This is a genomic window from Streptomyces sp. NBC_00045 (assembly GCF_045041095.1).
Lineage (GTDB): Bacteria > Actinomycetota > Actinomycetes > Streptomycetales > Streptomycetaceae > Streptomyces.
Window position 1 is genome coordinate 1615001 of record NZ_CP108271.1, and the last position, 55139, is coordinate 1670139.

The following is a 55139-nucleotide window of genomic DNA, read 5'->3' on the forward strand; positions in this document are numbered from 1 at the left end:
GTCGTTACAGGACAGGTTGTGACGGCGACACGAAGAAGCCCCACCCCTGGGAGGCCCCCCATGACCAGCGTGACGTCCCCACTTGCCGGGCGCGCCATCGGACTCGCGGCAGTGCCCGATCCGGTGTTCTCCGGCGCAATGGTGGGTCCGGGCACCGCTATTGATCCCGTGCGTGAGCCCTCGGAGGCGGTGTCCCCCGTCGACGGTGTGGTCGTCTCCCTGCACCCGCACGCGTACGTCGTCGTCGACAGCGAAGGACACGGCGTACTCACCCACCTCGGGATCGACACCGTTCAGCTCAACGGCGAGGGCTTCGAGCTGCTCGTCAACAAGGGCGACACCGTGACCCGTGGTCAGGCCGTGATCCGCTGGAACCCGCAGGCCGTCGAAGAAGCCGGCAAGTCTCCGATCTGCCCCGTCGTGGCGCTGGAGGCCACCGCGGAGGCCCTCTCCAACGTCGTCGAGTCCGGCGACGTGAAGGCCGACGACGCACTTTTCAGCTGGCAGTGACGTGTCCGCCCGCAAGGGCGGGTCTGACATCCACCGCGGCGGCCGGGTCCGCCGCTCAATCGGAGACGGGTGAAATGGAGACAACGCTGCGAGGCGTCGGCGTGAGCCACGGTGTGGCGATCGGCGAGGTGCGGCACATGGGCACGGCGGTTCTGGAGCCGCCGGCCAAGCAGATCACCGCGGACGAGGCGGAGCGCGAACAGGGGCGCGCCCGCAAGGCCGTGGAGGCTGTGTCCGCCGACCTGATCGCGCGCGGCCAGCTGGCAGGCGGCGAGGCCCAGCACGTGCTGGAGGCCCAGGCGATGATCGCCACGGACCCCGAGCTGATGGCGGACGTCGACCGGCGCATCGCCGTCGGCAGCACGGCCGAGCGCGGTGTGTACGACGCGTTCGCCTCGTACCGCGACCTGCTCGCGGGGGCCGGGGAGTACATGGCCGGCCGGGTGGCCGACCTGGACGACGTACGGAACCGGATCGTGGCGCGGCTGCTGGGCGTGCCGATGCCGGGTGTGCCGGACAGTGACGAGCCGTACGTGCTCATCGCGCGTGACCTGGCCCCCGCGGACACCGCGCTGCTCGACCCGGCGCTGGTCCTCGGTTTCGTCACCGAGGAGGGCGGGCCGACCAGTCACAGCGCGATCCTCGCGCGGGCGCTGGGTGTGCCGGCGATCGTGGCGCTCCCGGGTGCCGGTGAGATCGCCGAGGGGACGGTCATCGCCGTCGACGGCAGCACCGGTGACCTGTTCGTCGAGCCCACCGCCGAGAAGCGGGCCGAGCTGGAGGCGTCTGCCGCCGAGCGCAAGGCCGCTCTCGCGGCCTCGTCCGGTCCGGGTGCGACGTCCGACGGCCACAAGGTGCCGCTGCTGGCGAACGTGGGCGGTCCGGCGGACGTGCCGGCGGCCGTGGAGGCCGGGGCCGAGGGCGTGGGCCTGTTCCGCACCGAGTTCCTGTTCCTGGACGACAGCAAGAAGGCGCCGTCCGAGGAGAAGCAGATCGAGTCGTACCGCAAGGTACTGGAGGCGTTCCCGGAGGGCCGGGTCGTCGTACGCGTCCTGGACGCCGGCGCCGACAAGCCGCTGGACTTCCTGACACCGGCCGACGAGCCGAATCCGGCGCTGGGCGTTCGCGGTCTGCGGTCGCTGCTGGACCACCCGGACGTGCTGCGCACGCAGCTGACCGCGCTGGCCAAGGCGGCGGAAGGCCTACCCGTCTACCTTGAGGTCATGGCCCCGATGGTGGCCGACCGGATCGACGCCCGGGCGTTCGCGGACGCGTGCCGCGCGGCCGGGCTGAAGGCGAAGTTCGGCGCGATGGTGGAGATCCCCTCCGCCGCGCTCCGGGCGCGCTCGATCCTCCAGGAGGTCGAGTTCCTGTCGCTGGGCACCAATGACCTGGCCCAGTACGCCTTCGCCGCGGACCGTCAGGTCGGTGCGGTGTCGCGGCTGCAGGACCCGTGGCAGCCGGCGCTGCTCGACCTGATCGCGATGTCGGCCGAGGCCGCCAGGGTGGAGGGCAAGAGCTGCGGCGTCTGTGGTGAGGCCGCTTCCGACCCGCTCCTGGCCTGCGTGCTGACGGGTCTGGGTGTCACCTCTCTCTCGATGGGTGCCGCTTCGATCCCGTACGTGCGGGCGACGCTCGCCAAGTACACGCTGGCCCAGTGCGAGCGTGCCGCGGCCGCGGCGCGTGCGGCGGACAGCGCCGAGGAGGCCCGCGTGGCCGCGCAGGCGGTGCTGTCCGGCGAGTAGCCGGGCAGGGGCAGGACGTGTCGATCGAGGGGCCTTCGCCGGTGGCGGGGGCCCCTCGGTCGTTTCTCCGGGCGTTCCGGGTTAGTGGTGCGGGGTGGGGTCGTCCACCTCGTATCCGGGGCAGTATTCGACGCCGGGTTCGGGGGCCACGGGGTCCCCGGTGTCGACGTCCGTGCAGTAGGCGTTGAACACGGCTGCCGCGGAGAGCGGGACCAGGCGGCCGCGGTCCAGGCGCCAGCCGTGGACCCGGTCGGGCAGGCCCTCGGTGGTGCTGCGCAGCACCAGTCCTCCGGGGCCGCCGAGGGCGAGTCCGGCGGCGAGGACGCTCACGAAGTCGAGGCTTTCGCGGCCCTCGATGCGGGCCGGTCGGTCCCGGTCCGTGGTGACCTCGGCGTGCAGGACGGCGACGAGCTGTTCGTCCTGGGTGGGGACGCTGCAGACGAGGTGGTGGTGGCCGGGGCCGGCGCCGTCGACGAGGCGGCTGAGCGTGCCGGTGGCCCGTGCGAAGGAGGCGTGGCCGATGTCCTCGCCGCAGTCGGCGCAGCTGCCGACGCCGGCGAGGAGCGTGGTCGCGTACTCCCAGGTGGCCTGGCGGACGGCCTCGTCGACGAGGAGCGGGACGAGTTCGTCGATGGGCTGGCCGGTGTAGGGCAGTACGGTGCCGGCGCCGGCCAGTTCGGCGGTGAAGCGGCTGCGGCCCTCGGAGGTGTCCGCGTCGATGCCGTGTTCCGTGCAGAACCCGGCGTACTCCTCGGGGTCGAAGAGGGCGACGCTGGTGTGGATGCCCTGGGCCGCGAGGGATCGGAGCAGGCCGTCCACGTGGCGGAGGTAGTCGGTGTAGTCGTCGTGGCGGTCGAAGGTGAAGCTGCGGTAGCCGCGCATGGCCGCGAAGTCCCCGGCGTCGGCCAGGAGGCCTACGGTGCTGGGGACTTCGCGGCGCAGCATGCGGCGCCGGGTGGTGTGACCGGCGGTGCGGCCGGTGGTGCGGCCGGTGGTGCGGCCTGCGGTCCGGCCGGGCCGGCCGGTGTGGTGGCGTGTTCGTGGCATGGCTCCCCCTGAGTGGCGCATTCGATTGCTCACTCACGGTAACCGCGACCACTGACAGTGACCTCAGTCGCGGGTGCGGGTGCGGGCCAGCTCCTCGTAGAAGTGCAGGAGGTCGATGTTGTCGACCGAGCCGGGGTTGACCGCCTTCGCCATGGGCGTGCCCTGGAGGAGGCGCTTGACCGGGACCTCGATGCGCTTGCCCGTCAGGGTGTGCGGGATCGCCGGGACCTCGATGACCTCGTCGGGGACGTGCCGCGGGGAGAGCTCCTCCCGGATCGTCGTCTTGATGCGTCCGCGCAGGTCGTCGTCGAGGGTCGCACCGGGGGCGAGGTGGACGAACAGCGGCATCCAGTAGCCCCCGTTCGGCTCCTCCAGGCCGATGACCAGGGACTCCTTGATCTCGGGGAGGCGTTCGACGGCCTCGTAGATGTCGGCGGAGCCCATCCGGACGCCCTGTCGGTTCAGGGTGGAGTCGGAGCGCCCGTGGATGACGACGGAGCCGTGGTCGGTGATCGTGATCCAGTCCCCGTGGCGCCAGATGCCGGGGAACATCTCGAAGTAGCTGTCGCGGTAGCGGCTGCCGTCCTCGTCGTTCCAGAACCGGATCGGCATGGACGGCATCGGGTTGGTGACGACCAGCTCGCCGACTTCCCCGGTCAGCGGCTTGCCGGACGGGTCCCAGGACTGGAGGTCGGTGCCGAGGCAGGCGGCCTGGAGCTCGCCGATGTGGACGGGGAGGGTGGGGACGGCGCCGGCGAAGCAGCTGCAGACGTCGGTGCCGCCGCTGACGGAGGCGATCCACAGGTCCTCGGCCACCTCGTCGTGGAGCCAGCGGAAGCCGTCGGGCGGCAGCGGCGAGCCCGTGGTGGCCACGCACTTCAGGGCGGACAGGTCGAAGTCGCGCGCGGGGTGGACGTCGGCCTTGCCGCAGGCCATGACGTACGCGGCGGAGGTCCCGTACAGGGTGGCCCCGGTCCGCTCGGCGATCCGCCACTGGGCCCCGGTGTCGGGGTAGCCCGGGCTGCCGTCGTACAGGACGACCGTCGTACCGGTGAGCAGGCCGGAGACGAGGAAGTTCCACATCATCCAGCCGGTCGAGGTGTACCAGAAGAACCGGTCCTCGGGGCCGAGGTCGCAGTGCAGGCCGAGCTGCTTGAGGTGCTCCAGCAGGATGCCGCCCTGGGACTGCACGATCGCCTTGGGCAGGCCCGTCGTACCGGAGGAGTAGAGCACCCAGAGCGGGTGGTCGAACGGGACCGGCTCGAAGACCGGCTCGACGTCGCCGGAGGTCAGGTCCGACCAGGCGAGGGCGCCTTCGGGGGCCGGCGTACCGAGCAGCGGGATGTGGACGACGGCGCGCAGCGAGGGGAGTTCGGCGCGCAGTTCGGCGACGGTGTCGCGGCGGTCGTGCTCCTTGCCGCCGTAGCGGTAGCCGTCGACGGTGAACAGGACCACCGGCTCGACCTGCTGGAAGCGGTCGAGGACGCTGCGGGCGCCGAAATCGGGGGCGCAGGAGGTCCACACCGCGCCGACGGCGGCGGTGGCGAGGAGCGCGGTGACGGCCTCGGGGATGTTGGGGAGGTAGCCGCTCACCCGGTCGCCGGGGCGTACGCCGAGGGCGCGCAGCTCGGCGGCGAGTGCGCCGACCTGGCGGCGGAGGGCGGCCCAGGTGACGGGGGTGGCCTCGTGGGTCTCGTCCACGTAGAGCAGGGCGGCGTCATCGGCGCGCGCCGGGTCCTCGCCGGCCCGCAGGGCGTGCTCGGCGTAGTTGAGGGTGGCGCCGGTGAACCAGTGCGCGCCCGGCATGGTGCGCTCCGTGAGGACGGACTGGTACGGGGTGGTGAACCGGACGTCGAACCATTCGGCGACGGCCTGCCAGAACGTGTCGAGCTCGTCGACGGACCACTGGTGCAGGGCGGGGTAGCCACCGTCCGCCGGGGCTCCGAACCGCTCCGCGGCCCAGGCCTGGAAGGCGGTGATGCGGGCCGCGGCGATCCGCTCGGGGCTCGGGGACCAGAGGGGTTCCGGCTGGGTGGCTGAGGTCATGGGTCGGCTCCCGGTCAAGTCTGCGGCGCGCGCGTGGTGTGCGTGGGTGTGTGCGGTGCCGTTCGCGCGATGGGTGTGCGCGGCGGCTCACAGGGACCATGCCATGTGATCTACCTCTGCACCAGGGGCCTCATGGACGAGTGAACGGAAGTTGAACGCCGCCCGCTCCCCGGGCGGCCGGTGGCAGGGTGAACAGCATGAACGGTCGTGATCTGGTGCGTGCGGTGAAAGAGATCGGTACGGAGCGCGGGCGGCGCGCGTGGCGCACGGCCTTGCGCAACCGGCGCGCGGACGCGGTGGGGCTCCCGCGCCGGGGCGCGGAACGGGCCCGCGTGCCGGGCCTGCTGACCGGTACGGAACCGCGGCCGGGCGGCGGGGTGCTGCGGTTCACCCGCTCGGAGCTGCTCGTACGGGTCACGGCGGGCGGCGCGGTGTTCTGGGGCTGGGACGGGGCCGGACCCACGCCCTCGTACGCGCTGGTCGGCAGCGGGCCGGAGCCCGACCCGCGGGCCGTGCTGGAACCGGACACCGGCGGCGGCTGGCGGGTGGTGTCGGAGCGGGTGACGGTGGCGGTGTCCCGGCACGGGGCGGTCGAGGTGCGCACCCCGGGCGGGACGGTGCTGCGCCGGGAGTTACCTCCGCGCTGGTGGGAACCGGCGGAGCCGCCCGCGGGGGAGCCGGTCGAGCCGCGGTGGCTCCAGCGTGCCGAGGTGCCGGCGGACGCCAGGTTCTTCGGGCTGGGCGGTCGGGCCGCCGGGCCGCGGCTGCGGGACGGGGTGTACCGGCTGTGGAACACGGATCCCAAGGGCGGCTTCGGACCAGGTGACGACCCGCTGTACATCACGATGCCCGTGCAGATGGTGGTCGCGGACGCGGGGACGCACCTGGTGTTCCACGACAACTCCTGGGACGGCCGGGTGGCGCTGCGCGAGGGCGAGGAGGGCGCCGGGTCGGGCGCGGACCGGCCGGGGACGAGCGAGCTGCGCATGGAGGGCGGGCCGCTGCGCTGCTGGGTACTGGTGGGGACGCCGGCCCGGGTGCTGCAGGGCTGGTCGGGTCTGACCGGCGGGGCCGCCGTACCGCCCGAATGGGCGCTCGGGTACCAGCACGCGCGGTGGGGGTTCGGGAGCGCGCAGGAGGTGCGGCGGGTGGTGGCGGGCTATGCCGCGCGCGGGCTCCCGCTGTCGGCCGTGCACCTGGACATCGACCACTACGACGAGCACCGTGTGTTCACGGTGGACGAGGAGCGGTTCCCGGATCTGCCGGGGCTGGCGCGGGAGCTGGCGGAGCAGGGCGTGCGGCTCGTCTCGATCGTCGACCCGGCGGTGAAGACGGGCGACGCCGTCCACGCTTCGGGCCTGGCGGTGGGGGCGGGCGGGGCCTTCGTGCGGGACGGCCGGGGGCAGGAGGTGCGGGGCGAGGTCTGGCCCGGCGAGTGCGCGTACCCGGACTTCACGGATCCGGCGGTGCGCACCTGGTGGGGCGGGCTGTACGCGGAACGGCTGGAGCAGGGCTTCGCCGGGGTGTGGCACGACATGAACGAGCCGGTGTCCTTCGCCCCGTTCGGGGAGATGACACTGCCCCGTTCCGCGCGGCACGCGATGGACGGGGCCGGCGGGGACCACCGGGCCGCCCACAACGTGTACGCGCTCGGGATGGCGCGGGCGGGCTGGGAGGGGCTGGTCCGGCTGCGGCCGGCGGAGCGGCCGTTCCTGTTCTCCCGGTCGGGGTGGGCGGGGATGCAGAGGTACGGGGGAACCTGGTCCGGGGACGTGGAGACCGGCTGGGAGGGACTGCGGGCCTCGCTGTCGCTGGTGCTGGGGCTCGGCCTGTGCGGGGTGCCGTACTCGGGCCCCGACGTCGGCGGTTTCGGGGGCTCCCCCTCGCCGGAGCTGTATCTACGGTGGCTCCAGCTGGGGTCGTACCTGCCGCTGTTCCGGACCCACTCGGCGATCTGGGCGGGGCGGCGGGAGCCGTGGGAGTTCGGGCCGGAGGCGGAGGAGGCGGCGCGGGCCGTGCTGGCGGAGCGGGAGCGGCTGCGGCCGTACTTCCTGACGCTGGCCCAGCTGGCGCGGCGGACGGGAGCCCCGTACGTGCGGCCGCTGTGGTGGGGGGCGCCGGAAGACCGGGCGCTGCGGGACTGCGAGGACGCGTTCCTGCTCGGCGACGCGCTGCTGGTGGCGCCGGTGCTGGAGTGCGGGGCGGACCGGCGGGCGGTCCGGCTGCCCCGGGGCCGGTGGTACGACACCGCGACCGGGACGGCGTACGAGGGCCCCGGGCAGATCCTGCTGGACGCCCCGCCGGGGCGGATCCCGGTACTGGCCCGGGCGGGGGCGGTGCTGCCGGTGCGTCGGCCGGGTGAGGAGGGGATGGCCCTGGAGGCGTGGGCTCCGGCGCGCGGGCGCACGGGCGGCGGGGTGGTGATCCGGGATCCGGGGCCGGGGTTCGAAGCGGGCGAGGTCGAGCGGTACACGGTGCGGTGGGTGGAGGACGCGGTGGTGGTGGAGGACGAGGCGGGCGGGCCGGTGCAGGGGGTGGAGGTACGGGGACTCGGGCCCCTGCACGGGCACGGCCTGCGGGAACGCGCGCCGGGGCGGCTTCCGGGACGGATCTAGCTCCGGGCTCCGGGCTCCGGCCGACGGCGCGGGCGGTGGTGGCTGCCGTGGCGGCGGTGGCCGCCGTCGCGGCGGTGTGCCGTCGCGGCGGTGGCGTTCGTCATGGCTCCGGGAGTGCGAGCGGCAGGCCGTCAGGCTCCGTAGCGGCCCGCGAACCACGTGGCCGCGGCCCGGGTGTGGAGCGGGAACGCCAGTTCCGTCGGGGTGCGCAGCACGTGCCAGCCCGTGGTCTCGTCCGTGGGGGTCGACGGCGGGAGGGATGCCGCCGGGCGGATCGGCAGGAGGCCGAAGAGCAACAGGTGGCCCGCCGGGGAGCTCATGGCGTCCGCCAGGACGACCTCCGTTGCCGGGGCGTGGATGCCGGTCTCCTCGCGCAGCTCGCGGACGACCGCGTCGCGCCAGTCCTCATCGAAGTCCATGAAGCCGCCGGGCAGGGCGATGCCCCCGAGGGCCGGCTCGATGGTGCGGGTGATGACCACCAGCCCGGTGCCCGCCTCGTCCTCGACCGGGAGCAGTGCGACGCCCACCGGGAGCGGGTTGCGGTAGGTGACGGCGCCGCACGAGGCGCACGTACGGGGCCAAGCGGTCGTGTCGAACAGTGATCCACACGTGGAGCAGTGCGAGTCCCTCGGCTGTGCCTGCATGCCGCGATGGTATGCCAAGGGGTATGAGGGTGCTTGGAGTTGCGGGAGTTGCCTGGGTGGTGGGCTGTGCGGCGCTGCTCGGCGGCGGTGCGGGTCCGGATGCGGGTGCCCGTTCGGCGCCGCGCGCGTTCGTGGCGCTGACCGAGGTCGATCCCACCGTCGGGCAGGACATCAGGTACGCCACCGCCCACAATTTCACCGGTGCGGTCGTGGACGGGTACGAGGAGCCCGTCTGCCTGCTCGCCCGCCCGGCGGCCGAGGCGTTGCGCGCCGCCCAGCGGGAGCTGTTGCCGCGCGGGTACTCGCTGACGGTGTACGACTGTTACCGGCCGCAGCGCGCGGTGGACCGCTTCGTACGGTGGGCGGCGGACGGGCAGGACCAGGCCACGAAGGCGGAGTTCTACCCGGACGTCGACAAGGCGCGGCTGATTCCCGACGGGTACATCGCCGAGAAGTCCGGGCACAGCCGCGGGAGCACCGTCGACGTGACCCTGGTGCGGCTGCCGCTGCGCCGGCCCGTCGACATGGGGACCGCGTTCGACCGCTTCGATCCGCTCTCGCACACCGACGCCCCTGGAATCGCGGAGGCCGCCCGGGCCAACCGGGACCTGCTCCGGGGGGCGCTCTCCGCGCAGGGGTTCGTGAACCTGCCCGAGGAGTGGTGGCACTTCACGTTCGAACCCGAGGCATTTGCGGATTCCTCCTTCGACTTCCCGGTCGCTGTCGCCTCGGTACGGCCGTGAGTACCGTGCCCGCATGACATTCAGTTCGTACGAAGAATTCTGGCCGTACTACGTCGCCATGCACTCCCGCGCCGCCACCCGCTGGGTCCACCTCACCGGCACCTTGACCGGGCTCGCCCTCACCGCGTACGGCCTGGCGCGCGGCCGCCGGCGCTACCTCGCCGCGCTCCCCCTCATCGGGTACGGGACGGCCTGGCCCGCGCACTTCCTGATCGAGAAGAACAACCCGGCGACGTTCGGGCACCCCGGCTGGTCACTGCGCGGGGACGCACAGATGATCCGGATGATGCTGGCCGGGCGCGACGCGGAGCTGGCCGGGATCGCGCAGAAGTGGCTCGCCGAGAACCGGTGACCCGTACCGCCCTCCCGTGGCAGACTCCTGACGACTCGTCAGATAGTCAGTCACATGCCAGTGCTCGGGAGGGGTCTTGGAACGCACACGTACACCCGTCGTGAACGGGTGGTTCACCGACGCGGGCGCGGAGGGCGGATTCCGCCTGCTCGGCACCCGCTGCTCCGCCTGCACCGCGGTGTTCTTCCCCCGCGAGGACGCCCACTGCCGCAACCCGCACTGCCCCGGCGACGGCCTGCTCGCCGAGGTACCGCTGTCCCCGCGGGGCCGGGTGTGGTCCTACACCGACGGGCGGTACCGGCCGCCCGCGCCGTACGTGTCCGACCCGGACGCGCCCTGGGAGCCGTACACCCTGGTCGCGGTGGAGCTGGAGGCCGAGGGGATGGTCGTGCTCGGGCAGGCCGCCGACGGGGTCAGCGTCGCCGACCTGGCGGTCGGGATGGAGGTCGAGGTGGTCGGCGGTGTGCTGAACGAGGACGCCGGGACCGTCTGGACCACCTGGCGGTTCCGGCCCGTGGGGGTGGACGAGTGAGCGCCGCCGTCGCCGACATCGCCGTCCTCGGGGCCGGGATGCACCCCTGGGGCAAATGGGGCCGCAGCTTCGTCGAGTACGGGCGGGCCGCGGCGCGGACCGCCCTCGCCGACGCCGGCCTGGAATGGACCGACGTCCAGTCGATCGTCGGCGCCGACACCGTGCGCGCCGGATACCCCGGCTATGTGGCCGGAGCGACCTTCGCCCAGGCCCTCGGCTGGCAGGGCGCCCGCGTGACCAGCGTGTACGCGGCCTGCGCCTCCGGGGCCCAGGCCATCGGTGCTGCGCGGGCGCAGATCCTGGCCGGGCTGGCCGACGTCGTCCTGGTGGTCGGCGCGGACGCGGCGCCCAAGGGGTTCTTCGCGCCGGCGGGCGGGAACCGGCCGGACGATCCGGACTGGCTGCGGTTCCGCGTGCTGGGCGCTACGAACCCCGCGTACTTCGCCCTCTACGCCCGCCGCCGGATGGCCGTGTACGGGGACACCCCGGAGGACTTCGCCCTGGTGAAGGTCAAGAACGCCGCGGCCGGCGCCCTCAACCCGCACGCCCGCTACCGCAAGGCGGTCACGGCCGAGGAGGTCGCCCGCTCGGCGGTCGTCGCCGATCCCCTGCGGTTGCTCGACATCTGCGCCACCTCGGACGGGGGCGCCGCCCTGGTACTGACCAGCATGGACTTCGCGCGCTCGCGCGGGGTCACCGATCCGGTGCGGATCCGGGCCGTGTCGACGGTGACCCCGACGTACCCCCGTTCCGTCCTCGACCTCCCGGACATCGCCACCGACTCGCTGACCGCCGTGGGGCCGGCGGCGGGCTCGTTCCGGGCTTCGATCGCCCGGGCCGCGTACGAGGAGGCCGGAGTCGGACCCGGGGACCTCTCGCTCGCCGAGGTGTACGACCTCTCCACCGCCCTGGAGCTGGAGTGGTACGAGGACATCGGCCTGTGCGCCGGGGGCGAGGGGGCCAAGCTCGTGCGGGAGGGCGCGACGGCGCTCGGCGGGCGCGTACCGGTGAACGCCAGCGGTGGCCTCGCCTCCTTCGGGGAGGCGGTCCCGGCGCAGGCCATCGCCCAGGTGTGCGAGCTGACCTGGCAGTTGCGCGGTACGGCCGGGGACCGGCAGGTGCCGGGGGCCCGCGCCGGGATCACTGCGAACCAGGGGCTGTTCGGGCACGGATCGGCCGTCGTCGCGGTGCGCTGACGACGGCCGGGCGGTGCTGGCGGCGGCTGCGCCGGGGGGACCCGGCCAGCGGCGCCGGGGTGACGACGGCGGCCGGGCACGGATCCTGAACAGGTGCTGCTGTCCGAACGCTTGACGGCCCCCGGCGGCAGGTTCACACTCGCTCCACAGCCTCCCGCCGCGTACGACGCCGCGACCGGGGCCCACCGTCCCCCCATGAGAGCTGCGGCCCGTACCCCAGTCGGCGGGGGTACGGGCCGCCTCCTGTTGCGAGGGTGCCGGGGCCGGGGTCCCGCAGCGGTCAGGTCCCGGTGGTCAGGCTGCGGCGCCGCGCCCGGGCCAGCGACATCGCGTGCTCCACGACCCCGACGAGCACGTCCTTCACGGACTCCCGGTCCCGGGCGTCGCACAGCAGCACCGGTACCCCGGGATCGAGGTCCAGCGCCTCCCGCACGGTCACCACCGGATGGCGTTCCGCCCCGTCGAAGCAGTTGACGGCGACCACGAACGGGATCCCCCGCCGCTCGAAGTAGTCGACGGCGGCGAAGCAGTCGGCGAGGCGGCGGGTGTCGGCGAGGACCACCGCTCCGAGCGAGCCCTGGGCCAGCTCGTCCCACAGGAACCAGAAACGGTCCTGTCCGGGGGTGCCGAAGAGGTACAGCACCAGGTCCTCGCGCAGCGTGATGCGACCGAAGTCCATCGCCACGGTGGTGGTGCTCTTGCCCTCCACTCCCCCGGTGTCGTCGATGCCGACGCCCGGTTCGGACAGGAGTTCCTCGGTCCGCAGCGGTCTGATCTCGCTCACCGCACTGACCAGGGTGGTCTTGCCCACCCCGAAGCCGCCCGCGACCAAGATCTTTAGGGTCAGCGGCTCGACCGGTGACACGGCGTGCATGGCACCGGTACGGCTAGAGCGCCCGAAGGCCATCGATCACCTCACGCAGAATGGATTCATCGGGCAGTTCGGCCGGCGGTACCGGCCGGGTCACATGGACCAGTTCCTCTTCGGCCAGGTCGCCGATGAGGACGCGTACGACCCCGACCGCGAGGTCGAGTTCGGCGGCGAGCTCGGCGACCGACTGCGGCCGCTCCCGGCACAGCCCGAGGATGTGGGAGTGCTCCGGGGACAGCGTCATGTCCCAGACCGGATCGTCGGCCGCCGGTTCGGCGACGACGAGCGCGATCAGGTCGAGCCTGTGCTGGCCGGCGTGGCTGGTCCGGCCGCGGGTCATGGCGTACGGGCGTACGACGGGACCCGCGTCGTCGTCGAACCAGTGCGGGTGGACGCCCGCCGGGGGCACCCCCGGGGCACCCGCGGGATGGTCCTGGCGGTTCTGGCCTGGTTCGCTCATCCCGTCCGCCTCACCCTCCGGCTGGCTGCCCGGAGCGGGGAGCGGTCGCCAGGTGGTCACCGACCCGCTTGACCATCAGGGTCATCTCGTACGCGACCTGCCCGACGTCGGAGTCGGCGTCGGACAGCACGGCCAGGCAGCTGCCGTCGCCTGCGGCCATGACGAAGAGGAAGGCCTCGTCCAGCTCGACCACGGTCTGGCGGACGCTGCCCGACTCGAAGTGCCGGCCGACGCCCTTGGCCAGGCTGTGGAAGCCGGAGGCCACGGCAGCCAGGTGCTCGCTGTCCTCGCGGGTCAGGTCCTTCGAGCTGCCGGTGGGCAGACCGTCGCCGGAGAGGACCACCGCCTTGCGGATGCTGGCGACCCGGTCGACGAGCTCGTCGAGGAGCCAGTTGAGCGGACCGGAGCCGCGGCCCCGGGTGTCGTTGCCGGTCTGCGGTGCGGTCATCGACCGTCCCCCTCGTTCTCGTATCCGGAACCCGTGGTGGCGGAAGTGCCTGCCCCGGAACCGGACTGCTGCTGTACCTGCTGTGCCTGCTGTGCCTGCTGTTCGCGGCCCGCCGTCCAGCCGCGCTGGAGTGCGGACATGCGCGTACGTACCTCTTCCGCGTCGCGGTGGGCCACCGGGTCTGCGGCGGCTTCGGCGGGCGCGGGAGCCGGGGTCTGCTTCAACTGGGGCGCCAGGCTGGCCTGGCGGACGCGCTTGGGCAGCCCGCCGGTGCCATGGACGGCAACGGCCCCGCCGGACCCGGCGGGCGCTGCGGCGCCGCGCGCAGTGCCCGGCTCCGGCGCCGGAGCGGGCTTCGGGACCGCGGACACCGGGCGGGGCTCCACGCGGCGGCCGTGTTCGGCGACCAGCGTCGGGGTGGGCCTGCGGCGCGGCAGCGGCACGGCACCCGGGGACCGGGACCCGTCCGGGCGGGCACTGCGGACCGCGTCGGGCCGGTGGCTGTCCAGCCGCACCGGGCCGGTGGGGGCGGGCGGCTCCCGGTCCGGCCCGCCCTTGCGGTCGGTGTGGGGCCGGTCCGCGGGGCGGAGCCCCAGCAGGGCGCTGCGCGAGGTGCCGTTGGGCGGGGTCTCGTCGTCGAGGGTGGCCATGGCCGGGCGGCCGCCCACGCCGGTGAGTCCGGAGATCCCGGCGGTGACCTCGTCCAGGGCGGCCGGGTCGTCGAGGCCGAGCACGCCGAGCGGGGCCTCCAGTTCGACCGGGCCGCGCAGTTCGGGGGCGGCCAGCGGACGGGCGGCCGGTGCGCGCTCCACTGCGGCCGGGGCGTGCCTGGCGGGGCCCTGGCCGTTCCTGGCGCCCTGGCCGGCCCGGACCGCCTTGCCGTCGCCGAGGCGCAGGCCGGTGCCGCTGGTCTCGGGGGCCTCGGTGAGCAGGGCCGCCGGGAGGAACACGACGGCGGTGGTGCCGCCGTACGGGCTGGGCTGGAGGACGACCTTGACGGCGTGGCGCTGCGCGAGGCGGCTGACGACGAACAGGCCGAGTCGGTCGGTGTCGGAGAGCTCGAACTCGGGGGTCTCGGCGAGCCGGAGGTTCGCGTCGAGCAGTGCCTCCGGGTTCATGCCGAGGCCGCGGTCGTGGATTTCGAGGGTGAAGCCGTTGGCCACGCGTTCGCCGTGCACCTGGACGCCGGTGTGCGGCGGGGAGAACACGGTGGCGTTCTCCAGGAGTTCGGCGACGAGATGGGTGACGTCGGCGACGGCGGGGCCGGCTATGCCCAGGCGCGGCAGGCGGCGTACCTCGATGCGCTCGTAGTCCTCGACCTCGGCGACGGCGGCCCGCACGACGTCCATGAGCTGGACGGGCTTGCGCCACTGCCGGGAGGGGGCCGCGCCGGAGAGGATCACGAGGCCCTCCGCGTGGCGGCGCATGCGGGTGGTCATGTGGTCGAGGCGGAAGAGGTCGGCGAGCTCCTCGGCGTCCTCGGTGCGCCGCTCCATGGTGTCGAGCAGGGTCAGCTGGCGGTGCAGCAGGACCTGGTTGCGGCGGGCCAGGTTGACGAAGACCTCGGAGACGCCGCGGCGGAGCTCGGCCTGCTTGACGGCGGCTTCGACGGCGGCGCGCTGGAGGGTGTTGAGGGCCTGGCCGACCTGGCCGACCTCGTCCTTCTCGTACTCCAGGCGCGGGGCCTCGGTTTCGACGTCCACGTGTTCGCCGGCGGCGAGGCGGCGCATCACGGCGGGCAGCCGGACGCCGGACACCTCGTGGGCCTCCTTGCGGAGCCGGGACAGGTCGCGGATCAGCTCGCGGCCGATGCGCACGGACAGGACGAGGGAGACGACGAGGGCGATGAAGCCGAGGACTCCGGCGATGGCCGCCTGGACGAGGACGTCCATGGCGACGGGCTCGACGCGCTTTTGGTAGCGGTCGCCGGCGGCGGTGCCCATCGTGGCGAGGTCGTCGAGGACCTTGTTCGCGGCCTCGTCCCACTGGGCGGCGGCGATGCGCGGGTTCTTGCCGGGGCCGCCGCTGACGAACCGTTCCTCCGCGTCGCGCAGCGGCTTGGTCTCCGGGCTGCTCCAGTACTGCTCGAAGAGCTCCCGGTCGTCGGCCGGAAGGATCGCGAGGTTGAACTCGTAGAGCAGGGTGCGGTTGGCGGCGAGGTCGGAGACGCGCCGGACGTCCGCGGCGCTGACGTTGCGGGCGGCGAGGGCCGCGGCGATGACGGCGTCCTCGCGGGAGAGGGTCTCGCGGGCACGGGTGATCCCGACGAGGGCGCGGCCCTGCTTGTCCATCTCCACGTTCTCCAGCGCGTGGAGGTTCATGAGGAAGTCGTAGCAGGGGTCGACGAGCCGGCTGTAGAGCTCCAGCGCCTGGCTCGGGTCGAGGGTGTTCTGGTCGACGGAGCGGCGCAGCGCGCCGATGCCGCGGAAGGCGTCGAGGATGGAGTCGAGGCGCTGGGCGGCGGCGGAGGTGAGCTCTTCGGCGACCTCGGGGTCCTTGGCGTTCTTGCTGATCCGGTCGACGATCTCGTCGGTGGCGGCGCGGCGCTTGGCGAGTTCGGCGGTGGCGGTGGAGGCGCGGGGGTCGCCGAGGACGACGAGGGTCTGGCGGCGTTCCTTCTGGATGACGCGGACGACGTCCTCGACGGGGTAGCCGACCTTGTTGATGACGTAGGCGACGTCGAGGAGTTGGACCGCCTCGCGGCCGGTGAGCACGGTCGCGAAGCCCCAGAGGGCGGTGAGGGAGACGAGCGGCACAAGGAGCAACGCCACGATCTTCCGGCGGATGGACTTCCCGCGAAAGCGCATGGCCTCCCCAGCCTCCCCCAGCTCAACCCCGCTGTCGGGGGTCGGTGTTCCGTCATTTAAACGGCGTGAGCCTACTACTGCCCGCGCGCGGCTTCGAAGGCGTGTCCGGACGTTTTCGGCCGGGCCGCTCGGCGTAGATCATGAGTTGTCCGACACATCCGGTCAAGAGCAGCCCGTTATGTGGCAGATGACACTTGGTGGGGCGTCAGTTCCCGCAACCGGATGGATGGCTGGAATTCTTCGTTCCGGGATGGGCAGGTGCTGGGGAGGAGTCGGGGATACGGGAATCTCTCGGCGGTGTCGAACGTCTATCCGTTCAAGGGGATCGGTCGGGGCGGGAGCGTGTGATGGGGATCTACGAGGACACCGGCGCGGTGGGCGCGCCGGGGCGGTCGCTGTGGGAGGAAGAGCCGGCCAGGCGGCGCAGGATGCCTGACCCGGTGCGGGACTCGGCGGTGCGGGCGGTGCTGATCGTGGCCGTCACGCTGACCGGGGCGACGGTCGCCTTCTTCCTGATGCTCACCGGTTCCTGGCTGGCCCTGCCGATGGGGCTCAGCGCGATAGCCGGGACCGTCGTGGCCACCTGGGGCGTACTGGACGTGCTGATCACCCGACAGATGTGGAACCAGCGGAACGGGGTGGTGTCGGAGCCGAGCAGCACGGCCCGGGACTTGCGGCGCGAGCGGCGCCGGGCCCGCCGGGAGGCCCGCTCCGAGCCGGGCGGCGGGACGGCCCGGATACCCCGCGGCGGCGCGGCGGCGGGCGCCCGCCCGGCCGCATGGCCGCCACCGGGAGCGGACCGCCGCTACCGGGCGAGCTCGGGCCGGAGCTAGAGCGGGCCGGCGGGTCGGGGCGTGTGCGGCCGGCCCGCCGGGGTGCTTCGGGGTCGCGGTCAGGAAGCGACGGTGGAGCGGCGGAACATGCGGGTCGCCGTGATCTCGCCGTGGATCGTCTCCCCTTCCGGGGACTGCTGGGGCAGGCCCGGGCGCAGGTGCTCCTCGACGCTGATGTACTTCAGCCCCGCGCGCAGGTCCGCGTCGTTGCGCAGCCGGATGACGAGCGGGAACTCGGCGAGGGCCGTCGTGTCGAACAGGCCGGTCGTGTAGAGCAGCTGGACACCGAGCGCGTCGGACACGGCCCGCTGGAGTTCCAGCAGGTACGTGGCGTTCGCGCGGCCGATCGGGTTGTCGAGGAACAGCGTGCCCGCGTGCCGGTGCTTGTCGCGGCCGCGGTCGTTGCTGCGCAGCGCGGCCATCGTGCAGTACAGCGCGATCGCGGCGGTCAGCAGCTGGCCGCCGGAGAAGACGTCGCCCATCTGGCCCACCGGCACGCGTTCGGCGCGCAGCACCGCATCGGGCTTGAGGATCTCGACCGCGATGCCCTTGGGCTCCAGGGCCGCCTGGACTCCGCGGAGCAGCAGGGACATGCCGTCGCGGCGGCCTTCGCCGAAGGAGGCGCTGCTGTTCTTCTTCACCGCGGCGTGGGTCGCCTCGTCGATGACCTCCCCGAGGCGCTCCGTGAGGGTGGCCTGGTCCGGCTCCTCGAAACGGATGCGCAGGAATTCCTGGCCCGACCACTCCCCCAGTCCCTCGGGGAGCTGGGAGAGCCGCTGGGCGGAGCGCAGGGTGGCCAGCGCGGACTCCACCAGTCCGCGCAGCCGGTCGACGATGCTGTCGCGGTTGCGTTCCAGCTGGGCCAGCTCGTCGGTGAGGACGCGCAGGCGGGGCGCGAAGGCCGCGGCCCAGGCCGCGGCGTGCTCGGGCAGGGCGGAGGCGGGCAGTTCGCGGATCTGCTGGCGTGCGGGGGTGCGTACCTGCTCGTACCGGTTGGCGTTCGCGTGGCGGACCAGGATGTCGCTCGCCTCGCGGACGGCCGACTCGGCGGCCGAGAGGTCGGCCGCGCAGCCGCGCAGGGAGCGGCGGGCCTCGGCGGCGGACTGCCGGGCCTCCTCCAGTGTGCCCGGGTGGGCCGCCGGTTCCTGCTCGTCGTCCTGGTGTGTGTGGTCGCGCAGCAGGTCCCGCAGCATCGCCGCGGTCTCGTCGAAGCCGCCGGCGCCGTCCTCGGCGGTGCGGTGGGCGCGCAGCAGGTCGGCGTGGGCGGCCCGGGCGGTCTCCACGGCCGCGGCGTGCGCGGCGAGCTGGGCGGTGGCGGTGCGCAGCAGCGCCTGGGCCTGCTCGACGTCGCCGGGGACCAGTTCCTCGGGCAGGTCCGTGTGCGCCTCTCCCTCGGCGGGGGCGTGCCGTTCGGCCTCGCCCCGGAGCCGGCCGAGCTGCTCGCTGGCGGTGGAGGCACGGGCCTCCAGCATCTGTACGAGGGACTCGGCACGGGCGGCGGCAGCCTGCCGGGACGGGCCGTCGGCGCCGTCGGTGCCTTCGAGGAGCTGGGCGGCGCGGGTGCGGACCTTGTTGGTGAGCCGGTCGAGTTCGGCGAGGGCGGCGCTCTCGTCGCTTTCGGCGCGGGCCTGTTCGGCGCGCAGGTCGGCGCCGACGCCGACCTTCTCGTACAGCTGGGAGGCGGCCCGGTAGGCCTCGCGGAGGTCGGGCAGCGGCGCCTTCGCCGTGCCGTCGTCCTCGGGCAGGGCCTCGGGGGCGCCGGCGATCTCGGCGCGCTCGGCGCGCAGTGCGCGGGCAGTGCGGCGGGCATCGTCGGCGGCGCGCTGGGCGGCGCGGCGGTCCTCGTCGGCGGCGCGGGCCCGGTCCAGGCAGACCTCGGCCCGGGCCTCGGACTCGGCTGCGTCATCAGCGAGTTCGCGGACCTTGGCCTGCCAGCCGGCCCGCTCGCGCAGGCGGAAGGCGAGCCCTGCGAGGGCGTCGGCGGCGCGGCGGGCCCGCTGGGCGGAGTCCTGGCGCTCGTCGCGGACACGGGCGGCGTCGGCGGCGGCCTCGTCGGCCTCGGCGCGTCCGGTACGGGCCTCCGCGAGTTCGGCGTCGGTCTCCTCGGCGAAGCCGCGGGCGGCCTCGGCCTGCTGCGCGAGCTCGGCCAGGCGGCCGGTCGGGCAGCCGGTGCGCCAGGAGGCGAGGCGGGCGGCGAATTCGCGGTCGCCCGCGAGGCGTGCGGCCAGGTCGCGGATCTCGGTGTCTCGGGCGGTGGCGCGGGTGCGCAGCGTCTGGCGCTCCTCGTCGGCGGCCTGCTCGTCGTGCATGGCCGGGTTGGGCGAGACGATGAAGATCCCGGAGACCGCCGAATCCGCGTCGGCGGGCGGTACGGGGGCCAGCAGGGCGGCGGCCGTGCCGACGGCGACCGTGGAGCGGGGCAGCAGGGCGGCGCCGGAGAGGACCTCGCGGGCCCGGGCGTGGGTGTCGGGGTCGGTGATGACGACACCGTCGACGAGCTCGGGGCGGGCCGCGAGGACGGCTGCGTGGTCGGCCGGGTCCACGGCCTGGGCGAGGTAGCGCCAGCCGGGCAGGGCCGGGATGCCGTGTTCGCCGAGGTACTCGACGGTGGCGAGGACGTCGGGGCCGGGCGGCAGCAGTCCGCCGTCGCCGAGCGCGCCGAGGATGCGGGCGTCGTCGGCGGCGGCGGTGCGCAGCTCGAAGAGCTGGCGTTCGGCCGAGGTGACCGCGTCGGTGAGCAGGGTGCGGAGCTCGTCGGCTCCGCGGTCGAGGTCCTCGACGGTGAGCCCGCCCGTAGTGGCGGTGGCCGTGGGCCGGGGCGCGCCCGCGGTGCCCGCAGGACCGGCGGCCGTGCCGGGCACGGCGGCGTTCCCGGTGCGCGGGCGCGGCACGGCGGCGTCGGCGGCCGCGGGGAGGCCCAGCAGTTCCGCCAGGCGGGGGGAGGCGGCGAGGGAGGCGGCCGCCCGGTACTCGGCGTCGTGCGCGGCCTCGGCCGCTTCGGCGGCGTCCGCGGCGCGGGCCGCGGTGAGTTCGGCGCGGGATTCCGCGGCGGCGGCCTCGCGGGCGGCTTCGGCGGTGGTGCGGGCGGCGTCGCGGGATTCGTCCCAGGCGGCGACGGCGGTCTTCTCGGCGTCACTGGCGGCGAGGGCCGCGCGGGCCGGGTCCGCGTCGGGCGCCGAATCGTCCAGCCAGCCGGCCCGGACGGCCTCGGCGGTCTCCTGCTGGACTTCGGCGAGCCGGGCCCGCAGGTGCTCGGCCTCGCTGCGGGCCCGCTGGGCCGCAGTGGCGGCGGCGGTGGCATCGCGGTGGGCGACCTCGCCGGCCTCCTGGAGGGCGGCGGACCGCTCCTCCTCCTCGTTGGCGACCCGCTCCCCGCCCTCGGCGGCGGTGTGCAGGGCCCGGACGAGCGCGGCGGCGGCCGTGGCACGGGCGGCCAGCGCAGGGGCGGCGTCCCGCTCGGCCTCCAGGATCGCGGCGGCGACGCGGGCGGAGCGGTCGGACGCGGCGCGGTGGCGCAGCACGGTCTCGGCGGCCTGCCAGGCGGAGTGCAGGGTGCGGGCTTCGAGGAGCTCGCGGCGCTGGGCGGCGGCGGCCTTGTCGGCGACGGTCAGCGCCAGCGAGGCGTGCCGGTAGGCGAGTTCGGCGGAGACGGCGGCGCTGCGGGCCCGCGCGGACTCGGCGGAGGTGACCCCGTGTGCGGCGCCGGTGACCCGCTGCGCGAGATCGGCGGCGCGGCCGCGCTCCTCGGCGGCGCGGGCGGACAGCCGCCGGGCGAGGGTGCGCGTACGACGCTCCGCGCCGGCGTGGACGTCGCGGAGCCGGGAGCGGGTCCCGGCGGCTTCGACGATCTTGGTGAGCAGGTCGACGGAGCCGGCGGTGAAGTCCCGTTCGGCCATCAGCTCGGCGCGGCGGCCGAGCTTGTTGCCGAAGCCGTGGACCAGGTCGGCGAGACCGTCGGTGTCACGGGTGTCGGTGACGGCGCGCAGCAGCAGGTCGGTGAAGTCGGAGTCCTTCTTGACCGCGAAGAGACCGGCGGCCTCGCCCTCGTCGGCGTTCATCTCGCGCTGGTAGCGGAAGAGTTCGGGGTCGAGGCCGAGTTCGGTGAGGTGCTCGTTCCAGCGGTCGTGGATCTCCTCGAAGTACACCTCCAGGTGGGGGTACGCCTTGCCGGCCTCGGTCAGGGCGTCGCGGAAGCCCTTCATCGTGCGGCGCCGGCCCTGGGCGCCGGAGGCGCCTTCCACGGGCGGGCGGACGGCGGTCGCCTCGGCCACGGGGAGGTTGTCCAGGCTCAGGCCCGGACCGGGGCGGAAGGAGTACCAGGCCTCGGCGAACTTGCGCGGGTCGTTGGAGACCTGGCGGCCGCGCCATTCGCTGACCTTGCCGACGACGACGCACTCGCCGGTCTGCGTGTGCTGCCACTCCAGGGCCACGTGGCCGCAGTCGTCGGCGAGCAGGAACTTGCGCAGGACGCCGGAGCTGGCGCCGCCGAGGGTGTTGCGGTGGCCCGGGAGCATCACCGAGAAGATCAGCTTGAGCAGGACGGACTTGCCGCCGCCGTTCTCCAGGAAGAGCACGCCGGCGGGCGCGGGGCGGCGCGGCGGCCCGGTCGGCTCGTCCTCGAAGAACTCCGCCTGCGCGGGCGCCGGGTGGGGCACCGGTTCGCCGACTCCGCGCAGGTCGAGCACGGTGTCGGCGTAGCGCGCGCCGGCGGGCCCGATGGAGTAGAGGCGGATCCGGGACAGCTCGTACATGGCGGCGGACTCTCGTGGATTCTCGGTGGTTCTGGGTACGGAGGGCAGGTGGCTCAGGCGTGGAACGGCAGGCCGGCGTCGGCGGCGAGCTCCAGGTCGTCGCCCTCGGGCGGCGGCAGGAGCGTGGCGGAGCCGTCGCTGACGGGGACCACGCCGAGTTCCAGGAGTTCGGCCATGGCCGCGCTGCCCGCCATGTCGCGGACCTGGAGCTGGTAGCGGGGGGTGGTGCGGTACGTGCCGCCGGCGTCGTCGCCGGTGCGCTGCAGGAAGCCGGAGTCGGTGAGGAACGCGGCGGCCTTGCCGACGATGCCGGTGGTGGAGCCGGCCAGGCGGCGGGCGTCCTTGGTGGCGCCGGTCGCACTGCGCCGGGCGTAGACGCGCCAGGCGGCTTCGAGGCCGGGGGTGTCGGTGGCCGGGTCGGTGTTCTCGCCGAGCTCCTCGGCACGCTCCTCCAGGCGGCGGCAGGTCTGGCGGACGAAGGCGTCGACGCCGTTGACGGTGACGCGGCCGATGTAGCCGTCGTCGGCGAGGTCCTCGGGGCGGGGGAACGCGAGGGCTGCGACGGCGAGATGGGCGAGGCCGTGCAGGAACCGGTCGGCGGAGTCGGCGGTGGTGCGGCGGGCGTAGTCGCCCATCCGGACGGCGAACACGGAGTCCTCACCGGCGGCGACGGCCATGCCGGCGCGCGGGGACACCTCCAGCACGACGAGGCCGAGGCCGGTGGCGACGGCGTCGGCGAGGCGGCCGAACGCCGGCTCCTCGCGGTAGCGGCGCAGCAGCTCGGCGTACTCGGCGTCGCGGGCGGGGAGCAGCTTGGGCTGGAGCCCGAACGCGACGAGCCGGGCCGCGTCCGCGGCGTCGGCGGGGGTGACGGAACCGCCGGGGGCGGGCGCGGCGGAGGCCGACGGCGCGTCGGCCTCGCTCCACGCGGGGTGCCGCTCGCTCCACGCGGGGTGCTCGGCGTGGTGGTCGCTCACGGGTGGGTCTCCTCGGCGGTGCGGATGCTGCGTGCGGGGCGGTCAGGGGCGGATCGAAGGGGGGTCGTGGGGGCGGTGGTGCCGGTGCGGCCGTGCGGCCGGACCCGGCCGGCCCCCGATGCGGCGACGCGGCCGGCGCCGCCCGCCGCGTGCCGCTGCCCGGGCGCCGGCCGGCGTCCCGAGCCGGACCGGAGTCCAGGGCCGGACCGGAGTCCAGGGCCGGACCGGAGTCCGGGAGTGGACCTGTGCCCGGCGGACCGGCACTCGGGAGCGGGCCGGCGCGGGGGCTCGGCCGTGCCGGAGCTCACGCCGCCTCCGTGCGGTCCGCGGTCATCGCGGCCGCGTCCAGGAGGGCCGTGCCGACGATCAGGTCCGCGCCGCCGAACTCGGGGTCGTCGAGCCGGGTGCCGTCGTCCACCGCGAAGAGCAGCCGCTCCTCGCCCTGGCGGTACGCCGTGCCGACCGCCGGGCTCGCCGCATGGACGGCCAGCAGGGCCACCAGGTACGGCAGGTCCGGATCGCTACGCCTGGCTTCGGCGAGCAGGCCCGACAGGCGGCGCGGGGCGTCGTGCGGCAGGTCCAGGAGCTCCATCGCGGCAGCGAGCTGCTCCTCGCTGAAGCGGCTGTCGTCCGGGGTCGCGATGAGGTCCGGTTCCGGCATCTCCGCGCCGAGGTGCTCGCGCTCCACCGGCGGTGTCAGCAGTATCTCGACGAGGTCGGCGACGCGGACGCAGACGGGCGTGCGCAGGCCCGTGCCCGCGGCGAAGAAGGCGTCCGTGACCCGGCCGGCCTGCGCGACCGGCAGCGGCAGGATCGGGGCCACGAGCTGCCCGTACAGGTCGATCCCGGAGCGCGGTGCGGGCGCTGCGAAGGCCTGGCGGTCCTGTTCGGCGCGGAACAGCGGGCCCGCGTCCAGCAGCCGCGACTGGAGCTGGGTGTGGCGGCGGATGCAGTCCTTGACGATGTCGACGAGCTCTGCGGCGCGCCGCTTGTTCTCCGGCTCCTCGGCCTCGTCCCTGGCCTTGCGGATGTTCGTGAGGATCGCGTTCTCGTGCCGGTAGCGGTCGGCGACGTGGTCGAGGGCCTCCTCGATCATGTCGGGCACGGACTGGAGCCAGTCCACGGCCCGGACGTTGCGCCGGGTCGCGTCCAGGGTGCGGCGCAGGGTCTCCGCGTACTGCACCGTGCGGTAGCGGGCCTGCTCGGCGGCGAGCTGGGCGTCCGCGAGCCGGCCGCGGCTGATGAGGACCTCCAGCTTCACCTCGGCCGCGATCTGCGCGCTCGTGACGTCCGTGTCGAGGGCGCCGACCAGCACGTTGACGGCTTCGTCCGTCGTACGGAGGTAGACCGCCCCGCCGTAGCCGGGGACCTCCTCGATCAGCTTGAAGTCGTAGTCCCGGCGGACGTACACCCCGTCCGGCCCGAACGTGCCGTAGATCGCGCGGAAACCCCGGTCGACACTGCCGACGTTGATCAGGTTTTCGAGCACCCAGCGGGCCACCCGCTCGTGCTCGGCCGCGGGGCGGTGCGGTGCCTGCGCGGCGACGCGCGGCAGCAGCCTGGCCACTATCTGCTCGTGGTCGGCGCCGGTGTCGAAGTCCATGTTGAGCGTGACCAGGTCGATCGCGGCGAGCGCGACCTCCGCCATCGCGTAGATCCCGTACTCGCCGGCGAGATTGGCCTTGCGTACGTCGAGGTCGTGCAGCGGGGCGGTGCAGGCGAGCGCGCGCAGCCGCCGGGCCAGGCCCTCGTCGGCGGCCGGGCCCGGCGCCGGGGACGGAAGGGGCTTCGCCGGGGCGGGGAGAGTCACGGACAAAGACTAGGCGCTGACACGGACAACATCCCAAACGGCATGGTTCGGCCGGATCGGTCCCAGGCCCCGCCGGACGTGCCGCCGAACCCGCCGCCGCCGCGCGGGCGCTGTTCTACGCTCACCGCATGGCTTCCATGATCACACCTCTGATCGATCTCAACGCCGACCTCGGCGAGGGCTTCGGGCGCTGGACACTGACCGACGACGAAGCCCTGCTGTCCGTCGTCACGAGCGCCAACGTGGCCTGCGGCTTCCACGCCGGGGACCCGTCCATCATGCGGCGGGTCTGCGAGCTGGCCGCGGAGCGGGGCGTACGGATCGGGGCGCAGGTTTCGTACCGCGATCTGGCGGGCTTCGGGCGGCGCTCGATGGACGTCCCGGCGGGCGAGCTGGCCGACGAGGTGGCGTACCAGATCGGGGCGCTGGAGGTCTTCGCGCGGGCGGCCGGCTCCCGGGTGTCGTACGTGAAACCGCACGGCGCGCTGTACAACCGCACGGTGTACGACGCCGACCAGGCCGGCGCGGTCGTCGCCGGGGTGCGCATGGCGGCCGGAGCCGCCGGCCTGCCCGTCCTGGGCCTGCCGGGCTCACTGCTGCTGTCCGCCGCCGAGGCGGCGGGGCTCACGGCCGTTCCGGAGGCCTTCGCCGACCGGGCGTACACGCCGGCCGGGACCCTGGTGCCGCGCGGCGAGCCGGGGGCGGTGCTGCGCGACCCGGACGCCGTGGTCGCGCGCGCCGTCGGGATGGCCGCCCAGGGCGCGGTGACGGCCGCCGACGGCTCCCGGGTGGCGGTTGCGGCGCGCTCGCTGTGCCTGCACGGGGACACCCCGGGGGCTGCACAGCTCGCCCTGCGGGTCCGCGAGGCGCTGGGCGCCGCGGGGGTCCGGATCGAGGCCTTCGCATGAGGCCGCTGGTGGTGGGCGGCGAGGCACTGCTGATCGAGCTGGACTCGGCGGAGGAGGTGGCCGCGCTGCACGCGGAGCTGCTCCGGCGGCGGGAGGCGGGGGAGCTGGGCGGCGTACGGGACGTCGTGCCGGCCGCTCGGACCGTGTTGTTGGACGGTGTGCCCGAGCCGGGCGCGCTGGCCGAGCTGATCGCCCGCTGGCGGGTGCCGCCGCTCGTGGAGACCGAGGGGCCGCTCGTCACCGTCCGGGTGCGTTACGACGGGCCGGACCTGGCGGACGTGGCCCGGCTGTGGGGCGTCGCGGAACGGGAGGTGGCCGGCATCGTCGCGGGGACGGACTTCCGGGTGGCGTTCTGCGGGTTCGCACCCGGCTTCGGCTACCTGACGGGGCTACCGGAGCACTTCCACCTGCCGCGGCGGGACACGCCCCGGACGGCCGTCCCGGCGGGCTCGCTGGCGCTGGCGGGCGAGTACGCGGGGGTGTACCCGCGCTCCTCCCCCGGCGGCTGGCAGCTGATCGGCAGCACGGACGCGGTGTTGTGGGATCCGGAGCGGGATCCGGCGGCGCTGTTCGCGCCGGGGGTACGGGTGCGGTTCGAGGAGGTGGCGAGGTGAGGGCCGATGGGCCGCGGGCCGCGCTGGAGGTGGTGCGGGCGGGGGCGCTGACCACGCTCCAGGACCTGGGCCGGCCCGGCTACGCGCACCTGGGGGTGCCCAGGTCGGGCGCACTGGACACGGGGGCGTACGGCCTGGCCAACCGGCTGCTGGGCAACCCGCCGGACGCGTCCGTCCTGGAAACCACCCTGGACGGGGTGGGCCTGCGGGCGCTGTCCCCCGTGACCGTGGCGGTCACGGGCGCGCCCTGTGCGGTACGGGTGGAGGGCCGGGCGGCGGCCTGGGGTGCTCCGGTCCGGCTTCGGGCCGGGGCGGTGCTGGAGGTGGGCCGGGCGGAGTCGGGGGTGCGCAGCTACGTCGCGGTACGGGGAGGGTTCGCCGTACCGCCGGTGCTGGGCAGTCGCTCGACGGACCTGCTGTCGGGGCTGGGGCCGGGCGTGCCGGCCGCCGGGACGGTGCTGCCGGTGGGTCCGGCCGGACCGGACCCGGTCTGCGGGGCGGACGGGCTGCGGGTGCCGGGGGCGCCGACCGAGCTGGTGCTGCCGTTGCGGCTGGGGCCGCGGGCGGACTGGTTCGGGCCGGCTTCGATCGCGGCCCTGTGGCGGGCGGAGTTCCGGGTCTCGCCGGCGTCCAACCGCATCGGGCTGCGCACCGAGGCCGGGACCCGGCTCGTGCGCAGCCGCGGCGGTGAACTCCCGAGCGAGGGCATGGTGCTGGGCGCCGTGCAGGTTCCCCCGGACGGCCTGCCGGTGGTGTTCCTGGCCGACCACCCGGTGACCGGCGGCTACCCGGTCATCGGCGTGATCCCCGTGGGCCCGCCCCTGGACGCGGCGGCCCAGGCCCGGCCGGGGGTACCGGTGCGCTTCACGCCGTGCCTGCGGGCTCGGGCGGCGGCCCACGAAACGCTCGGGAGGGCTTCGGCCAAGTAGGGGTGGGAGGGGCCGAACGGGCCCCGCGCACAGGGGAGGGTGTCGGGTGGGCAGCCCACGACGGGAGACCGGGCCACCGGATCTCACCACGCCCGAGGGATTCGGGGCGTTCTACGAGGAGCACGTCGACGACGTGCTCCGGTTCGTGACCCGCCGGGTCGCAGACCCGCACCTCGCGGCGGACCTGACGGCGGACGTCTTCCTCGCCGCCATGGGTTCGGCCGCCGGCTACCGGCCCGGCCGGGGCGCGCCGGTCGCGTGGCTGTTCGGCATAGCCCGCAACGTGCTGGCCGGGCACGCCCGTGGCCGGGCCCGCGAGAGCGGCGCCCTGGCGCGGCTCAGCGGGCGCAGGCTGCTCGAAGCGGAGGACGTGGCCGCGCTGGAGGAGCGGATCGACGCCGAACGGGCGTTCCGGGCGCTGGCCGAGCGCCACGCGGCGCTGTCCGAGCCGCTGCGCGCGGCCCTGGACCTGGTGGTCGTCGACGAACTGACCCCGGCCGAGGCCGCACAGGCCCTCGGCGTCACGCAGGCGACGGTCCGCGTACGCCTGCACCGCGCCCGGCGCGCCCTGCGCTCCGTGGTCCCCGTGCCCGACGTTCCCGGATCCCGTCTGGAGGCAACCCGATGAACAACAGGCCCACTGCGTTCGAGGAGAAGCTCAAGGCGGCGCTGATGGCGAGGATGCCGCAGGTACCGGCGCCCGCCCCGGCCCGCTCGTTCGCCCGGCGGTACGGGATTCCGCTGGCCGTGGCGGCTGCGACGGCCGTGACGGCGGGGCTGGTGGTGACCGTGCCCGGCTCCGGACGGGACGGCTCACTGTCCGCGCAGGTGTCCTCGACGCCCGCGCCGGCGGTTTCTCCCCCTCCGACGGGCGCGTCCGCAGCCGGGGTTTCGCCCGCGCCGACCAGGGACGGCAGTGGAACCATCACCCTCGACATGCCCCGGCACAGCCAGGTACCGGGACTGGTGGAGCAGCTGCGGGCGTTGGGGGTCACCGTCGTGCTGATGCCCAAGAAGTCCGAGTCGCAGTGTCCGTATCCGAGCGGGGGCTACCGGGGGCCGCAGCTCCTTCCGGGGACCACGACCCACGACCTGGAGAGCGACGTGCTCCAGCGCGACGGCAACAAGATGGTGCTGAAGATCAACTCCCGGACCGTGCCTCCGGGCTACACCCTCGTGTTCGGGTGGCCCGACCGGCCGCCGACCAGTGAGCAGTCGGTCAGCTTCGGTGTGAAGGAGACGTCGAAGCTCACGCCGTGCGAGATCGACAACTCCCGGGACCGGGACCCCGTGCTCCCGACCGGCGCGCCAGCGCCCGAGTAGCGGGGCGGGGCGCGAGTAGCGGGGCGGGGCGCGAGTAGCGGGGCGGGGCGCGAGTAGCGGGGCGGGGCGCGAGTAGCGGGGCGGGGCGCGAGTAGCGGGGCGGGGCGCGAGTAGCGGGGCGGGGCGCGAGTAGCGGGGCGGGGCGCGAACACGCCGTGGGCCCGGCCCCCTCGGGGGGGCGGGCCCACGGCGTCGTGTGCGTACGGTCGGGGCCTAGACGGCCGACTCGGGGGTGATGCGGCTGCGGACGGCGGACTGGACGTCCTCTTCCTCCGCCGGGTCCGACGCGAGGCGGCGCAGCCGTGGTGCGACGCGCACGTCGGCGGTCTCGGCGTGCCGGGCGGCCACCTCGCGGGTGGTCTCCTCGCAGTCCCACAGGCATTCCACTGCGAAGCCGGCCGCGAAGGTCGGGTCCGTGCTGGCCAGGGCGCGCGCCGCGCGCCCGCGCAGGTGGGACGAGGACGTCTCGCGGTAGACGTGGCGCAGCACCGGTGCCGCGCAGCCGATGGAGAGCCGGCCCGCCCCGTCGACCAGGGCGAAGAGCCGCTGGGCGTCCGGGCCCGCTCCTCGGACGGTGGAGCGCAGGGCGCCCAGGACGAGTCCGGCGTCCTCGGCCGCGCCCCGGGCGGCGAGGAGGGCGGCTGCGGCCGCGCCCAGTGCGTCGGGGCGGTGGACCCACTGGCGGGCCCTGTCGACGGCGGCGGGGCCGCACATGCGCTCGTAGGCGGCCACGGCGGGTTCGTCCCCGGCGGCTTCGATGAGGTCCAGTACGGCCGGGTTCTCCGGCTCGGCGAGGACCAGGTGGTGCAGGGCGGTGGCCCGGGCGGCTTCGCCTCCCGCGCCGGCGGCGGCCGCGAGGATCGCGGAGCGGTCCTCGGGCGCGGCGACGGCGGCGAGGCAGCGCGCGGCGGGTACGTGCAGCGGGGTTCCGCGGCGCAGTCCGTCGGCGGCCCAGTCGAAGACGGCCTGGACTCCCCAGCCGGGCCGGGGCCCGTTCGGGGTGAGCTGGCGCTGCCAGCGGTCGAAGGAACCCTGTTGGCGGGCTGCGCGCAGCCGGTCGCCGTACTCGGGTGACTCTTCCCACAGACACCAGGGCCGGGGCTCGTACGCGTCGCGGACGGCGGCGGCGAGCCGCGCCTCGCCTTCGGCCGTGTCCGGGAACCTGGCGAGGACGGGCGCGGCGAGGCCGCGCAGCCCCTCGTCGTCGTCGCGCAGGGCGAGCTCGTCGAGGGCCCACGCCCAGTTGGCGCCGGAGGCGGCGTAGCGGCGCAGCAGCATGAGTGCGTCGTCGCGGCCGTACGAGGCCAGGTGGCCCAGGACGGACAGGGCGAGGCCGGTCCGGTGGTCCGTGTCGTCGACGAGGTCGTCGGCGCTGAAGAGGTGGCTCTCGATCTCGGCGAGGGGGCCGTCGAGATCGAGGTACAGGCGTGCGTAGTAGAGCGAGCGGTTCTCGACCTGCCAGTCCTGGCGCGGATCGCTGACCACGCACTGGTTGAGGGCCGTCAGGGCCTCCGCCCGGGGCGCTGCGAGGGCGTGCAGCGTGCCGTCGCCGCGGCCCCGCTGGAGGAGCCCGAGCAGGGTGCCGCTTGGCGCTATGACTGGTTCGAACATGGGAATGGCCTCACAAGCTGGGGACGCAACCGGGAATCGGGATTCACAGGGCCGCGTAACAGCATGTGAGGACGTCCGCCGTCATGTTCCGCTCGATGTAGACCATTGCCTTCTCACTCTCGTCGGTGCTTCGCGACCACGTCGGCCGTTGTGCGCAGGGGGTGGGCCCGGACACCCTTCGTGTCCTGCCCTCCCCTGCCCGTCCGCCGTGCTCACGAATCGAATCCGACGCCATGATGACCCAGCCGGTTTGTGCGCCGCGACCACATTTACGGCCGCCGTGACCAACCCGTGAGGTGGCGGACCGGTCAGACCGTGCCAGGTCACGGGCAAAAACGGACTACTTGGCTCCGAAGAGGTCCAGCAGGTCTGCCTTGGCGAACATGCGGGCGGTGTCCACGGCGGAGGGGGTTCCGGCACTCGGATCGGCGCCTCCGGCGAGCAGGGCTCGGATGACGGCCTCCTCGCCCTTGAAGACGGCGCCGGCGAGCGGGGTCTGGCCGCGGTCGTTGGCGCGGTCGGCCTCGGCACCGCGGGCCAGCAGGGCCGTGACGGTGGCGGCGTGGCCGTGGTAGGCGGCCAGCATGACGAGGGTGTCGCCGCGGTCGTTGGTGAGGTTGGCCGGCACTCCGGCGTCCAGGTACGCGGTGAGCGTCTCGGTCTCGCCCTGGCGGGCGAGGTCGAAGATCTTGGTGGCCAGCTCGATGACGTCCTCGTCGGGAGCGCCCTGGGAGCCGCCCTCGGTGGGCTCGTGCTCACTCATCTGTCGTACCGCCTTCCACTCGCTGTTGACGTCGCTGCGGACGTGAGGTTCCCCGGGCCGGGCGGGCAGCGGGGCGTACGGCACTGCAGCCGTACGGGTGAATCGCCAGAGTAGCGCCCGGACCTGCACATACGGGGGCCAGGCGGAGGCAAGGATCCCGTTGGCGCGGGTCGGCACGGGGTTGGCCCGGTTGGCCCCCCCTTCGTGCCGGGCGCGCCAGTCGGGCTGCTCCGGCCAAGTGAAAAAAGCCAGGATTCACCCGTATGCACCTTTTATCGCATTGATACTTCCTGTGAGCCTGGAACAACTGATGGTGACTGTCCCCACCCACCAGGAGAACCTCTCATGATCTTGTCCATCTCAGGCGTCGTCCTGCTCGGCATCATCGCCTTCCTCTTCTTCAAGAAGGACGGGATGAAGCTGTCCCACGCGTTCGTCTGCGCGCTGTTCGGCTTCTTCCTCGCCGGATCCGCCATCGCCCCGAGCATCACGGCGAGCACGGCGAGCCTCGCGAGCCTGCTCGGCGGGATCAAGCTCTAGCGCCGACCCGACCGGACCGTCCCGCACCACGACAACTCCAGGAGACGCCCGTGGCCCGGCGCCCACTCCCCCGCATCCTCAGCAGCGGCACCACATCGCTGGCCCGGGGCCGCGACCTCGCTCGCACGGCCGTCGACAGCGCCACGGACGTCCTCCATCCGCTCCTCGTCATCGGCCGCGGCCTGCGCATCCTGGCCTCGGCCGGGCGGCAGAAGTGGGCGCAGACCCCCAAGGACAAGCGTGGTCCCGCGCTGTTCCTGGGCGCCGCCTGCGTCCTCGTGGTCGCGCTCGTCCCCTACGGCCCCCCGATCTCCCTGTTCACCCTGATGGCGGCGGCGGCCTGGCAGGGACGCGACCGGACCCCCGCGAAGACCGGGCCGAGCGACGCCGAGAGCGAACGGCTCGGCTCCCTGTACGAGGCCCTCGTGCCCTACTTCTCCACCCCCGAGGACCCGAACCCGCTCTTCGCCCACGGCGCCGAGTGGGACAGGGCGTTCAGCGACTACGCCTTCGACGACGCCGGCCGCGTCACCCGGCTCCGGATCCGCTACCCCGCCTATTTCACCGACGGCGAGGCTGCCTCGCGGGCCCGGATCGAGGCCCTGCTGCACGCCAAGTCCGGGCGCGGGCGCGAGTACCACTTCGACTGGGACGAGGAGGGCAACCAGCTCGACCTCACGGTGCTCGCACCGCTGCCGACGGGGATCGCCGCCCAACCGTTCGTCACCTCGCCCGGCGAGACCGTGCTCGGATTCACCGATGCGGGCGGCGTGCAGCGCACCCTGCCCGTCCTGGAGGACGGCGAGCCGCGCGACGTGCCCCCGGTGATCTGGCGCACCGGCCCCCGCTCCACCGAGCCGCACCTGCTCGCCGTGGGCCGGCCCGGCAGCGGCACCTCCTCCCTGCTGCGCTCGATCGCCCTCCAGGCCCTGCACCACGGGGGCGAGGTACTGATCGTCGAGGGCGGCGGCAGCGGGGAGTTCTCCTGCCTGTCCGGGCGTACGGGCGTGCTCGCCGTGGAATGCGGTCCGGCCGGGGCGCTGGCCACCCTGGAGTGGGCGGCGCGCGAGACCGAGCGGCGGCTGATGGCCGCGCACCGGGCGCGCGAGGCCGGCCGCCCGGCGCCCGAGGACACCCGGCGTCCGCTGTGGATCGTGCTGGACCGACCCAGCGTGCTGGCGCACCTCGCGACCGCCGAGGGCGGCCCCGACCCCCTCGCCCAGCTCCAGGTTCCGCTGCGGCACGGGCGCGCCGCGCACGTCACCGTCGTGGTGGCCGAGCAGTTCGACCACCTGGAACTGCTGAACGACGCCGTCTGGCAGCACACCCGGGCCCGGGTCGTGCTGGGGCCGGCCGCGATCCAGCAGATCACCGACGTGCTCGGGCTGCCGCCGCACACCACGCCGACGGCGCACGTGCCGCCGGGCCGGGGGTACGCGCGGCTCGGCTCGGGTCCCGTGCACCGCGTGCAGGTGCCCGCCACGCCGGACCCGTACGACGACGCCACGCACCCGGAGCACCGCCGGGCGGTGCAGGAGCTGCTGCCGGCACGGCAGCTGCCGGCCCCGGGCGGGCCGGGCCGGGTGACGCTGACGAAGCCGCTGCACATCGTGCAGCCGCCGGGGCCGTCGATCGACTCCGAGGAGAACGAGGAGGTCCCGGCAGAGGCCCCGCCCGCCCGCGGCCCCTGGCCCGTGGGCCCCTGAGCTCCGTCCCCGCCCCGGCGACGGCCCCGCCCCGGCCCCTACCCGGCTCCGGTCCTGGCCCGCGCCCTACGCCACGAACGTGCGCGGGGGCTCGGCACCACTGCCGCCCGCGCCCGTGCCGACCAGACGGGCGGCCGCCGCGAGCCGGGCCGCGGCCTCCTCGGCCACCGGCCCGCCGACGGTGAACGGCAGCCGGACGTAGCCCTCGAAGGCCCCGTCGACGCCGAACCGCGGCCCGGAGGGGACCCGCACGCCGACCCGCTCCCCCACCTCGGCCAGCCGGGAGCCGGACAGACCGCCCGCGCGCGCCCACAGGGTCAGCCCACCCTGCGGCACCTCGAACTCCCAGTCCGGCAGCTCCCGGCGGACCGCGGTGACCAGCGCGTCCCGGTTCTCCCGGGCCTGGGTCCGGCGGATCTCCACGGCCTCCGCCCAGCCGCCGGACCGCATCAGCCAGTGCACCGCGAGCTGCTCCAGCACCGGCGTGCCGAGGTCGGCGTACGCGCGGGCCGCGACCAGGCTGCGGATGACGTCGGGGGCCGCGCGGACCCAGCCGATCCGCATGCCGGCCCAGAAGGCCTTGCTGGCCGAGCCGACGGTGACGACGGTGGAGCCGGCCGGGTCGAAGGAGCAGACCGGGCGGGGCATCTCCAGCTCGGGGTCCAGCTGGAGCTCGGCCATGGTCTCGTCGACGACGAGTACGGTGCCGGCGGAGCGGGCCGCCTCCACCATGGCGCGGCGCTGCTCCTCCGAGGCGAGGGCGCCGGTCGGGTTGTGGAAGTCGGCGACGACGTAGGCGAGGCGGGGTGCGGCGTCGCGCAGCACCTGCCGCCAGACGCTCATGTCCCAGCCGGCCAGGCCGTCGGCCATCGCGACGGGTACGAGCCGGACCCCGGCGGCGCGCATCAGCTGGAGGATGTTGGCGTAGGACGGGGATTCGACGGCGATGCGCTCCCCGCGCCCGGCGAAGAGGCTGCAGATGGCGTCCATGGCGCCCATCGCGCCGGTGGTGACCATGATCTGCTCGGGCATGGTGGGGATGCCGCGCTCGGTGTAGCGGTCGGCGAGCATGCGCCGCAGGGCGGGGAGCCCGGCGGGATAGTCCCCGTGGGTGTGCGCGTACGGCGGGAGCTCCTCCAGTGCGCCCTGTACGGCCTTGGTGAGCCAGGGCTCGGGGGCCGGGAGCGCGGCGCAGCCGAGGTCGATCATCGAGCCGAGGGACTCGGGCGGCAGCGGTTCCAGGCCCCGGGCGGGCAGCGGGTTCCCGGCCGGTACGGAGGTCCAGCTGCCGGCGCCGCGGCGGGACTCCAGGAAGCCCTCCCCGCGCAGGGCCTCGTAAGCGGCGGCGACGGTGGTGCGGGAGAGGGAGAGGGAGACGGCCAGTTCCCGCTCGGCGGGCAGCCGGGCGGCGACGGGGACACGGCCTTCGAGGACGAGCAGCCGGATGCCGTCGGCGAGGGTGCGGTAGGCGGGCAGCTTCCGCGCCCCGGGGACGCCGGGCCGCTCCTGCTGGGAGGTGATGAGACGGGCGAGCTGTGCGGCACCCACCGCCGAGGTCCACTCTGCCATGTTGTCCGGTCCACCTTCGTCGAATTGGCCCCGCCCGACCCCGGGCGCTGCCGGTATTGGATCGCTTCCGCACCGACAGCCTGTCACGCCGGGGTCCACACGGACCAGGGGGTGGGGGGTACTGGGGCTCCACCGGCGGGCTCACCGGTCGGCGTTCACCGGGCAGCCATCCGGCCGCTCACTCCCCACCGGTCACACGGTGCATACTGCGGCGGGTGACGCACGTACGCCTTCGCCATCCGTATCTGGACCACCCGGCTCCGATCCCCTTCGCCCACCGGGGAGGCGCCGCGGACGGGTTGGAGAACACCGCCGCCGCCTTCCGCCGGGCCGCCGACGCGGGCTACCGGTACTTCGAGACCGATGTGCACGCCACCGCCGACGGGAAGCTCGTCGCCTTCCACGACTCCACCCTCGACCGGGTCACCGACGGGCACGGCCGGATCGCGGAGCTGACCTGGAGCAAGGTCCGCGAGGCGCGGGTGGCTGGCACCGAGCCGCTGCCGCTGTTCGAGGAGCTCCTGGAGGAGTTCCCCGACACCCGCTGGAACATCGACGTCAAGTCCGAGTCGGCCCTGCACCCGCTGGTCAACCTGATCGCCCGGGCGGGCGTCTGGGACCGGGTGTGCGTGGGCTCGTTCTCGGAGAGCCGGGTGGCCCGCGCCCAGAAGATCGCGGGGCCCCGGCTGGCGACCTCGTACGGCGTGCGCGGGGTGCTCGGGCTGCGCCTTCGCTCGTACGCGATCCCGGCGGCCCTGCGGGTCGGGGCGGTGGCGGCGCAGGTTCCGGAGACCCAGGCGGGCATCCGGGTCGTCGACCGGCGGTTCGTGAGGACGGCCCACGAGCGGGGCCTGCAGGTCCACGTGTGGACCGTGAACGAACCGCAACGTATGGAGGCTCTCCTCGACCTGGGTGTGGATGGCATCATGACCGACCAGATCGACATCTTGCGCACGGTGCTGGACCAGCGCGGAGCCTGGGCCTGACCTGCCAGGACCGCCGGTGGCACCCTCCCCGTGCCGGACGGGAACGAGGGGGACACCGGTGAGTGCGGAGACCACGGAACGGGGCGCGGGGACCGCGCCCGAGGGGCCTGCGCCGGGCGCGGCCGAACGCAAGCGCGAGCAGCACGGCTGGTACTTCTACGACTTCGCGTGCTCGGTCTACTCCTCGACCGTGCTCACGGTGTTCATCGGCCCGTACCTGACGACGATGGCCGAGGCCGCCCAGGACGCGCAGGGGTACGTCCACCCGCTGGGGATCCCGGTCCGGTCAGGCTCGTTCTTCGCGTACGCCGTCTCGATGTCGGTGATCGTCGCCGTGCTGGTGATGCCGCTGGTGGGCGCTGCCGCGGACCGTACGGGCCGCAAGAAGCCGCTGCTCGCGGCGGCGGCGTACACCGGAGCGGCGGCAACCACCGCGATGTTCCTGCTGGGCGGCGACCGCTACCTGCTCGGCGGCGTCCTGCTGATCGTGGCGAACGCCGCGATGTCGGTGTCGATGGTGCTCTACAACTCCTACCTGCCGCAGATCGCCGAACCGTCGGAGCGGGACACCGTCTCCTCGCGCGGCTGGGCGTTCGGCTACACGGCGGGCGCCTTCATGCTCGTCCTGAACCTGGTCCTGTTCCAGTCGCACGAGTCCTTCGGGGTCTCCAAGGACGCGGCGGTGCGGATCTGCCTGGCCTCGGCGGGCCTGTGGTGGGGCGCGTTCGCGATCATCCCGCTGCGTCGGCTGCGGGACCGGGCGGTGGTCCGCTCGGGCGCCGGCCACGCGGCCGCCGGGTCGGGATGGAAGCAGCTCGTCGCGACCCTGAAGGACATGCGGCGCCACCCGCTGACGCTGTCGTTCCTGCTGGCGTACCTCGTCTACAACGACGGGATCCAGACCGTGATCTCGCAGGCGTCCGTGTACGGCAAGGAGGAGCTGGGGCTGGAGGACTCCACGCTGATCACGGCGGTGCTGCTGGTGCAGATCCTCGCGGTGGCGGGCGCGATGGGGATGGGCCGGCTGGCCGTCGCGTACGGCGCGAAGAGGACCATCCTGGGCTCGTTGGTGGCCTGGACCGTGACCCTGGCGGCCGGCTTCTTCCTCCCGGCCGGTGCGCCGGTGTGGTTCTTCGTACTGGCTTCGATGATCGGACTGGTCCTCGGCGGCAGCCAGGCGCTGTCGCGGTCCCTGTTCTCGCACCTGGTGCCGGCCGGCAAGGAGGCGGAGTACTTTTCGGCGTACGAGATGAGCGACCGCGGGGTGAGCTGGGTGGGGCCGCTGGTCTTCGGCCTGACGTACCAGGTCACGGGCAGCTACCGGCAGGCGATCATCTCGTTGGTGGTGTTCTTCGCACTGGGTTTCGTGCTCCTGGCACGGGTGCCGGTGCGGCGTGCGGTGGAGGCGGCGGGGAATCCTGTTCCCGAGCGGATCTGAACGGATCCGAGGGCCGCCCCGACAGCGCACCGGACCCGGATCTTCATACGAATTCCGAACGGATTTCGACGTTGAAGCGAAGGGCCGGTAGTGTACGCCTTTGGCCTGCCAGGCGGACCGTTACTGCGCGCTAAAGAAGTGAAGACGTTGGGTGACATCTGCTGCCAGATGTGACAAAACGGGCATTGGTGGGTACAACAAGGGGCGGCACGACGGGCGACGCATCACCCGGAGCGGGAATCTATACCGCCGACCGGACGTTGACCGGATGACGACGACAGCGACACCTGTCCTGTGGGCGACAAGCCCGGGAGGCACGATTCATGAGTGAGCGAGCTCTCCGCGGTACGCGGCTCGTGGTTACCAGCTACGAGACGGACCGCGGCATCGATCTGGCCCCGCGCCAGGCGGTGGAGTACGCATGCCAGAACGGACATCGATTTGAGATGCCGTTCTCGGTTGAGGCAGAGATTCCGCCGGAGTGGGAGTGCAAGGCGTGCGGCGCCATGGCACTCCTGGTTGACGGGGACGGGCCCGAAGAGAAGAAGGGCAAGCCTGCGCGAACGCACTGGGACATGCTCATGGAGCGGCGCACCCGCGAGGAACTGGAGGAGGTGCTGGCCGAGAGGCTGGCGGTCCTGCGTTCCGGCGCCATGAACATTGCCGTGCATCCGCGGGATAGCCGCAAGTCCGCCTGACAGCCGGACGCAAGGTACGAGCCGAGGGCCCCCACCACGACCTGTGGTGGGGGCCCTCGGCTCGTTCGCGGACTCTTGCGCGCAGGCTCAGGGCGCCAGAGGCGGCCGATATCCGGTGCTGGGGCCGGGGCCGGGCTGCTGCGGCTCGTTCTCGCGGATGACCTCGCCCTGGACGACCTTGCCGTCGGGGTGGTGGATGCGGGCCTGCTGGAAGGCGTCGCCGAAGCTGCCGGCCGGGGCCGTGGCCATCTTGCGCTCCAGGGAGCCGCTCACCCGGCGGCCGATCCAGGCCCGGACGGGCGGGAGCAGGCAGAGCAGGCCCGCCACGTCGGACAGCAGACCGGGCAGGATCAGGAGCAGGCCGGCCAGCATCGTGAGGCCGTTGCCCCCGCCCGGCTGCTGCCCGGTGGGCTGCTGCCCCTGCTGGGCCTGCTGGAACGTGTTCGCCAGGTTCTTGAAGGCACGCCGCCCGGCCCGCTTGATGACCACCACGCCGAGCACGATCCCGGCCGCGAGCAGCGCGGCGACGGTCAGCCCGCCGGCCGCACCGGCGACCAGGCCGAGCAGCCAGATCTCCAGGATCAGCCAGGCGGCGACCGCCAGGGGAAGGAGCGTGCGGGCGCGGGAGCGCCGTCGGGGGGCCGTCGAAAGGGGAACGCCGGTCGTCATACCCCCAGTGTGCCTGGGGTGGCGTAAAAGCGGCCTCAGCCGGAGGTACCGGACATCCCCTAGGGGCCGGCCGGTACCCCGTCAGGTCTGCTTGGGGCCCTTGTCGTGGCCGGTCAGTTTCGCCGCGTGGGCCTTGAGGCCCCACTGCGTGACCCGCCAGAGGGCCTCCACCACGATGTCCTTGCTCATCTTGCTGTCGCCGAACTCGCGCTCGACGAAGGTGATGGGCACTTCGACGACGCGGAAGCCCTGGTGGACGGCCCGGCGGGCCAGGTCGACCTGGAAGCAGTAGCCGGCGGAGGCCACCTCGTCCAGGCCCAGCCCCTCCAGGGTCTCGCGGCGGAAGGCCCGGTAGCCGCCGGTCACGTCGCGGATCGGGACGTCCAGCATCAGCCGGGAGTACGTCGAACCGCCGCGCGAGAGGAACTCCCGGCTCTTGGGCCAGTTCACCACCCGGCCGCCCGGCACCCATCGCGAGCCCAGGACGAGGTCCGCCCCGGCCAGCGCGGTGAGCAGCCGCGGTAGCTCCTCCGGCTGGTGGGAGCCGTCCGCGTCCATCTCGACGAGGACGCCGTAGTCGCGCTCCAGGCCCCAGGAGAAGCCCGCCAGGTAGGCGGCGCCGAGGCCCTCCTTGCCCTTGCGGTGCAGGACGTGCACGTGGTCGTCGCCGGCCGCCAGCTCGTCGGCGATCTTGCCGGTGCCGTCGGGGCTGTTGTCGTCCGCGACCAGGATGTGCGCCTCGGGCACCGCCGCGCGCACGCGGCCGACGATCGTCCCGATGTTCTCCGCCTCGTTGAAGGTCGGAATGATCACCAAGGCCGTCCCGAGCGGTCCGTGGGCCCGCTGTCCGCCGTCGCTCACTGGGTCCGCCTTCGTGTTCTTGTACGTCCTGTCACAGAGGATGACTTTAGAACAGTGGTCGGGGCCCGCGGTCCTTCGGGCCGGTCCGGCTCCCGCTGGCTGCGGGTCGCCGTGACCGTTGTCTACTGGACCGCGGGGTCCCGACCGGGCCACCCTCCCCCGAGCCCCTTCGGAGCAGGGGGGACCCCCGTCCGGCGAAACCTTCCCTCGCCCCCGAGGCGCGGGCGCGCTGAGCAGACGGATCCGCCCGGTACGGACGTCCGGTGGTGGACCCGGCCGAACCTATCCGGGTCCGAGTGCCCGTACCGAACCGAGGCCGACCGGATCACCCCTGTGGCCGTACGAATACCTCCCGCCCGCCGACGACGGTGGCGAGGCACACCGGCAGATCGCCGCCGGGGGTCAGGTCGGGCAGTCCGGGGGTCCCCGAACGGGGGTCCGTGGACCAACGGGCGACCCGGTCATCGGGGGCCTGGACGACCAGTTCGGCGGTCTCCCAGAGGGCGTAGTCGGCGGGTGCGCCGGGCACCAGCACGCCCGCGCCGTCGCGGCCGAGGGCACGCCAGCCGCCCCGGGTGTGGGCGGTGAACGCGGCCCTTACGGAGATCCGGTGCTCGGGGGTGCGGTGGAACGCGGCCGCCCGGACGGTGCCCCAGGGGTCGAACGGGGTGACGGGCGCGTCGGACCCGAAGGCGAGCGGCACGCCGGCCTTGAGCAGGGCCGCGAAGGGGTTCAGGGAGCGGGCGCGCTCGGCGCCGAGCCGGTCGGCGTACATGCCGTCCTCGCCGCCCCAGGCCGCGTCGAAGGCGGGCTGCACGGAGGCGGTGAGGCCCAGGTCCGCGAAGGCGGCGATGGTGACGGGGGTCATCATCTCGGCGTGTTCGACGCGGTGCCGGGCGGCGCGGACGCGGGCGAGGCCGACCTTGTCGGCGGCGGCGCGGACGCCCTCGACGACGGCGGTGAGGGCGGCGTCGCCGATGGCGTGGAAACCGGCCTGGAGGCCCGCCTCGGTGCAGGCGGCGACGTGCGCGGCGACGTCGGCGGCATCGAGGTAGCCGGTGCCGGTGTGGCCGGCATCGGCGTACGGGGCGTGCAGACAGGCGGTGTGGGAGCCGAGGGCGCCGTCCACGAAGAGGTCGCCGGCGGCGCCGATCGCGCCGAGTTCCTTGGCCTGTTCGAGGTCGCGGTCGGCCCAGTACCCGAAGACGCGGGGGCCGGACCGCTCGCGGGCGAGGTTGAGGAGGTCCGCGAAGTCCTCGGCGGAGGAGATGTCGGGGCCGCCGCACTCGTGGACGGAGCCGATGCCGAGGGAGGCGGCACGGTCGAGGGCGGCCCGCTGTGCCTCGGCGCGCTGGGTGGGGGTGACGGCGGCGAGCGCGGCCCTGCGGACGGCGTGGTGGTCGTCGCGGGTCAGCGGTTCGTCTCCGCGGACGGAGACGGCCGGGACGAGGTCCAGCAGGGCGGTGGTGACGACGGCGGAGTGCACGTCGATGCGGCTGAGGTAGAGCGGGCGGCCGGCGGCGGCCTCGTCGAGCTCCTCGCGCCGGGGTGCGCGGCGCTCGGGCCAGCGGGCGGCGTCCCAGCCGTGGCCGAGGAGCACCCGGTCGCCGGGGCGGCCCTCGGCGTACGCGCGGACGAGCCGCAGGGCGTCGGTGAGGGAGGCGGCGCCGGTGAGGTCCAGGCCGGTGAGGGCGAGCCCGGCGGAGGTGGTGTGGACGTGCGCGTCGGTGAAGGCGGGTGTGACGAGCGCCCCGTCCAGGTCGACGACCTCGTCGACGCCCTGTGCGAAGGCGTCGGCGGCGCCTTCGGAGCCGACCCAGGCGATGTGTCCGCGCTCGACGACCATCGCGGTGGCGAAGGGGTCGGCGGGGCTGTGTACCTCGCCCCCGCGGAGGAGGACGGTCCGTTCGGATGCGGAGGCTCCGGCGGCGTCGAGGGAGCTGGCGGTGCGGTCAGTCATGCCCACAGTTTCGCGGGTCCGCGGGCCCGCCTCGACCGCGCCCCCGCGGACGGCCGGCCGGACGGAGTCCGGTGCAGCGGGCCGGAGCCGGGGACGCGCCCCGGCGCCGAGCTGCACGAGGGGCCCGAGGCCCCGGGTCCACAGGAGTCAGACGCGGGGCGGGCGCGCTTCGTACGGGGTGGAGAGGACCACCGTGGTGCGGGTCGAAACGTGGGCCAGGGCGCGGAGGCGACCCAGGAGGTCCTCCAGCTCCAGCGGGGTCGCCACACGGACCTTGAGGATGTAGTTCTCGTCGCCCGCGACGCTGTGGCAGGCCTCGATCTCGGGTACGCCGGCCAGCCGGTCTGCGATGTCGTCCGGCGCGCTCGGGTCGAAGGGCTTCACCGAGATGAAGGCCGTCAGGGGCAGGCCCACGGCTTCGGGATCGACGACGGCCGCGTACCCGCGGATCACCCCGCGCTGTTCCAGACGGCGTACTCGCTGGTGGACCGCCGACGTGGACAGTCCCGTGGCCTTGCCCAGGTCCGTGTAGCTCATCCGCCCGTCCCGCACGAGCAGATCCACGATCTGGCGGTCCAGCTCCTCCATTGCGCTCATAGCCGCTCAACCTAAGGCCCAAGGGCGGTTCAGGCACAGTGCTGTCCGGCCACAAGTGGCACCTGCGGCGGGCATGTGACCAAAGCCACAAGGGTATGCAGGCGTACGGCGGGATGTTGTGGTTACTCGTGCCGCGCGGCGGGAAGTGCTTGCTGTGGCCGAGGCCGTAGAACCAGCCCGCCCGGCCCACCCAAGGGGGAGTACATCCATGCAGAACACCAAGCGCGCCGGTCGCACCGAACCGGAGCCCCTGGAATTCGCCGACGCCGGCGACGACGAGTACCTCGAAGACGCCGACGGGTTCGACGGCTTCGAGATCCACCACGCGATCTGCCCGGACTGCGGCCAGTCGATCGCCCTCGTCGCGGACGAGGAGTACCTGCCGGAGCACGCGCACTGCCTGACCCCGTGGAACCCGTTCGGGCTCACGGTGTGCGCGGGCACGGGCCGCCCGGCTTCCGAGGCGCTGCCGACCGTCGGCACGGGCCCCGACGCGTCCCAGGAGCTTGAGGTCGTGCTGCTGGACCTGCCGCAAGGTCTGGACTGGCGCACTCAGCCGTTCTCGCACGTCGGCGGTCCCGGTTCGCGTCCCGTGCAGATGCCGGCGCCGACGCTGCTGCCGCAGATGCGGCAGCACGCGCAGGCCGCCTGACGGCCTTCCCGGCCGCGGTTTACCAGTACGTGCCCTGCACCATTGCCCTGAGGCTGGCGTGGTGCAGGATCAGTCCGTCCGCTTCCTCGGCGTTCACCGGGACCGCGACCTCGCCGAAGTACGCCTGCCGGTAGGCGATGCGCAGCATCACGATCCCGTGCCGCAGGGCGGCGTACAGGGTGTGGAACTCCATGTCCCGCGGGGTGTGTCCGGTGAGTTCGGCGTACCGGCGCTCCAGATCGGCGCGGCGCAGGAAGTCCGGTAGGCCGCTCTGGCCGAAGCCGACGGTCAGGTCCTGGAAGAAGCGGTGGAGGTAGACGGTCCAGCCGAGGTCGACCTCGCGCGGGGCGTACGCGGCCATCTCCCAGTCCAGGACGGCCACCGGCTCGAACCCGTCGGCCTGGTAGACGACGTTGCCGATGCGGGCGTCGCCCCAGTTGAGGACGGCGGGGCCCTCGTCCGCGGGCCACAGCTCCTCCAGGCGGTCGAAGGCCCGCTCCAGCAGCGGGGACGGTGCGAGGCCCTCGACCACCCAGGCGTAGTAGGCGCGTTGGGCGTCGACGTGGCGGCGCAGGGGGCTGCCGGTCCCTTCGGGGAGGAGGAACTCGGCCCGTTCGGCGGGGAACTGGTCGTGCAGCCGGGCCAGCAGCGAGATGCTCGCCTCCTGGAGTGCGGCGCGTTCGGAGCCGCTCGCGGCGTGCAGCCAGTTCCCCTCGTACGTGTAGGGCATGACGTCGGGCGGGACCCGGCCCTCGGCGCGGGCCATGACGAAGAAGGGCGCGCCGAGCGGTCCGGGGTCCTGCTCCAGCCACAGCACGCGCGGGACGGGCAGGTCGGTGTGGGCGGCGACCAGGCTCATCACCCGGTGCTGGCGGGGCATGTCGTAGGTGGGGAACACGGTGTAGGCGGCCGGGTCGGCGGCGAGGCGCAGGGCGCAGGCGCGGACCGGGGTGTCGGGGTGTTCGATGTCGAAGAGCAGGGTCTCGCTGGACATGCCGTTGGACCCGGGGACGCGGACGCCCGTGACCTTCGCGCCGGGGAGTTGGGTGTCGAGCCAGGCTTCGAGGCGCCGGCCGAGTTCCTCGGGTTCGCGGGTGGAGGTGCGCGGGCGTGGTGCCGGTGCTGCCATGACTTCCCCTTTCTTCTACTGGGCCACTGAGCCGTAGTCGGTGAAGCCGCTCGGGTCGTGGCGGCCGAAGCTGCCGTGCTCGAAGATCCCGAAGCCGGTCTGCCCGTCGAGGGTGAAGCGGGCGGAATGGTCGGTGACGCCGAAGGCGGCCACGGGGTGGGCGGTGGGGTCGGAGAGGTCGTAGGTGCGGCGGTCGCTCCAGCCGCGGCCCTGCCAGGTGCCGTGCTGCCAGTCGGCGGCGGGCGGGTAGCCCGCGCCGACGGCGAGCGGGGAGGAGTTCAGGATCTCGACGCCGAGTTCGAGGGGTTTGCGGGCCGGGTCGGCGAGGTGGACGACGGCGCTCTCGGGGTGGCGGGTGCCGGGGCGGTAGCGGATCTCGGTCTGGGGCCAGCCGAGCTGTACGTCGTGGCGGCCGCTGTCCTCGGGGAAGACCTGGACGGCCTCGTTCAGGGTGCGGTGCCCGTCGGCGTCCTCCTGGGCGATGACCATGACGAAGCGGTCCTCAAAGCGGACGGGGATCCAGAGCCAGTGGAAGCCTTCGGGCCGGTGCTCCTCGGCGGCGCGGCCGCCGTCCTCGCCGGGGATGGGGCGCACGCCCCAACTGCGGTCGCGGGTGCCGGTCCACTCGTGGGGGGTGAGGGCGTGCTCCCGGCCCTTGGCGCGGATGGTGCCGGTCACGTGCCCGGCCTGGACGAAGCGGCGGCCTTCGAGCATGAGGCGGTCGCCGCGCCGCTGCACGTGGTGCGGTTCCCAGACGGCGGGGAACTCGGCGGTCCAGGTGATGTCGTAGGAGAGCCCGTCGGGATCGGCGGGGTCGGCGTCGCACTGGAGGGTGATCCGCTTCAGGGGTTCGTCGACGGTGATCCGCAGCGGGCCGACGGAGAGGTTCATGCGGTCGTCGGTGAGGGCGTCGGAGGCGCGGACGGCGAGGAGTTCGTCGCCGGTGCGCAGGGTGGCGTAGGCGTCGATGACCCCGGCGTTGGGGTAGACGCCGAGGCCGAGGATGAGGACGGCCCGGCCGGCATGGTCGAAGACGTGGAAGATGCAGCGGTCATAGGCGTTCCGGTCGCCGCTGACGAGGTGCTTCATCGACAACGGGGCCTGGTGGACGGGGTATTCGTCGAGGGGTACGGGTCGGTCCGCGGGCATGGCAAACCTCCTGGACGGCGTGGTGGGGCGGGGTGCGGGGCCGCGGGCTGCGGCGTCAGCTCGGCGGATATGACGGTACGTCAGATACTGGGCCCGGGGCCAGAGTTCTGTCACTCCCTGACATCCCGGCACGTCTGGCCACTCCGGGAAGGGGATCGGGCCGGCGCGACGGGGACACCTCGAACGGATACCCGGCGGGCGCTGGCGGTTACCCGTGGGTCGAGTGGCGCGTTGGCCTCGTATGACCACGCTCGAAACCCCTGGGGCAAGAACGGGGCAGCGACGGCGTCCGGCGCCGCCCGGCTACGAAGAATCGGTTCCGCAGCGGCAGTCCGACCCGCCGATCTACCATGCGCTGCTGGCTCGTTGGGCCGACGACGGACGCACCCTGCCGGGTCGCCGCGATCCGGAGTGGTCTCGGGTCGCCGGCTCTCCGATCTGGCCGGCCGGACCGCTCCACGGCAGCTGAAGCTGCGCACCGGGCAGGCGGTTCGTCGACTTTCGTGTCGCGGTGGGCGATTACGTCACGGGGCGTCCGGAGCCTGGCGTGACTTGAGCCGGGCCCGATAGGCGCGGGAGCGGCAGGGCGCCGAGCAGTAGCGGGGCGGTCGGCCCTGCCGCTGGGCGGTGGCCGCGACGGGGAGCGGACGGTCGCACCCAGGGCAGCGCGGCGGGCTCCCGACCCCCGGGCGGGCCCCGGCCCCGGCCTCGGCCCGGGTTCCGACCCCGGCCCCGACCCCGGCTTCGACCCCGGCTTCGACCCCGGCTTCGACCCGGGTTCCGGCTCCGGCTTCGGCCCCAGCCCCGGCCTCGGCCCCGGCCCGGGCTGCGGCTTCCGCGCCGGTTCCAGCCCCGGCCCCGGTCTCGGCCCGGGCTCCGACCCCGGCCTCGACCCCGGCCTCGGCCCGGGTTCCGACCCCGGCTTCGGCCCGGGTTCCGACTCCGGTCCCGACCCCGGCCCGGGCTGCGGCTTCCGCGCCGGTTCCGGCCCCGGCGTCGGTCCCGGTCCCGCTCTTGGCCGCGGTCTTCTGGAGGTCCGGCACCGGTTCGGGTGCCGCGGCAGTCGGGGCCTCCCCGACGGGGGCTTCCCGCGCAGGGACCGCCGGGGCGGCGACCGGGTGGCCGGTCAGGCCCTTCCGCTCCGCTATCACCCCCGCCTGGAAGCGGCTGTGCGCCCCGAGGCCGTCCAGGATTTCGGAGACGTGGCGGCGGCAGGTCCGCAGGGAGACTCCCAGCCGCCGGGCGATGGACTCGTCCTTGAGCCCCTTGGCGAGCAGCACCAGGATGCTCCGCTTCATGGCCTCCGATACGCCGTGGGCCGCCTGTGGGCCGGTCGCGAAGGGGGTGGCGTTCGCCCAGTCCCGTTGGAAGACGTCCAGCAGGTAGCCGATCAGGTCGGGCTCGCGGATGACCAGCGCGCCACCGGACCGGGCGGGCAGCAGGGCGAGCTGGCCGTCGACCAGGATCATCTGCGGGAGCACCTCGGGCAGCGTGCGGATCTCCGCACCAGCACCGATGAGCTGTTCGGCATGCACCCGGGTCGCCTGGTCGAAGCGGGTGGCGTGCTGGTAGAGGCTGCGCATCCGAACCCCGCGGGCGAGCAGGGCCAGGTCCCGGGGCAGCGCCTCGCGCAGCGCGGCCGGCGGGAAGGAGCCGCCGTGCTTGGAGACCAGGACCTCGCTGCGGCAGGTGTCGACGACCTCGGTGAGCAGCGCGCGGACCGCGAACTGGTCCGGGAGGTGGTCGATGGTCCCCTCGGGGAAGGTGTCCCGGCGGGCCTGGAGGTAGACGGGGACGAGGGCGCTGAATCCGTCGCGCTGCCGCTGGAGTTGTTCGCGCTGCTCACGTAAGTCCGCCTCGTGGGCCCGTAATTCGGTCTCCTTCTCGGCGAGGACCTGCGCGCCGGCCGACTGCGGGCTCACGGCCCGCCAGCCCGCGTCGGCGTCCTCTCCTCCCCCGTTGCCGCCGGGCAGCGGCTGGAACAGGTACACCTCCGCGAGCTGCGCGATCGCCCCCGTGCAGGCCTGCTCGCTGAGGCCAGTCTCGGCCGCGGCGCGTGGCAGCGTCGTGGGAGTGAGCCGGCCGTGGACGAGGGTCCACCGGTACAGCAGGGTCGCCGGTTCGTCGAGTCGGGGTACGCCTGTTCCTGAATCCGCGCCCATTTCCACCGCTTGCCTCCTAAAGATGCATGGCATCCACATGATCCCTTCCAGGCCTGCCGGGTGCCAGCGGGCCCTGGCAGAGTCGTCCTCGTAACCGGCGGAAACGGCGGAAACGGCGCCCTCGCCGCCCCCGACGCCCTTGCCCGACAGAGGAGTTGCCGTGAACGTCAAAACCCTGCGACTGACGGCGGGACTGGCCTTCGCGGCCTGCCTGTGGCTGGGCGGCGCCGCCGTCACCGGCCACGGCGCCGACACGACCGACGGCCCCGCCGGCTCCGGCGTCCGGGTCACTGCGGGCCACGAACTCGCCGACAGGGCCGACGGCGGCCACGACGACTCGCACGACGGGCGCGGCAACGGACACGGAAACGGCGGCGGCGGCCACGGCGACAAGCCCTGCCCCGTGACCACGGCGTGGGGCAGCTCCGTGTGCCCCGGCAAGCCGCTGAACTGAACCATCCGGGAGACCGGGTGCGGGGGCGGCGGACACCATCCGCCGCCGGTTGGGTGGATGTGGGCCCGACCCAGTCTCCTTCTCTTCCTGCTCCCCCCTTCCTCTTCGATGAGCCCGGCACCGCCGCGGCGCGATGAGGCATGCCCGAAAGGAATCCCCATGAGATCAGCCATCGCGGCCTCGACCCGCCGCCGCTCGTTCGCCGTCGCCCTCTGCGCGGGCACGGCCCTACTGCTCGGCGTCGGTGGCGCGGCGAACGCCCAGGCGGCCACTGCCGGTTACCGGGAGCCGGGCGGGACCTACCCGTCCTTCTCTCAGTGCATCCAGGCCGGCTCGCTGAGCATCGCGCTCGGGCTCTTCAGCCGCTACGAATGCAACCCGACCTGGAACAACCAGTACCAGCTGTTCTACGTCGACTGATCCGCACCACCGCGCCCCCGCTCACGACTCGAAGGGACACACCCCATGCAGCTGACCCGTTCCCGGGCCCGGTGGGCCTCCGCGCTCACCGCCGTCGCCGCGCTGGCGGCGGGGGCGACCGCGCTCGCCCCCGCGGCGCAGGCCGCACCGGCCGCCGGTCCGTCGCCCGTCGCCGCGTCCTCGGCCCGCAGTACGGACGTCGTCTTCAGCAACAGCACCAGCCAGCAGCTGACCCGGGTCAGCTCCGACCTGCCCCACGGCTGCTGGAACAACGACGCCCTGCCGCCGGACTACATCGCCAAGGGCATCACCACCTCCTGGGGCAGCCGCTCGTGCGGCATGCTCACCGGGACGGAGGGCTACACCACCTACCGGGTCACGGCGACCGGTCAACCAATAAAGATCCACTGGAACAACCCGTACGCCGGCTCGAACAGTTACAGCTGTGAGGCGCCGACCGGCTACGCCTGCACCCGTACCGGCGGGGGCGGCGACAACGCCACCGTCAACTTCACGCTGACCGGCGGACCCGCGGCGTTCGCGGCACGGGCCGCGTCGACGGAGATGACGGCCCAGGCCGCCCGCAGCACCGCCGTCCGAGTGATCAACAACAGCGGCACGCTGCTCGCCCGCACCGGCGCCGGGCTGTCCCACGGCATCTGGACCGCCAACAGCCTTCCGCCGTCCCTGATCAACCCCGGCGCCGGCGCCTCGTGGGCGAGCGAGTCGGAGGGCTTCATGACCGGAACCGAGGGCTACGCGAACTACACGATGGCGGGCGGCGGCACCGTCTCCATCCGCTGGGACAACCCCTTCTCGGGCAGCAACAAGTACGAGTGCCAGGTCCCCGCGCCGCACCGCTGCACCACCTCGGGCGGAGCCGGCGACAACGCGTACGTCACCTTCGCCGTGAACTGATGCCGGTACCGACACCGGCGGCGACACCGGCGCCGACAGCAACCCACGAATCCCCTCTCGTACGAAGGACCCCGATGCGCAAGACCCTTCCCGCGGCCCTCCTCGGTCTCGCCCTGCTCGGCGCGACGGCCCCCGCCTCCCAGGCCGCCACCGAAGCACCGTCCGCAGCGCCCGCCGCCCAGGCCGTGGGCATCCAGCAGGTCCAGTACAACTGGGACCTGACCGGCGACCAGCGCAACGCCGCCGCCGAGTACACCCGCTTCATCCTCTCGCTGCACCAGACCGGCACCATCTTGCGGGGCCACGGCAACCGCACCGTGTGGCAGACCCGCAACGCCAACGACATCATCGAGGTGGTCGTCGCCCTGCCCGAGGGCCGCCGGCTCAGCCTCTACGTGACGGCCCAGGACCTGTACCTGCGCGGTTTCGCGACCGCCGGGGGCGGCGGCCCCGTCTTCCAGTTCACCGATCCGCAGTACAACCTCGGCCAGATACTCGGCCGCAATGCGGTCAATCTCGGTTACAGCGGTAGCTACGGCAGTAGCAACGGCAACCAGGGCCTGGAAGTGGGCGACGCCAACCGCAGGACCCTGTCGATCACCCTGGCCGGCCTGCAGGGCCACTTCCAGACGCTGTGGCGCCACGCGGCCGACGGCAACCAGGACCGGGACGCCGTGCGCAGGGCGCTCATCCACGCGATCGCCGCGGTCGGCGAGGGGACCCGCTACCGCAACATCGAGAGCACCGTGCGCAACGGGATCGCCTCGTCCTCGTCCATCACCTCGCAGGAGGCCCAGGAAGAGAACCAGTGGGGGCCCGGCTCCACGTACATGCTCAACGAAACGGCCCGTCCGGGGGCGGGCGGCTCGTTCAACCTCGGCGGTGTCACGCGCCACGGCTTCAACGAGATGTCCGAATACGTCTCGATGGTCAAGCGACCCGGGTGACGGCATGACGCGACGGGGCCGCGCCGGCCATGAGCCGGCGCGGCCCCGTCGCCGTCAGCGCGATTCCGGGCCGGCCAGGTGGCGGGCGATGACCATGCGCTGGATCTGGTTGGTGCCCTCGACGATCTGGAGCACCTTCGCCTCGCGCATCAGGCGCTCCACCGGGAAGTCCGCGGTGTAGCCGTAGCCACCGAGGACCTGGACCGCGTCCGTGGTGACGGCCATGGCGGCGTCCGTGCAGAACAGCTTGGCCATCGCCGCCTGGCGGGAGAAGGGCTTGCCCGCGTCGCGCAGCCGCGCGGCGGCCAGGTACAGGGCCCGCCCGGCCTCGATCTTGGTGGCCATGTCGGCGAGCATGAAGCGCAGGCCCTGGAAGTCCGCGATCGGGTGCCCGAACTGCTTGCGGTCCAGGGCGTACGCGAGGGCCTCGTCCAGGGCGGCCTGCGCGACGCCGATGGCGCAGGCGGCGATGCCGAGGCGACCCGCGTCCAGGGCGGCCAGCGCGATGGTGAAGCCCTGGCCCTCCTCGCCGATGCGGCGGGTGTCCGGGACGCGGACCCCGTCGAAGTGCAGCTGGGCGGTGGGCGAGCCCTTCATGCCCATCTTCTTCTCGGGGACGGCGGCCGTCAGGCCCTCCGCGTCGCCGGGCACCAGGAAGGCGGTGATGCCCTTGGGGCCCTCGCCGCCGGTGCGCGCGAGGACGGTGTAGAAGTCGGCGACGCCGCCGTGGGTGATCCACGCCTTGGTGCCGGTGATGATCCAGTCGTCGCCATCGCGCACGGCCTTGGTGGTCAGCGACGCGGCGTCGGATCCCGAGGCGGGCTCGGAGAGGCAGTAGGCGCCGAGCAGGCCGCCGCCGAGCATGGCGGGCAGGTGGGCCTTCTGCTGCTCCTCGGTGCCGTATCCGGCCAGGCCGTGGCAGGCCAGGGAGTGCACGCTGACGCCGAGCCCGACGGTCAGGCGGGCCGCGGCGAGCTCCTCCAGGACCTGGAGGTAGACCTCGTACGGCTGCTCGCCGCCGCCGTACTCACCGGCGTACGGAAGACCGAGCAGGCCGGCCTCGGACAGCAGGGTGAAGATCGCGCGCGGGAAACGCCCGGCGTCCTCCTCGTCGGCGGCCACGGGGCGGATCTCCCGCTGTGCGATCTCTCGCACGAGTGCGAGGAGATCCCGGGACTCCTCGGTGGGCAGCTGACGGTCCACCGGCTGCGGGGCGCGGTCAGTCATGGCGGCGCTCTCCTCCCTCGTCGGGCACGGCGGCGACGCGTGAGGTGTGGGACGCGCCGCCGGGTCTCGGTGCTCTCACAGCCGATACTGCCCTCCCGGATCACGGAAGGGGCAGTTCAGTGGCTGCGGCGGCTTGAGTATGCCCGATCAGGAGCGTCCCGTCACCGGGGCAAGATCATCGACCGTCTCGAACGCCCCTTCGGGAAGGGGCGGCGGCGGACACTCCGGGACGAACTCCCCGATCACCGTCAGAGTCGCGCGCAGCTGGCGTACGAGCAGGGCTCCGAGCCGGGCCCGGTCGGGCTGCCGGGGCGAGGCGTCCGCGCCGTGATCCGCGTCCTCGCCCCAACCTGAGTCCGCCTCGACGCCGGTCCCCGTCCCCGCAGCGGCGGCCGGGGCGCCGATCCACTCCAAAGTGGTCCCCTCGACCCCGGACAGCCAGCCCACCAGCGCGAGCCGGGCGATCGGCGGGATGGCGCGGCGCCCGTAGGCGCCTTCGGCGATGGTGGCCACCAGCTCCTCGCGGACCGCATCGCGGATCGCGCGCACCTCGGCGTCCGAGCCCACTCCGCCCGTGACGATGGTGCGGTAGGCGGCCTGGTGGTGCTCGGCGTAGTGGAGGTAGCCGTCGATGGTGCGACGCACCCGCTCGACCTTGGGCAGGTCGGGCTCCCCGGCGGCGCGCGCGACGAGCTCGGCCACCGAGTCTTCGACGATCGCGAGGTAGTAGCCGCGCTTGCTCTTGAAGTAGTAGTAGATCAACCCCTTGGCGACGCCGGCCTGTTTGGCGATGTCGTCCATGGAGAGCGCGTCATATGCGGTGTCGGCGAACAACTTGCGGCCGATGCCTATGAGTTCGGTCCTGCGAACCTGCGAACGCCCGCTCGCACCACGCTGTTGACTATTATTCAAATTCGGCCCCAGCCTCGAACTGCCACAGGATGCCCGCAGTATGGCAGACCTGTCTCATGCACTTCCCCTGCGCACCGGACGACGTAGCAGCGACGTCTGCCAGGCCGCCGAGGTGGACACCCCCCTGGGAAAGGTGGTCTTCAAGCTGCCCGGCCGGCGGACCGGCCGGGCAGGTCACGGCGAGCAACCTCGTCATCGACGGGGAGGACCTCGACGGCGACGCGACCTTCGGCACGGCGCAGATCGGCCGGGACGCCTCGACCCTCGCCGGGTGGACGGCATCAGGGGTGAGCCGGGGAAGTTCGGTCTGCAGGCGGGGGACATCGAGGTCGTCGGCGTGAAATCGCATGCCTGGCCCGCGACGGGCGGGAACTTCCGGCTCAAGGGCATGCGGGTGAGCGTGGACCTGGACGGCACGAAGCGCTTCTGAGCCGTCGCCACCGCCCTCGCATCCCGCCCTCGCATCCGGCCGGCGCTCGCCCGGCAGCGGCGGCGGCTGCGCGCCTGGCGCGGACCCGGCCGTTCTGGGGCGGTCTGCTCGTCCTCCTGGGCGGGGCGGAGCTGCTGCTCGTCCCGCTCTCCCCGCTGACCGTACTGGTGAGCCCGGGCCTCGGCGGGATCGCCGCGGTGGGATCGGCGCCGCGCCGGTCGCCGCGGGGCTGTTCCTGTGGTGCGCGCCCCGGGCCCGGCGTACGTCTGCGTCCACGCCCTGCTGCTGTCCGTGCTGTCGTTCGTGGCGACGAACCTGGGCGGGTTCCTGGTCGGCACGCTGCTCGGGAGCGCCGGGAGCGCGCTGCCCGACGGGGCGGCGGACGAGGAAGGGGCGGACGCGCAGGCCCCGTGCGCGCCGGGAGTGGCCCGGGCGGGAACGGGCCGTACGGGAAGGGCCCGGGCGGCGCCGTCCTCGGACGCTCGCCGTCGTGCTCCCGCTGCTGCTGGCCGCCGCGCCGACGGCGTGGGCCCCGCCCGCCAGGGCGGCGGGTCCGGCCTCCGGGCCGCCGGCGGCCCGGACTCCGCCGACCGTGACGACCTCGCTCTTCGCCCCGCAGGGCTTCGCGTTCGCGGGTGTCACCGAGGTCGCGACCGCCGACGGACCGCTGAGGGTGCTGGTGTTGAAGGTGCGCGCGGCATCACTGGAGGACTACCGGCTGCGCACCCGTGACGGGCGCGAGGAGTACGGCCTGGCCGCCAGGTCCCTTGAGCTGCGGGGCGACGTGACCTTGTACCTGCCGAAGTTCAGCGGCTGCATCGATGGGCTGCTGTGCCTCACCTTCAGCCCGGACGGACTGCCCGCTCCCCCGGTGATCCCGCCGTTCGTCTTCATGACCCGGGTCAGCGCGGAGCAGGCCCTGGTCACTTCGGACGTGATCGTCACCGACGGGCTGCGACTGGAGGCCTCGTGACGACGGGCTCCGGGGCCGGGGTCAGAGCCGGGGCCGGGGTCAGAGCCAGCCGACCTGGGTGACGAACATGGCGACGACGACGACCAGCGTCCAGCCGAGCACGTGCTCCAGCCACTTGGAGTCGTCCTTGGGCCCGCCGGTCCCGACGAGCTTGCGGGCGCGGGCGGTGAGGGCGGCGCTGTGTGCGGTCATGCCGTCCAATGTGACAGCGTATGCGGCTTTCGCGGGAGAGACGATCGTCACGCGTGGCACGCATCACGCCCCGGCACGCCCGCCCCGGCGTGCCACCGGGCCCCGGCCGGTATGCGGTCGGGGCCCGGCACGCGAGGGATCAGGCCGTGCGGTTGCGGCCCGCCATGCCCGCCATGGAGAGGGCGAGCAGCAGGGCGACACCGCCGGCGATGACGTTGCTGACCACACTGCGGGTGGTGCTGACGTCCCCGGCGATGACCCATGGAGCCACGATCGTCCAGGCTCCGATGGCGACCGCCGTCCAGGCCATCGCGTGGGTGCGCTCATAAGCGGAGCCGAGTCCGCTCATGCAGAGGCAGTACGCCAGGCCGGCGATCAGGTTGTTGACCGCCAGCGGGCCGAGCCCGCTGAACCCGGCGATCCACGGCGAGGCCGCCAGGTACAGGCCCGTGATGAGGGCCAGCGCCTCCACGGCTTGGGCGGCGGGGGTGCTGGTGACCCGCTCGAACCGGGAGCGCATCTCGGCGAGGTCGGGGTGGTGTTCGATGCTGTGGGTGGTCATGGCGGGCCGCCTCCTGTAGAAGCCTTTATGTGCCCTTTATGACCTTATATTCCGCTTATCTTCGCCCGGGGTCAACGGGAACTTCCGGAAGTTCGGAAAGTTTCGGAGCCGCCGCCCTCACAGCACTCCCACCGCCCGCAGGGCTTGGATCTGGGCGGGCGTCGGGCGGGCCGGCGCGTACAGGTAGCAGATGCCCCCCGACCCGCTGGCGACCTTGCCCGCAGCGTTGTGGCGCTTGGTGCGCAGCCACACGTTCTCCCACTCGCGCCGCTCGTAGACGCGGCGGACCGCCGGATTGTCGGGCGAGTTCGGGTCGTTGGCGACCACGTCCCCGGCGGCGGTGAAGCCGATGACGGTCATCAGGTGGCCCGCGGTGCCGTAGCCCGCACCGGTGAGCTCCTCGGTGCGGAAGGACTGCGAGGTGATCGCGGGGATGCCCGAGCGGACCAGGGTCTCCAGGTCGGCGAGGGAGCGGAGCCGGGTGACGACCCCGGCGAGATCGCCGTAGGTGGCGGCGTACGCGGCATTGAAGGGCCAGTTGCCGCAGCCCTTGTAGGCGCTGTCGTAGGTGAACCTGGCCGCGTGGCAGACCTGCGGGTCGGCGTAGCGGGAATCGACCCAGGCCAGGTCCGTGGGGGCGGGCTTGTGACCCCAGTACTCGATGATCATCTGGGAGGAGGTGGGGCTGCACCAGGCCTCGCCGCCGTTGTCGTACTGGGGGTACTGGCCCTTGTGGACCTCCTGCGAGTAGCGGGGGACCTTCAGCTCGTGGGCTTCGCCCGAGGGCGCGGAGGCTGCGACGGTGAACCGGTCCGGGACGTCGGAGACCATGGCTCCGGCCAGCCACACCGTCGGCCCCCCGGTGGCCCCGGGCTTGCGGTACAGCGTCAGGCGCAGCTGCCAGTCCGCGATCCGTACGCCGTCCGCCCGTGCGGGGGCGTCGACGGCCAGGGTGTCGGTCCACACGGTGGAGGTGCCGTCGGTCTGGCCGTCCACGGAGGTGCGGCGGATGTCGCCGTCGCCGGAGGCCCAGCGCCCCATGACGTACCAGGGGGTGGCGGCGCGGGTTCCGTAGGTGGCCCGCAGTTCGACCTGGATCCAGGTGCCGGCCGGGGTGTGGGCGTTCCAGGAAGGGATCGCCTCGGTTCCGGGCACGCGGGAGCGGTGCACGGGAGAGGTCCAGGAGGCGTGTTCCCAGGTGCCCTTCTTCCCGGTGTGCGGGTCGGTGTACTCGGTGCGGCCGGCCGGGGAACCGATCACCAGCCCGGGGCGGGCGCCGGAGCGCGCGGCGGTCCCCTGGTGGGTGCCGGCCCGCCAGTGGGCGTAGGAGTACCAGAACCGGTTGTCGACCGTCTGGTGGGCGGCGGCTCCGGCCGACGCACCCGCGGCGGCTTCCGCTTCGGCGGGTGCCCCGGCGGCGGCTTCCGGTCCGGCCTGCGGGCCGCCTTCCGTA

General features: G+C 73.7%; 51 protein-coding genes (1 of these 51 cut by a window edge). 26 read left to right on the forward strand and 25 right to left on the reverse strand.

Annotated elements, in window-relative coordinates:
• Positions 1-60 precede the first annotated feature (60 nt).
• Positions 61-510 carry a PTS glucose transporter subunit IIA gene (locus OHA65_RS07665; RefSeq protein WP_327282371.1) on the forward strand — a complete coding sequence of 150 codons (450 nt, stop codon included), beginning with the start codon at positions 61-63 and terminating at the stop codon, positions 508-510.
• 74 nt (positions 511-584) lie between these two features.
• Entirely contained in the window at positions 585-2255 is a 1671-nt protein-coding gene (gene ptsP, locus OHA65_RS07670; RefSeq protein ID WP_405761616.1) for a phosphoenolpyruvate--protein phosphotransferase, read from the forward strand.
• An 81-nt stretch (positions 2256-2336) separates the two neighbouring features.
• On the opposite strand, the gene OHA65_RS07675 is transcribed toward ptsP, so the two are convergent.
• The gene (locus OHA65_RS07675; protein ID WP_405761619.1) at positions 2337-3302 is read right to left on the reverse strand and encodes a hypothetical protein; all 966 of its coding nucleotides are present in this window, start codon (positions 3300-3302) and stop codon (positions 2337-2339) included.
• Positions 3303-3365: 63 nt separating this feature from the next.
• Positions 3366-5348 (reverse strand): acetoacetate--CoA ligase, encoded by a 1983-nt coding sequence (locus OHA65_RS07680; RefSeq protein WP_327282373.1) that lies wholly within the window; start codon positions 5346-5348, stop codon positions 3366-3368.
• 197 nt (positions 5349-5545) lie between these two features.
• On the opposite strand from OHA65_RS07680, the gene OHA65_RS07685 reads away from it, so the two are divergent.
• Positions 5546-7963: a glycoside hydrolase family 31 protein gene (locus tag OHA65_RS07685; protein ID WP_328762080.1), complete on the forward strand. Its 2418-nt coding sequence runs from the start codon at positions 5546-5548 to the stop codon at positions 7961-7963.
• Between the two features lie 131 nt (positions 7964-8094).
• On the opposite strand, the gene OHA65_RS07690 is transcribed toward OHA65_RS07685, so the two are convergent.
• Complete coding sequence (locus tag OHA65_RS07690; RefSeq protein WP_327282376.1) at positions 8095-8607, reverse strand: NUDIX domain-containing protein; 513 nt, start codon at positions 8605-8607, stop codon at positions 8095-8097.
• Between the two features lie 23 nt (positions 8608-8630).
• Here OHA65_RS07690 and OHA65_RS07695 point away from each other — a divergent pair, with 23 nt between their 5' ends.
• From OHA65_RS07695 to OHA65_RS07710, 4 genes are all read left to right on the forward strand, one after another.
• Positions 8631-9350, forward strand: a complete 720-nt coding sequence (locus OHA65_RS07695) for a M15 family metallopeptidase (RefSeq protein WP_327282377.1) — start codon at positions 8631-8633, stop codon at positions 9348-9350.
• Positions 9351-9363: 13 nt separating this feature from the next.
• A complete protein-coding gene (locus OHA65_RS07700; protein ID WP_327282378.1) occupies positions 9364-9702 on the forward strand; it encodes a DUF962 domain-containing protein in 339 nt (112 codons plus the stop codon).
• A gap of 76 nt (positions 9703-9778) precedes the next feature.
• Positions 9779-10234, forward strand: a complete 456-nt coding sequence (locus tag OHA65_RS07705) for a Zn-ribbon domain-containing OB-fold protein (RefSeq protein WP_371646246.1) — start codon at positions 9779-9781, stop codon at positions 10232-10234.
• Positions 10231-11430, forward strand: a complete 1200-nt coding sequence (locus OHA65_RS07710; RefSeq protein WP_328762085.1) for a lipid-transfer protein — start codon at positions 10231-10233, stop codon at positions 11428-11430. Before OHA65_RS07705 ends, OHA65_RS07710 begins: the two co-directional genes overlap by 4 nt.
• A 280-nt stretch (positions 11431-11710) precedes the next feature.
• Here OHA65_RS07710 and OHA65_RS07715 read toward each other — a convergent pair whose 3' ends face one another.
• Genes OHA65_RS07715 through OHA65_RS07730 form a run of 4 tightly spaced genes read right to left on the reverse strand, consistent with a single transcriptional unit; the run spans position 11711 to position 16016 of the window.
• A complete protein-coding gene (locus OHA65_RS07715; RefSeq protein ID WP_327282380.1) occupies positions 11711-12337 on the reverse strand; it encodes an ATP/GTP-binding protein in 627 nt (208 codons plus the stop codon).
• A complete protein-coding gene (locus OHA65_RS07720; protein WP_327282381.1) occupies positions 12318-12761 on the reverse strand; it encodes a DUF742 domain-containing protein in 444 nt (147 codons plus the stop codon). Before OHA65_RS07720 ends, OHA65_RS07715 begins: the two co-directional genes overlap by 20 nt.
• Positions 12762-12771: 10 nt before the next feature.
• The gene (locus OHA65_RS07725) at positions 12772-13209 is read right to left on the reverse strand and encodes a roadblock/LC7 domain-containing protein (RefSeq protein ID WP_327282382.1); all 438 of its coding nucleotides are present in this window, start codon (positions 13207-13209) and stop codon (positions 12772-12774) included.
• Positions 13206-16016, reverse strand: coding sequence for a nitrate- and nitrite sensing domain-containing protein (locus OHA65_RS07730; RefSeq protein ID WP_328762088.1), 2811 nt, complete (start codon positions 16014-16016; stop codon positions 13206-13208). Before OHA65_RS07730 ends, OHA65_RS07725 begins: the two co-directional genes overlap by 4 nt.
• 347 nt (positions 16017-16363) lie before the next feature.
• Between OHA65_RS07730 and OHA65_RS07735 the strand changes: the two genes are divergently transcribed.
• Positions 16364-16849, forward strand: a complete 486-nt coding sequence (locus OHA65_RS07735; protein ID WP_327282384.1) for a hypothetical protein — start codon at positions 16364-16366, stop codon at positions 16847-16849.
• A gap of 59 nt (positions 16850-16908) precedes the next feature.
• Here the strand turns inward: OHA65_RS07735 and OHA65_RS07740 are convergent, their stop codons facing one another.
• From OHA65_RS07740 to OHA65_RS07750, 3 genes are all read right to left on the reverse strand, one after another.
• The gene (locus OHA65_RS07740; protein WP_405761623.1) at positions 16909-21600 is read right to left on the reverse strand and encodes a hypothetical protein; all 4692 of its coding nucleotides are present in this window, start codon (positions 21598-21600) and stop codon (positions 16909-16911) included.
• Between the two features lie 53 nt (positions 21601-21653).
• On the reverse strand, positions 21654-22577 hold the full coding sequence (locus OHA65_RS07745; protein WP_405761626.1) for a hypothetical protein: 924 nt from the start codon (positions 22575-22577) through the stop codon (positions 21654-21656).
• A 304-nt stretch (positions 22578-22881) separates the two neighbouring features.
• On the reverse strand, positions 22882-24387 hold the full coding sequence (locus tag OHA65_RS07750) for a hypothetical protein (RefSeq protein WP_327282387.1): 1506 nt from the start codon (positions 24385-24387) through the stop codon (positions 22882-22884).
• Positions 24388-24536: 149 nt separating this feature from the next.
• Between OHA65_RS07750 and OHA65_RS07755 the strand changes: the two genes are divergently transcribed.
• The 5 genes from OHA65_RS07755 to OHA65_RS07775 are packed head-to-tail and all read left to right on the forward strand — an operon-like array spanning position 24537 to position 28161.
• On the forward strand, positions 24537-25295 hold the full coding sequence (locus tag OHA65_RS07755; protein WP_405759156.1) for a LamB/YcsF family protein: 759 nt from the start codon (positions 24537-24539) through the stop codon (positions 25293-25295).
• Complete coding sequence (locus tag OHA65_RS07760; RefSeq protein WP_405761629.1) at positions 25292-25909, forward strand: allophanate hydrolase subunit 1; 618 nt, start codon at positions 25292-25294, stop codon at positions 25907-25909. The genes OHA65_RS07755 and OHA65_RS07760 overlap by 4 nt, the downstream gene beginning before the upstream one ends.
• Positions 25906-26838: a biotin-dependent carboxyltransferase family protein gene (locus tag OHA65_RS07765; protein WP_405761632.1), complete on the forward strand. Its 933-nt coding sequence runs from the start codon at positions 25906-25908 to the stop codon at positions 26836-26838. The genes OHA65_RS07760 and OHA65_RS07765 overlap by 4 nt, the downstream gene beginning before the upstream one ends.
• Before the next feature lie 46 nt (positions 26839-26884).
• The gene (locus tag OHA65_RS07770) at positions 26885-27466 is read left to right on the forward strand and encodes an RNA polymerase sigma factor (RefSeq protein WP_328762093.1); all 582 of its coding nucleotides are present in this window, start codon (positions 26885-26887) and stop codon (positions 27464-27466) included.
• Complete coding sequence (locus tag OHA65_RS07775; protein WP_327282391.1) at positions 27463-28161, forward strand: hypothetical protein; 699 nt, start codon at positions 27463-27465, stop codon at positions 28159-28161. The genes OHA65_RS07770 and OHA65_RS07775 overlap by 4 nt, the downstream gene beginning before the upstream one ends.
• Before the next feature lie 213 nt (positions 28162-28374).
• Here the strand turns inward: OHA65_RS07775 and OHA65_RS07780 are convergent, their stop codons facing one another.
• Positions 28375-29772, reverse strand: coding sequence for a HEAT repeat domain-containing protein (locus tag OHA65_RS07780; RefSeq protein WP_328762095.1), 1398 nt, complete (start codon positions 29770-29772; stop codon positions 28375-28377).
• Positions 29773-30112: 340 nt separating this feature from the next.
• A complete protein-coding gene (locus tag OHA65_RS07785) occupies positions 30113-30535 on the reverse strand; it encodes an ankyrin repeat domain-containing protein (protein ID WP_327282393.1) in 423 nt (140 codons plus the stop codon).
• A 345-nt stretch (positions 30536-30880) separates the two neighbouring features.
• On the opposite strand from OHA65_RS07785, the gene OHA65_RS07790 reads away from it, so the two are divergent.
• Together OHA65_RS07790 and OHA65_RS07795 are read left to right on the forward strand one after the other, a co-directional pair.
• Positions 30881-31075: a hypothetical protein gene (locus tag OHA65_RS07790; protein WP_030162614.1), complete on the forward strand. Its 195-nt coding sequence runs from the start codon at positions 30881-30883 to the stop codon at positions 31073-31075.
• Positions 31076-31125: 50 nt separating this feature from the next.
• Entirely contained in the window at positions 31126-32781 is a 1656-nt protein-coding gene (locus OHA65_RS07795) for a hypothetical protein (RefSeq protein ID WP_327282394.1), read from the forward strand.
• A gap of 66 nt (positions 32782-32847) precedes the next feature.
• On the opposite strand, the gene OHA65_RS07800 is transcribed toward OHA65_RS07795, so the two are convergent.
• Entirely contained in the window at positions 32848-34350 is a 1503-nt protein-coding gene (locus OHA65_RS07800; RefSeq protein WP_327282395.1) for a PLP-dependent aminotransferase family protein, read from the reverse strand.
• Between the two features lie 215 nt (positions 34351-34565).
• On the opposite strand from OHA65_RS07800, the gene OHA65_RS07805 reads away from it, so the two are divergent.
• The 3 genes from OHA65_RS07805 (at position 34566) to OHA65_RS07815 (ending at position 37472) form a co-directional block, all read left to right on the forward strand.
• On the forward strand, positions 34566-35336 hold the full coding sequence (locus tag OHA65_RS07805; RefSeq protein WP_329312990.1) for a glycerophosphodiester phosphodiesterase family protein: 771 nt from the start codon (positions 34566-34568) through the stop codon (positions 35334-35336).
• 58 nt (positions 35337-35394) lie between these two features.
• Entirely contained in the window at positions 35395-36774 is a 1380-nt protein-coding gene (locus OHA65_RS07810; RefSeq protein ID WP_328762101.1) for an MFS transporter, read from the forward strand.
• Positions 36775-37097: 323 nt separating this feature from the next.
• Positions 37098-37472: an RNA polymerase-binding protein RbpA gene (locus OHA65_RS07815; RefSeq protein WP_007262928.1), complete on the forward strand. Its 375-nt coding sequence runs from the start codon at positions 37098-37100 to the stop codon at positions 37470-37472.
• Between the two features lie 87 nt (positions 37473-37559).
• Here OHA65_RS07815 and fxsA read toward each other — a convergent pair whose 3' ends face one another.
• From fxsA to OHA65_RS07835, 4 genes are all read right to left on the reverse strand, one after another.
• Positions 37560-38141 carry an FxsA family membrane protein gene (fxsA, locus tag OHA65_RS07820; RefSeq protein WP_327282398.1) on the reverse strand — a complete coding sequence of 194 codons (582 nt, stop codon included), beginning with the start codon at positions 38139-38141 and terminating at the stop codon, positions 37560-37562.
• Between the two features lie 81 nt (positions 38142-38222).
• Positions 38223-39002: a polyprenol monophosphomannose synthase gene (locus OHA65_RS07825; RefSeq protein WP_327282399.1), complete on the reverse strand. Its 780-nt coding sequence runs from the start codon at positions 39000-39002 to the stop codon at positions 38223-38225.
• Positions 39003-39327: 325 nt separating this feature from the next.
• Positions 39328-40962 (reverse strand): amidohydrolase, encoded by a 1635-nt coding sequence (locus OHA65_RS07830; RefSeq protein ID WP_327282401.1) that lies wholly within the window; start codon positions 40960-40962, stop codon positions 39328-39330.
• A 147-nt stretch (positions 40963-41109) separates the two neighbouring features.
• Positions 41110-41550, reverse strand: coding sequence for an Lrp/AsnC family transcriptional regulator (locus OHA65_RS07835; protein WP_030011705.1), 441 nt, complete (start codon positions 41548-41550; stop codon positions 41110-41112).
• A 217-nt stretch (positions 41551-41767) separates the two neighbouring features.
• Between OHA65_RS07835 and OHA65_RS07840 the strand changes: the two genes are divergently transcribed.
• Positions 41768-42211, forward strand: a complete 444-nt coding sequence (locus OHA65_RS07840; RefSeq protein ID WP_327282402.1) for a hypothetical protein — start codon at positions 41768-41770, stop codon at positions 42209-42211.
• A gap of 19 nt (positions 42212-42230) precedes the next feature.
• On the opposite strand, the gene OHA65_RS07845 is transcribed toward OHA65_RS07840, so the two are convergent.
• The 3 genes from OHA65_RS07845 to OHA65_RS07855 form a co-directional block, all read right to left on the reverse strand.
• Positions 42231-43340, reverse strand: coding sequence for a phosphotransferase family protein (locus tag OHA65_RS07845; protein WP_327282403.1), 1110 nt, complete (start codon positions 43338-43340; stop codon positions 42231-42233).
• 15 nt (positions 43341-43355) lie between these two features.
• The gene (locus OHA65_RS07850; RefSeq protein ID WP_328762106.1) at positions 43356-44489 is read right to left on the reverse strand and encodes a hypothetical protein; all 1134 of its coding nucleotides are present in this window, start codon (positions 44487-44489) and stop codon (positions 43356-43358) included.
• A 524-nt stretch (positions 44490-45013) separates the two neighbouring features.
• Positions 45014-46651 (reverse strand): LuxR C-terminal-related transcriptional regulator, encoded by a 1638-nt coding sequence (locus OHA65_RS07855; RefSeq protein WP_405761635.1) that lies wholly within the window; start codon positions 46649-46651, stop codon positions 45014-45016.
• A 160-nt stretch (positions 46652-46811) separates the two neighbouring features.
• Between OHA65_RS07855 and OHA65_RS07860 the strand changes: the two genes are divergently transcribed.
• The 4 genes from OHA65_RS07860 to OHA65_RS07875 all read left to right on the forward strand — a co-directional run bounded on the left by OHA65_RS07860 (position 46812) and on the right by OHA65_RS07875 (position 49390).
• The gene (locus OHA65_RS07860) at positions 46812-47105 is read left to right on the forward strand and encodes a hypothetical protein (protein WP_327282406.1); all 294 of its coding nucleotides are present in this window, start codon (positions 46812-46814) and stop codon (positions 47103-47105) included.
• Positions 47106-47264: 159 nt separating this feature from the next.
• Positions 47265-47525 carry a hypothetical protein gene (locus tag OHA65_RS07865; protein ID WP_327282407.1) on the forward strand — a complete coding sequence of 87 codons (261 nt, stop codon included), beginning with the start codon at positions 47265-47267 and terminating at the stop codon, positions 47523-47525.
• A gap of 45 nt (positions 47526-47570) precedes the next feature.
• A complete protein-coding gene (locus OHA65_RS07870; RefSeq protein ID WP_328762112.1) occupies positions 47571-48443 on the forward strand; it encodes a Crystal protein ET79 in 873 nt (290 codons plus the stop codon).
• A 74-nt stretch (positions 48444-48517) separates the two neighbouring features.
• Complete coding sequence (locus tag OHA65_RS07875) at positions 48518-49390, forward strand: ribosome-inactivating family protein (protein ID WP_327282409.1); 873 nt, start codon at positions 48518-48520, stop codon at positions 49388-49390.
• A gap of 54 nt (positions 49391-49444) precedes the next feature.
• Here OHA65_RS07875 and OHA65_RS07880 read toward each other — a convergent pair whose 3' ends face one another.
• On the reverse strand, positions 49445-50617 hold the full coding sequence (locus OHA65_RS07880) for an acyl-CoA dehydrogenase family protein (RefSeq protein ID WP_327282411.1): 1173 nt from the start codon (positions 50615-50617) through the stop codon (positions 49445-49447).
• A 147-nt stretch (positions 50618-50764) separates the two neighbouring features.
• The gene (locus tag OHA65_RS07885; RefSeq protein ID WP_328762115.1) at positions 50765-51529 is read right to left on the reverse strand and encodes a TetR/AcrR family transcriptional regulator; all 765 of its coding nucleotides are present in this window, start codon (positions 51527-51529) and stop codon (positions 50765-50767) included.
• 56 nt (positions 51530-51585) lie between these two features.
• On the opposite strand from OHA65_RS07885, the gene OHA65_RS07890 reads away from it, so the two are divergent.
• The 3 genes from OHA65_RS07890 (at position 51586) to OHA65_RS07900 (ending at position 52932) form a co-directional block, all read left to right on the forward strand.
• Positions 51586-51870: a DUF6230 family protein gene (locus OHA65_RS07890; protein WP_405763383.1), complete on the forward strand. Its 285-nt coding sequence runs from the start codon at positions 51586-51588 to the stop codon at positions 51868-51870.
• Entirely contained in the window at positions 51801-51959 is a 159-nt protein-coding gene (locus OHA65_RS07895) for a DUF6230 family protein (RefSeq protein ID WP_405761638.1), read from the forward strand. The genes OHA65_RS07890 and OHA65_RS07895 overlap by 70 nt, the downstream gene beginning before the upstream one ends.
• A gap of 490 nt (positions 51960-52449) precedes the next feature.
• Complete coding sequence (locus OHA65_RS07900) at positions 52450-52932, forward strand: hypothetical protein (RefSeq protein ID WP_405759353.1); 483 nt, start codon at positions 52450-52452, stop codon at positions 52930-52932.
• 39 nt (positions 52933-52971) lie between these two features.
• Here OHA65_RS07900 and OHA65_RS07905 read toward each other — a convergent pair whose 3' ends face one another.
• The 3 genes from OHA65_RS07905 to OHA65_RS07915 all read right to left on the reverse strand — a co-directional run.
• Positions 52972-53124 (reverse strand): SCO1431 family membrane protein, encoded by a 153-nt coding sequence (locus OHA65_RS07905; protein ID WP_327282415.1) that lies wholly within the window; start codon positions 53122-53124, stop codon positions 52972-52974.
• A 139-nt stretch (positions 53125-53263) separates the two neighbouring features.
• Complete coding sequence (locus OHA65_RS07910) at positions 53264-53686, reverse strand: SPW repeat protein (protein ID WP_327282416.1); 423 nt, start codon at positions 53684-53686, stop codon at positions 53264-53266.
• A 117-nt stretch (positions 53687-53803) separates the two neighbouring features.
• Positions 53804-55139, reverse strand: partial view of a peptidase C39 family protein gene (locus OHA65_RS07915; RefSeq protein ID WP_405761640.1) — the 3' portion only. It continues 101 nt past the right edge of the window; 1336 of the gene's 1437 nt are visible here — the last part of the coding sequence; its start codon lies off the right edge, out of view — the gene reads right to left on this strand; its stop codon occupies positions 53804-53806.

What these genes read in the sequence shown, in the direction of transcription:
- OHA65_RS07785 (WP_327282393.1), bottom strand. Translation starts at nt 30,535, where the DNA reads ATGAGTGAGCACGAGCCCACCGAGGGCGGCTCCCAGGGCGCTCCCGAC.
- OHA65_RS07720 (WP_327282381.1), bottom strand. Translation starts at nt 12,761, where the DNA reads ATGAGCGAACCAGGCCAGAACCGCCAGGACCATCCCGCGGGTGCCCCG.
- OHA65_RS07685 (WP_328762080.1), top strand. Translation starts at nt 5,546, where the DNA reads ATGAACGGTCGTGATCTGGTGCGTGCGGTGAAAGAGATCGGTACGGAG.
- OHA65_RS07735 (WP_327282384.1), top strand. Translation starts at nt 16,364, where the DNA reads ATGGGGATCTACGAGGACACCGGCGCGGTGGGCGCGCCGGGGCGGTCG.
- OHA65_RS07680 (WP_327282373.1), bottom strand. Translation starts at nt 5,348, where the DNA reads ATGACCTCAGCCACCCAGCCGGAACCCCTCTGGTCCCCGAGCCCCGAG.
- OHA65_RS07780 (WP_328762095.1), bottom strand. Translation starts at nt 29,772, where the DNA reads ATGTTCGAACCAGTCATAGCGCCAAGCGGCACCCTGCTCGGGCTCCTC.
- OHA65_RS07905 (WP_327282415.1), bottom strand. Translation starts at nt 53,124, where the DNA reads ATGACCGCACACAGCGCCGCCCTCACCGCCCGCGCCCGCAAGCTCGTC.
- OHA65_RS07815 (WP_007262928.1), top strand. Translation starts at nt 37,098, where the DNA reads ATGAGTGAGCGAGCTCTCCGCGGTACGCGGCTCGTGGTTACCAGCTAC.
- OHA65_RS07830 (WP_327282401.1), bottom strand. Translation starts at nt 40,962, where the DNA reads ATGACTGACCGCACCGCCAGCTCCCTCGACGCCGCCGGAGCCTCCGCA.
- OHA65_RS07665 (WP_327282371.1), top strand. Translation starts at nt 61, where the DNA reads ATGACCAGCGTGACGTCCCCACTTGCCGGGCGCGCCATCGGACTCGCG.
- OHA65_RS07855 (WP_405761635.1), bottom strand. Translation starts at nt 46,651, where the DNA reads ATGGGCGCGGATTCAGGAACAGGCGTACCCCGACTCGACGAACCGGCG.
- OHA65_RS07835 (WP_030011705.1), bottom strand. Translation starts at nt 41,550, where the DNA reads ATGGAGGAGCTGGACCGCCAGATCGTGGATCTGCTCGTGCGGGACGGG.
- OHA65_RS07840 (WP_327282402.1), top strand. Translation starts at nt 41,768, where the DNA reads ATGCAGAACACCAAGCGCGCCGGTCGCACCGAACCGGAGCCCCTGGAA.
- ptsP (WP_405761616.1), top strand. Translation starts at nt 585, where the DNA reads ATGGAGACAACGCTGCGAGGCGTCGGCGTGAGCCACGGTGTGGCGATC.
- OHA65_RS07850 (WP_328762106.1), bottom strand. Translation starts at nt 44,489, where the DNA reads ATGCCCGCGGACCGACCCGTACCCCTCGACGAATACCCCGTCCACCAG.
- OHA65_RS07800 (WP_327282395.1), bottom strand. Translation starts at nt 34,350, where the DNA reads ATGGCAGAGTGGACCTCGGCGGTGGGTGCCGCACAGCTCGCCCGTCTC.
- OHA65_RS07790 (WP_030162614.1), top strand. Translation starts at nt 30,881, where the DNA reads ATGATCTTGTCCATCTCAGGCGTCGTCCTGCTCGGCATCATCGCCTTC.
- OHA65_RS07865 (WP_327282407.1), top strand. Translation starts at nt 47,265, where the DNA reads ATGAGATCAGCCATCGCGGCCTCGACCCGCCGCCGCTCGTTCGCCGTC.
- OHA65_RS07690 (WP_327282376.1), bottom strand. Translation starts at nt 8,607, where the DNA reads ATGCAGGCACAGCCGAGGGACTCGCACTGCTCCACGTGTGGATCACTG.
- OHA65_RS07695 (WP_327282377.1), top strand. Translation starts at nt 8,631, where the DNA reads ATGAGGGTGCTTGGAGTTGCGGGAGTTGCCTGGGTGGTGGGCTGTGCG.
- OHA65_RS07715 (WP_327282380.1), bottom strand. Translation starts at nt 12,337, where the DNA reads ATGGCCTTCGGGCGCTCTAGCCGTACCGGTGCCATGCACGCCGTGTCA.
- OHA65_RS07880 (WP_327282411.1), bottom strand. Translation starts at nt 50,617, where the DNA reads ATGACTGACCGCGCCCCGCAGCCGGTGGACCGTCAGCTGCCCACCGAG.
- OHA65_RS07775 (WP_327282391.1), top strand. Translation starts at nt 27,463, where the DNA reads ATGAACAACAGGCCCACTGCGTTCGAGGAGAAGCTCAAGGCGGCGCTG.
- OHA65_RS07725 (WP_327282382.1), bottom strand. Translation starts at nt 13,209, where the DNA reads ATGACCGCACCGCAGACCGGCAACGACACCCGGGGCCGCGGCTCCGGT.
- OHA65_RS07870 (WP_328762112.1), top strand. Translation starts at nt 47,571, where the DNA reads ATGCAGCTGACCCGTTCCCGGGCCCGGTGGGCCTCCGCGCTCACCGCC.
- OHA65_RS07875 (WP_327282409.1), top strand. Translation starts at nt 48,518, where the DNA reads ATGCGCAAGACCCTTCCCGCGGCCCTCCTCGGTCTCGCCCTGCTCGGC.
- OHA65_RS07760 (WP_405761629.1), top strand. Translation starts at nt 25,292, where the DNA reads ATGAGGCCGCTGGTGGTGGGCGGCGAGGCACTGCTGATCGAGCTGGAC.
- OHA65_RS07845 (WP_327282403.1), bottom strand. Translation starts at nt 43,340, where the DNA reads ATGGCAGCACCGGCACCACGCCCGCGCACCTCCACCCGCGAACCCGAG.
- OHA65_RS07890 (WP_405763383.1), top strand. Translation starts at nt 51,586, where the DNA reads ATGCACTTCCCCTGCGCACCGGACGACGTAGCAGCGACGTCTGCCAGG.
- OHA65_RS07700 (WP_327282378.1), top strand. Translation starts at nt 9,364, where the DNA reads ATGACATTCAGTTCGTACGAAGAATTCTGGCCGTACTACGTCGCCATG.
- OHA65_RS07740 (WP_405761623.1), bottom strand. Translation starts at nt 21,600, where the DNA reads ATGTACGAGCTGTCCCGGATCCGCCTCTACTCCATCGGGCCCGCCGGC.
- OHA65_RS07730 (WP_328762088.1), bottom strand. Translation starts at nt 16,016, where the DNA reads ATGCGCTTTCGCGGGAAGTCCATCCGCCGGAAGATCGTGGCGTTGCTC.
- OHA65_RS07675 (WP_405761619.1), bottom strand. Translation starts at nt 3,302, where the DNA reads ATGCCACGAACACGCCACCACACCGGCCGGCCCGGCCGGACCGCAGGC.
- fxsA (WP_327282398.1), bottom strand. Translation starts at nt 38,141, where the DNA reads ATGACGACCGGCGTTCCCCTTTCGACGGCCCCCCGACGGCGCTCCCGC.
- OHA65_RS07910 (WP_327282416.1), bottom strand. Translation starts at nt 53,686, where the DNA reads ATGACCACCCACAGCATCGAACACCACCCCGACCTCGCCGAGATGCGC.